Source organism: Candidatus Chromulinivorax destructor, from assembly GCF_003366055.1.
GTDB lineage: Bacteria > Babelota > Babeliae > Babelales > Chromulinivoraceae > Chromulinivorax > Chromulinivorax destructor.
Window position 1 is genome coordinate 807402 of the sequence record NZ_CP025544.1, and the last position, 57671, is coordinate 865072.

Sequence of the window (57671 nt, forward strand, 5' to 3'; positions counted from 1 at the left end):
CATTAACTGAAAATGAAAAAAATGAACTATTAAGCTCAGATCAAGAATATGCCGAAGAAAAATTTATTCGTAAAAAATTACAAGAAATAGATCCAACGTATGATGTTGTTTTTATACCCACTTCATTATATGAGATGTTTGTTGTGTCAAAATACTATGATGATATGACTCATGTTGTACAAAAAATGTATGGAAATTTAACTTCTGGTGATTTTTTTAATCAATATTATAGAGTGCTTGATGATAATAATACTCTCGATCAAAATCATCAAGAATCTAATCATAATAATACCATGGATCAAAATCATCAAGAATGTAATGATAATTTTCTTTGTCAAGGTTATATGTTATACGATGAAGACAGTTTTTTAGTTCAAGATTATATAAAAAATTATGCAAATCAAGATCATACAGAATATAGTGATTGCTACATTTTTTTTAGAGACGTCTATGATTGTTTTGGTCTAATATATAATGCATGCATAAAATATATAGCATGTTCGATCACTTTTAATCAGCATAATATATATTTAGATAAAATAATAAATGATCGTGATCTGACGTACCATGAAAAGTATGAAAAAATACATTCATTATTTAAAAAAATTAATAATAAATATTACCCTGAGACGTTTTTGTATTTTAACAATAGAGTAACTCAACTATTATTTCAGAAATATCCTAATTTATCTTTATCTGCTAATGGAGATGAAATATCTAAAAAAATTGAACTGAATTTAGATCAAATTACAATGCTTTTTTCAGATAACAGACTATTAGATATGGGCATTGATTTTCATTTGATTTCTCAAGTTATGTTACTTGAATATGAAGCAAGAAAATTAAATAAAGCATTATTATTTCGTGGAACATCAAAAAAAATTCAATGTATAGAAGGTGAAAATATTACATTGATTGATTCGACCATGATTGGTTCGACTATCTATGATTACTCATTGTATACGTGTATTGAAGAAATAAATCAAGAACTATGTAGCCGTAAAGATTCTATTGAGCCTTATTCAATTTCATTTGGAAATTCATTGTTTGCAGGCTTGCTTCATGATCCATATGCATGTGCATGTAAATTTTTGAAGAATTCCGGGCAGGGTTATAGTTTATTTATTAATAAAAAAGATTATATGGAGCATCAATGTTCTGATTTATTTTATATAGCGCCGCTTAATACGATTGCCGGGTTGTTTGGTTGGGGTGAGTGGTTTCATTCTCGTTCAAAAGCTGCAATAGTAGATGGCGATCAATCAAAATATATTCATGTTCATGGTATTCTTTCAAATGGTCTTATGGATACAGCAAACATAATTTTAGTTACAAGAGATCCGTTTGAGCATGCAGAACTTTTTTCACAGTACCTCGCTGATAATATGCGTTATATAGAGCGATTTGCTGATGACTGTCGTTCTCAAGAAATGATTAATTATGCAGCAAATCAAAAAACAGCTGCACAATATTATTTTATACTCAAGACTTTGCATGAATTAGGATTTTAGTTTATGCATGCTATTGCGTATTAAATTGTTGTTTGTTTGCTTGGTTATTTATTATAATTATTTATATGAGAAATTTTTTAATCTTCAAATGAAAAAATTATTATGAAAAAGCAAACAATACTATCAGTAGTATTTTTAATTACTGGTATATTTAAAAATACGCAGGCTTCAGAATTTAAAAATATCGTCAAATCTCAAAGTCCTGTAATTGCAAATGATCATCATCAATCTTACCAATATGCAGATGGATCTGGTGTTATAAAATTAAGCAATCATAATTCTGTACGAAAAATTGATACTATAGGAAATACTTTAGATATCAAACCTGCGCACCAAGGATGGAAAGAGCTTAAGGTTGTCAATAAAGAGAATGAACTTCTAGGCCGATATGATATTAATCCTCAAGGTGAGATTTGTTATAAACAGAATGGAGTTCCTGTAGAAGATAAAGTGTTACTATTTTTCCTAACTGAGCTTGTCAGCAAGTTAGATGCAATACCTGTACCAGAAAATTTATAAAATGTATTATGATATTTTAATAGTTAAAGTTATTGTTTTTTTAACTATTAACTTGTATGACAATTCTAAGTAAAAATAAATTTAATTAATTTTTCAATAAAAAAGGATGAATTATGAAAAGTAAAAAATTAACAATGATAGCATTTTTAATGTTCTTGGCTGTTGGGTCACAAAAATTGCAAGCTTCTTCAGAATTTACATTTGATAAGCATGGAGTGGGAATTGATAGAGTTGGAAATAGATATCATAGTAATGCAGATGGTTCAGATGTGATAAAAATGGTAACAGGTATTTTACGTAAAGCTAATACTTCTGGACATGCTTTAGATTATAATGATGTTGATGCGGGCTGGAAGATGTTAAAAGTTGCTGATAAAAACGGGAATGCTTTAGGTCGATTTGAAGTTGATCCTCAAGGAGTTGTAGGTTATCCTAGACTGTTTTCTACTGATCCAGTAAAACCAATAGAAGATCCAGTTAAACAGATTTTATTGAATGAACTTGCAGCAAAATTAGATGCAATTGAGGTCCCGGCTCATTTATAAAAATATTGTTATTAAATAAAAATAAAAACCCGACATAATACGTCGGGTTTTTTGATATAAATTTACAAAATGAGTTCGTATTACTTTTTTATTCGTTACCTTGTTCACCCATATCATTTTGAAGCTGTAATGTTTTTTCAATCAAACTTGCAGATTTGCCTTTTAAGGTTTCTTTCGATTCAAAGTAAACTTTTAAAAGTGTTTGTAAGTCCATTTCTGTTGATAAAAAGTTACGATGCGTTCGTACCGGCATATCTCGAATAGGAACAATTGCAACAAGGTGCATACAGTGGCTACATGCCATTTGAATTTTTTTTACATCAACAAGATCGTGAGCACTTTTAGGAAGCTTATACGTAATTTTCACGATGGTATCTTTTAGGTGCCGTTTTTTTATTTCAGCTAATATTTGTAAGGTCTGATCTTCAGTTTCGTTTAAAATCACATCAATTTGAATGAATGGACGTGTGTTGAGTTGAATAAATTCAAATGATGTTTGTTTGTCGTCTGAAATTGAAACGACACAAAAGCCTTTTTCTTCTTTTCTTTCTCCAAAGTCGATGCGATCAATAGAACCTGAATAAACGATAGGAATTCCTCCTTCGTTAAGGTTTTGAAATCTGTGCAGATGCCCAAGCGCTACATAATCAAACGGTGCAATTGCAAGTTGCGATGGCATAAGAATTGGATCTTGGCCATAAATAGCTTTACGTTCTGAGCCAGAAAAAAGTCCGTTACTGACCGTCAGGTGACCAGCAAGAATTGCAGGCATGGTCTGATCAAGCTTTGCAGCAAGCGAGCTAATAATTGAAGCTAATGCTTCTGAGATTTGTTCGGTAATATCACACGCGTTGCGAGCAAAATAATCATCTTTTAATGCGATGTTGTGTCGATTGGGCCATGGAATTCCAACAATTTGAATCGGTCCAGATTTTGTTTGTAGGACTAACGCATCAGGTTTTGCAAATACATGCATCCCATCGATAGGCAGACTTGCAAAAATATCAAGTGAATTAGCTTTCCCAAAACTTAATGGGTTATCATGGTTACCAACGACGATAACTATAGGAATGTGTGCTTGATATAGACGTAAAAAACAGCGCATGAGTAATTTTTGTTGTGTTGGGCTTGGTGTTGCTGTTTTATAGGCATCGCCCGAAAACATAAAGAAATCGACATCATGTTCGATTGCGTAATCAATGCAGGTATTAAGAGATTTTTCAAAATCTAAAAGACGAGAATGTATACCAGTTTTCTGGTCAATTTTGCCATAATTTTCCATACCAAAATGGATATCTGCTGTATGAACGAATCGAATCATAATAGGTAAAGCCTTGAGTTATATGCAAAGTATCTTACGTAGTATGAAGTCTATCACAGAAAGAAAGAGGCACCAAGTAGATTGTACAACAGGGGCCTCTTTCTTTATTAAAAAATAATAACTAATTATTTATAAGCTATGTGAATTCTCAACTTTACCTTCATCTTTTATTGCGCCAGTAAAAAAATGAGGTGATTTTTGAGCTGGTTTTTTAATGGCATCAATCAAATGTTGATTTTTTACTTGCGTAAATGAGTTGACGACAACATGTTGACCGATGGTAGATTTAATAATAACGGTATGCGATTTAATTTTTGCATCTTCTTCAATAACGCTATGTTTAATGTAGCTGAATGCCCCAATAGTAGCATTTTTTTTAATGATTGATTTGCCTAAAATATGAGCTCCAGATTCAACAAAAACTCCTGGTTGAAATACAACATCAAAATCAATAATGACGTTGATTGTACTTGAAAATCGCACCCCATTATTCATCCAGTAGCTAATAATTTGAGAGCGTTTAATATGTTCAACAGCCCATAGTTCAGCGAGCGTGTTAACACCACGAGCTAAATCAAATGAAACAGGCGCTGTTACTATTTTGCAACCTTTGCTACTTGCAATTTGAATTAATTCAGGCAAATAGTACTCATGAGTAAATGAACTTTTTGTTAATTTGTCGATATGAGACTCTAAAAAACTTCGTTTCATAATATAAATACCAACGCTAATACAGCATTGAGAATCCATATCCATTTTTTCATCGCGTCGTTCTATAACATTTATTTTATTGTCATGAATAACCATACGGCAGTAACTATCATTTGTTTCTTCAACTGAATGAGATGTAACAAAGCTAATATCAGCATCATTTTTTATATGTTTATTGTACAACTTTTGAATCACATCAGCAGTCATTAAAGGAATATCTCCATTGATGATTAAGATATGATTTTTGTTCCAAGATTCTTTCGTTATAGCAACTGCATGACCTGTCCCAAGTTGTTCATCTTGGTGAATTGTTGCAATGTTTTTTATGGCATGACGAGACATTATGTCTAAAATTTTATCACTTTCAAATCCAGTAACCATAGTTACGGGAATGTTCATTCGTTGTAAGAGGTGAATTGGATATACAATCATCTCTTTACCACAGATTTTTTCGGTTAATTTACTTTTTCCGGTATTGAAGCGGGTTGATTTTCCACCTGCAAGCAAGATGGCTTGAAGATTTTCAGGCATGGGAACTCCTTTTTGTGAGTTAGTGTAAATTTCACACAAATTTAACGAAAGATTCTAAAAAGTATAGTGTTATTATTTCTTATAAAGCAACTCTTTTTATTGAAAAGTTAAAATAGTTTTTACGTTTCATCTTTTAATTTTTCAAATGCATAAAAATAGTTTAAAATAAAGACACCTTTTATAGATTATAATTTTTTTTAAAGCTATTGATATTTTTCAAGAGTAGGGGAATTTGATTGTGAAATTATTCCAACGTTATTATATACTATTTTTAGTACTGATTTGTGTTCCAACGTCGATCTATTCTATGGTCACAGATAATCGTTATTTTCCATGGTTTAATCATCCTTACAATGGAACAGATCATCAACATGGATGCTTAAAAGTTGATCCTTTTTTTATCACAGGTACATCTTCATGGAAAATTAAACCTGGCGTTCGTCAAATTGATCAAGAAACAGGCTTTCCTGATCTGCAAGGTGAACTTGACTATTATCAACTAGGAATTGCACTAGAAATGGATGGTAAAGAAAATCCTATTCCATCTGATTGGCGAAACGTTAACGACTTTCCTATGTTGATGCCAGGATCATTTCAAGGTCAGGGGATATCATTTGCTGGGTATGTTCCTTTAACCAAACACTTTGGAATTGGAGGAACTTTTTTGTTTTTGCGTCTGATGTCTCAGGCAAATATTCTTCCTGCTCCAACTACAATAAAACAACTTAATTTAGCAGCACCGGGAAACCAAGCTCGTCTAACACAATTAACACAAGATTTTGAAGCTATTGTGGGCACTCAAAATGGATATATTATTGAAACAGGCGTAGGCGACGTTGATTTATTTATTCGTTTTTTTGATGTGCGAGAATATATTTTTTACTGCCGAAAAATGGATACAAGCGTTGCGGTTGGTTTATTAATACCAACTGGTGTACAAGAATCATTGTATTCTATTGCATCAGTACCGTTTGGTGGAAATGGTTTTTGGGGTTGGTATATAGCGCCAGATCTTGAATTTGAATTAAAAGAAGATTGGAAACTTGGTATTGTCGCTCGAGTTCAAAAAAGATTTGCAAGAACTGTTCTCAGTAGAATTCCTATTGCAGATGAAAGCGCTCTCTTTGCTCCGGTTATAGGAAATCTGAATGTTAATCCAGGTACAACTTTTATGTTTGCGCCATATTTTGCATTAGAAGACATTCGTGAAGGTCTTGGAGCAATGGTTCAGTATACGGTTGTTGCTCATTTAGCAGATAGTTTTACTGACGAAAGAGAAGTTAAAACTCCAGCAGCAAATTTTACCAACATGCTTGCAAATAGTTCTTGGGTCTCAGAATATGTTACCGTAGAAGGTTTGTACGATTTAAGTTTTGGACAACCATGGTCGTATAAACCATTGGTTACCTTAAGTTTAGATTTACCATTGAGCCTTTTAGGTGCTCGAGGTTCAGCAAAGACCGCGAGAATTACGCTTGGATTGACAGTTGATTTTTAATATTCTTACTACGTAAAAGATAATCGATTATGAATAAAACAATGTTTTCAAGGTTTTTACCTGCAAAAAAAATATTTAGTTTTTTTTCTAATGATATTGCCATAGATTTGGGAACGGCAAATACTTTGGTGTATGTTAGAAACAAAGGCATTGTGCTTAATGAACCATCAGTAGTTGCAGTTAAAGCTAAAACAGGAAAAGTTTTAGCTGCGGGAAGAGCTGCAAAAGAGATGCTTGGAAAAACTCCAGAATCTATAACAGCTTGCCGTCCATTACGAGATGGAGTTATTGCTGATTTTGAATTAACAGAAGCAATGCTTCGTTATTTTATTCGCAAAGTGCATGATAATAGAAGAACATTGATTGCTCCTCGTATGATTATTGCAGTTCCATCAGGAATTACACAGGTTGAACGTCGTGCAGTTATTGACTCTGCAAAACAAGCAGGTGCTCGTGACAAGCCAATGACTATTATTGAGCCGATGGCAGCAGCTATTGGAGCAGGCTTACAAGTTCATGAACCATTTTGTAGCATGGTTATTGATATTGGTGGTGGAACAACTGAAGTTGCAATTATTACCTTAAGTGGAGCTGTTTTTTGCAGATCTATTCGTGTTGGTGGTGATGAGATGGATCGTTCTATCGTTCAATACGTTAAACGTAAATACAATTTATTGATTGGCGAAAGTACTGCTGAAAAAATTAAAATGACTATTGGTACGGTGATGCTTGATGGCAATCATACAGCAATGGACGTTAAAGGCAGAGATTTAATTACGGGTGTTCCTAAAACAATCTCGTTATCAAGTGCAGAAGTTAATGAAGCTTTACTTGAAACTATCGCAAGCATCGTTGATGTTGTGCATGTTGCTCTTGAAAACACACCACCAGAACTAGCTTCAGATCTTGTTGATCGTGGTATTGTTATGGCTGGAGGAGGTTCGTTGCTCAATGGACTTGACAGATTACTTGCAAAACATACTGGCTTACCAGTTAAAGTAGCAGAAGACCCATTACTATGCGTTGTTAAAGGTGCTGGTAAAGTCTTAGAAAGAATTGAATTCTTTAAAGAAGCGTTAATGGATTAATGAAATATGCAGAATAAAAAACCAATGCGACAAAAACCAGAAAAACAGGGTATTTTACTCAAGAAACAGTTTGGGCAACATTTTTTACAAGATCATTTTTTTGTAGATCAAGTGGTGAACAAAATTCCATTCGTTGCAGGAACTAACGTTTTTGAAATTGGATGTGGAGAAGGTGTTTTGACAAAAGCAATTGCGCAACAACCACTGTTGAATAAATTACGTGTCTTTGAGATTGATCCTGAGTGGGCAGCTTTGGTTACCAATGATTTAGCATCTGATGCTCGAGTGCAAGTCAGTCAGATTAATATTCTAGATGTAAATCTTAATGAACTGTTTGCGGGCGAAAAATGGATATTACTTGCCAACTTACCCTATTGTATCACGTTTCCTATTTTGCATCTTTTACAAAAGTCATCGGCTGTTGTAAAAGAAGGGGTGATTATGATTCAAGAGGAAGTTGCTCAAAAAATTTTGAAAAAATCTGGACGTGGGTACGGATATCCATCACTATTTTTTCAACACTATTTTGATTGGCAATTAATGGATAAAGTTCCACCAACAGCGTTCTTTCCGCCGCCAAAAGTTGATTCTCGTTTGTTGTATTTTAAAACAAATGAAAATCCAGTAACGATTGTTGATGAAGAAGGTTTTTGGAAATTTATTAAGATGTGTTTTTTGCAACCGCGTCGGACGTTGAAAAACAACTTACAGCAATCACGCTATGGCATCCAACCATTTACACCTGAGCTCTTACAAAAACGTGCTCAAGAGTTATCAATGCAAGATTTTTTAAACATTTGGAATGTTTTGCAAACTAAATAAGTTGAAAATAGAAAAAATAAAGAAGGTAGCCTATAAACAGGCTACCTTCTTTATTTTTTGAAAACTATCAGCTTTGTGAATTATTTTTTGCATGCAGCATAATAATATTGAGCTTTATCTGGAGAAAAGATACTGTATTTTGGTCAACCGAAGTAGTTATAGTATGATCGTTTTTTAGATTCTGTCGTAGGTTGTTGATTAACCCTTTATCGATTGTAGGTATGGTTGGGTTGTTATGACAATCTTTTTTCTCAAAGCTTTCTATAATACTTACAATTTCTTCTTCGGCATGATTTCCTGCAAGATTTCCTGATTTTTGGTAGAGAGTATCTCTGTAATATTGGCATGCAAGATCATTTTTTGGAATCGTTTGGATACTAGAATCTGGAACTAAAATAAAATTTGTTTTTTTTGTAGGGTTTAACGAAGCAACTAAAACAAATAATTGTAGAAAATTCATAAAAACCTTTATCGTAAATGTAATCTATTTTTATAAAAATATAATTTTACAATAGAATACCAGAAGATGTTTTTTATGAATATGAAATTTTTACACCGTATCGTCATCAAAAGATTCATGATGATGACAATTCATTTCTTTAAATTTATTTTCAATGTTATAAAGAAACGTAGTTAAGTTCTCTTGTTCATCGACTGCATCTTGATTGAGCATGCTATCTTTTTTTATAAAAATACATTTTTCAATAGCTTGACACGAATCAAGGTTTGCGCATTGTTTATGCATCATTACGGGGAATGAATAGAAATAAAGCATGGCAAAAATTATAGGATAGATGTTCATGAGTTTATTTCGCTTTTTTTATTCTAATTTGTGGTACGCCTGCAGCTTTGCGACCTTCACTTAACGCAATAGCAATAGCTTGTTTTGGATTAGTTACAAGAGGACCTGTTTTTGATCGTGAGTGTAAAGAATGTTCTTTAAATTCTTTCATGACGACTGCAACTTTTGCCTGCATAGTTTTTTCTTGTCCGCATGTCATACATGTATTGAGTTTGCTTGCTGTTAAACTACAAGATTCACATTTTTTTATTCGTTTTTTCACCATAATCATATTCTCCTACGATAGCTTGATTACTATTGATTTATTTTATTATAATAAAGTTTCATATAGAAAAGTAAGAGATTGTAAGAATTTTATTCTTAATAAATGGGATTCGATTATACTTTTATGAGTAGATGCATATTTCAATAAAGTTCTTCATAGGTGCAGGATTGTTCATGGAATCTCGACATAGCATTATTAATTTAGATGCTCTTGCATCAAATTTTTTAGCAATTCAAGATGCAGTTGGGTCTGCACGTGTCATGGCAATTGTCAAAGCAAATGCATACGGGCATGGACTTGTTGCATGTTCACGATTTTTGCAGCATCAAGGTGTAACTTACTTTGGAGTTGCATTTATTCAAGAGGCTATTGAGCTGCGTTTAGCAGGAATTACTGTTCCAATTTTAGTTCTTGGCGGGGTGATGCAAGAACAGATCCCGCTGTTTTTAGAATATGATATCGAAATTATGGCTTCATCGATTGATAAACTTATAGCAATTGATGCGTGCGCAACTAAGTATGGCAAAAAGGCTTGTGTTCATCTTAAAATTGATACCGGCCTTGGGCGAATTGGCGTTCGTTATACCAATGCAGAGCAATTTTTTCTTACTGCAATTTCTTTACCATGGATTGAAATTGTTGGTGTAGCATCACATTTTGCAACTGCTGATAGCTGCGCACCGCAAGATGTTGCTTACATGCGTGAACAATGCAGTAGATTTAAACAAGCAACAGAATTTTTTACTCGTCATGGGTTGCCAATGCCCTTACGGCATATTGCAAATTCAGGTGCAATTATGCAGTTACCAGAATCATATTTTGATATAGTGCGTCCAGGCATTATGTTGTATGGAGTCTATCCAAGTTCTTGGATGAGTAAATATATGCCATTACAACCAGTATTGTCATTATATGCTCGGATTGTTTTTTTTAAGGTTTTGCTCAAAGATCAAGCATTAAGCTACGGCTTGACGTGGAGAACAGATAAAGATACTCGGGTGGTCACATTGCCAGTTGGTTACGGTGATGGGTATCCGCGATCGCTTTCAAATAAAGGACATGTTCTTATGCAAGGTATAAAACATCCAATTATTGGTAATATTTGTATGGATCAGATGATGATCAATATTGGAAATCATCAAGCCTATTGCGGTGATGAAGTTGTATTAATTGGTACATCTGGGGATCAAGAAATTACAATTAATAGTCTTGTTGATTTATATGGTGGTAGTCCATATGAATTTTTAGTATTACTCAATTCACGCATTAGCAAACAGTATATAGAATCTACTGATCATGCATTGCAGTTTATATATCGTAAAGAAAAAACTTATGAGCATACAAGTTTATAAAGATATTAATCTTCAATAATTTCTGGATGGCGCTCTAAGTCATGTAATGCATAATTTTCACCAAAGCTACCCGGTAAATATTCCGCAACGGTGACAAATTTTCTTTCTAAAAAACTTCCACGTTCTTCAATTTTTTCTGCTTGCCGTTTGGTAATAGCTGCCATTGAGATAGCATGAGCTTGTGCAATACATTTTACCACTTCTAAAATATCAGCAAGTTCACTGGTCAGATCATCGATGTTTTCAGCTGTAGATACTTCGTTTGCCTCCTCGATGAGCTTGAGACCAAGTTGATGTTTATACTCGTTGTCATCAAGAATTTTAAGATGAATGATAGCTCCTTGAGCTTGCATGTTTGCAGGGGCTTTATCTCGCCATAATTTGTTAAGAGAAAATTTTCGTCGCTTCATCCTGATTCCTTGTAACGATTGACATCGTTTTGTATTTTTTGAAAACAAGAATAATTAAATTGCCTGTGTAATACAAGATTATAGATAGAAAAAGGCCTTGATGTTACACCAAGGCCTTTGAGTCAATTTATATTGAACACTCTTCATCATCAGAGCAACATGCATCTTCTGTTGTTAATGTTTGATTTTCATCTTCAAAAAGTTCAGGATATTTTTCTGATTTTTCTAAGCATTCTAAAGCTTCTTTGCTTCCATCTGGATACTCAACGTATTCAACAAGATTACGGTTTGTGTAGCTACCAAATTCGAGCAACTTTTTTTCTTTAAGCGCTGCAATTTCATCATGAGAAATGTTGTGTAAGGCTAAAAGACAGTCAATAGCTTCAAGAATATCAACGATTTCTTCTTTCATAACATCCATAGATTCAGCTTCGTATACTTCGTCAGCTTCTTCAATTAATTTAAGAGCTAATTCATCGCCGTATTCAGCATCTGTTAATGGAATTAAGTGAACAATTGCACCGTCTTGTTCGCGTTGATCAGCAAGTTTGCTTCTCCATAACTTGTTTTGGTAAAATTTACGCATAACCATAGGTATTCCTTTTTTATTTAAAATATTTTTCTTGTATATCTAAGCCTACTAAAAACTCTGGATAATAAAAATTTTTTCTTATTTTTAGTTTTATTATAAAAATTTGGTTGAGACTACTTAGGTTGAGTGAACCAAATTTTTACTATAGAGTTTTGCCCTGCGTTTTCTATGAAAACTTCGGGGGTCGGTGGGCCTGATGCACTCTTTTTTCAACTAAGAAAGCGTATAGTGGCCGCCGCTACCCATGTTTCCGGAAATGAGCGCAGCGATATTGGAGGATGGTATAATTATTTTGAATTTGGTTCACACAGCCTAGGCTTAAAAATAAAAGAGTCTTGGCAAAAAACCAAGACTCTTTTATTGACTAAATTATAAAAAATTCAAAATTGATTAACAGCATGCATCTGATTCTGTATCACATTCATCACCATCTTCAAAATCTTCTTCAAATAATTCTGGGTAGCGTTCAGGATTTGCTAAACAATCCTGAGCTTCTTTACTTTCAGCAGGGTACTCTACATAATCAACTAATTTATGATCTGTGTAAGAACCATACTGGAGCAATTTAGCTTCTTTATGTTTTAAAACTTCTTCTTTTGTGATGCCATGAATATCAAGAATACATTCGATAGCTTCGTAAATATCAGCGATTTCATCAACCATTTCAGCATGAGTTGTCGCTTCGTATACTTCATTAGCTTCTTCAACTAATTTTAAATTAATCTCTTCTTTGTATTCAGCATGAGCAAGTGGCACAACGTGCACAATTGCGCCTGCTTTTTCTCTGAGTTCAATAAGCTTGCTTCTCCAAAGCTTGTTTTGATAGAATTTGCGCATTGCCATAACTATTCCTTTTTTTTAAAAAAATTCACTGTGAAATGATTGTACTAAAATTTGGTAATCAAAATCAATGCATTCCAATTGTTTTTTTATTTAAACTTTAACAATTTTTCCTCTATGTTACATTTGTTATATAAATATTAAATATTTCATCTGCGGAGTTATCGTATGGAACATGGTCGAATAAGAGTTGGAATGGTCATTGTTATGCAGCATGATTTAAAAAGTGCTGTAGATTTTTATAAAGACATTCTTAAACTTCCATTAGTTTTTCATCTTGAAAATAAATGGGCAGAATTTGATTTAGGTTGCGTAAAATTTGGATTATGTCCTATTTCTGAAGTTCAGGATAATATTAGAACTGGAATTGTTCTTGAAGTGCAAGAAGATTTATTAGAGCTGTACGCTTCTTTAAAAGATAGCGTAACTTTTTTAAATGAGCCTGTTGTAGCACCTCATGGAATCATGGTTGGTTTTAAAGACAATGGCGGTAATATTTTAGATTTATATCAAGCAACGCCAGAAAAATTAAAAGATCTTGTGAAAGAAACAGTAAAAACGGAGTAAGTATGATGAATGATAGAAATATGAAAACTGAAGATGCACGTTGTAATGAAAATGCATGTGATGCGCCTGTAGCATGTAATTGCCAAGGTCTTTGTATTTGTGATGATTTTATGAATGATGCTGAAGTTTTTGCATGCCAAGATTGTTGTTGTGAGGAAGATAATTAAGAGTTTTGGCAACGATCATTTTTTGTTGTAACAGAAAGCTTTTTTTATTTCTTCTCAATATAAAAATCTGAGTCAGCTTCTGTCAAATATTTGAGTTTTTACTAAGGTAAGATATACTATTTTTAATAGGTGTCTTACCTATTTTTACATCTATGTCGATCATTTTTATATATAATTTACCACATTTTTTATTTTTATGAGGAGATCATATGTTTCAAAAATTGCGTCCACTAGGCAATCACGTCTGGGTTGAGCTTATTGAAAAAAATGAGAGAACTCAAGGCGGTATATTTATTCCAGATTCAGCAAAAGAAAAAACACAAACAGCGACAGTTCTTGCCGTTGGACCAGGCAAATTATCTGCAAACAGTATCTTAATTCCTATGCAAGTGCAGGTTGGCGACGTTGTATTCTTTGGAAAATTTTCAGGAGTACCAGCTGGCGATAAATTTATGATTTTAAAAGAAGAAGATATTTTAGGGATTGTTGAAAGATAAGGGATCAGTACATGGCAGCTAAAAAAATTCTATTCGGGCAAGAAGCTCGTACAAAAATATTACGTGGCGTTGACATTTTAGCAAATACTGTAAAAGTAACGCTTGGGCCAAAAGGTCGTAACGTTGCATTTGAACGTTCATTTGGAGCACCTTTAATTACTAAAGATGGTGTTACGGTTGCAAAAGAAATCGAATTGCAAGATAACTTAGAAAACATGGGCGCACAAATGGTTCGTGAAGTTGCTTCAAAGACTGCAGAAGTTGCAGGTGATGGAACAACAACAGCAACAGTTCTTGCGCAATCTATTTTTAACGAAGGTAACAAATACGTTACTGCTGGCGCTAATCCAATGGAATTAAAGCGTGGCATCGATAAAGCAGTGGCAAAAATTGTTGAAGCATTACAAGCAGTTGCAAAACAAGTTACCAGCAAAAAAGAAATCGAACAGATTGCAACAATTTCAGCAAACTCTGATGCACAAATTGGACAACAAATTGCAGACGCAATGGAACAAGTTGGCCAAGATGGCGTGATTACGGTTGAAGAAGCTAAAGGTATGGAAAGCGAATTGATTGTTGTAAAAGGTATGCAATTTGATCGTGGGTACCTTTCTCCATACTTTGTGACAGATTCAGAAAAAATGGAAGTTGTCTTACATGATCCAATGATTTTGTTATATGACAAAAAAATTGCAAACATGAAGTCGATTGTTGCAACACTTGAGTCAGCAGCTAAGTCTGGTAGAAGTCTTTTGATTATTGCAGAAGATATCGAAGGCGAAGCGTTAGCAACATTAGTCGTGAACAAAATTCGTGGGACGTTAAAAGTTGCAGCAGTTAAATCTCCTGGATTTGGCGACCGTCGCAAAGCAATGCTTGAAGATATCGCAGCGGTAACAGGCGCAACGGTTATATCTGAAGATGCTGGCATGGCGCTTGATACGATTATGGACCAAGATCTTGGACATGCAAAAAAAGTAATTATCACCAAAGAAGATACCATTATTGTGCAAGGTTCTGGCGATGCAGCAGTTGTTGCAGGTCGCGTGATGCAAATTCGTGCTCAACTTGAAAATACAAGCTCTGACTATGATCAAGAAAAACTGGTAGAACGCTTGGCTAAATTAGCTGGCGGCGTTGCGGTCATTAAAGTTGGTGCAGCAACAGAAACTGAAATGAAAGAGATTAAAGATCGTATTGAAGATGCTTTAAGTGCGACACGTGCAGCAGTTGAAGAAGGCATTGTTGCTGGTGGTGGCTGTGCATTGTTACATGCTCAAGCATCATTAAACTACTTACAACTTGTAGGCGATGAAAAACTTGGTATGCAAATTGTTCGTCGTGCGATTGAAGAGCCGTTACGTACAATCGCTGCAAATGCTGGTTTTGAGCCATCAATTATTGTAGAACGTATTCGCCAAGAAGGATCAGGGTCATTTGGCTTTGATGCAAAATTAGGTGTGTATTGCAACTTAGTTGAAGCAGGGATTATTGATCCAGTCAAAGTAACTCGTTGTGCGTTGCAAAATGCTGCATCAATTGCAGGGTTATTGTTAACAACAGAAGCGGTGATTGCTGATATTCCATCAGATACGAAAAAAGAATTATCAATGCCGCCAATGGGTGGTGGTATGGGTGGTATGCCTGGAATGATGTAATCTGTATAAGATTAAAAAATAAAAAGAGCGACTTGAAATAACTTCAAGTCGCTTTTTTAGTGCTCTTGATAATGATACAAGCAAGGCTTATAGTTGCTAGCAGGATCTTTTTTTTGTATAGTTTTATCCAAAATTGGTACTATATTCAAACGCAAGGGTCTCATATGAAAAAAATATGCATTATGTTATTAAGTGGATTATTTTTTATTGGTAGCCTTTCATCTATGGATGATTCGCAAGAATATCTCAGTATTCAAAAGCGCATAGAAGAGTTACATCAAGAGCTTAATGAACTGAATGAATTTGATATAGGTAATCAAGAAAGAGATGAACATGAAACTGCAATTATGGATGAAATACATACATTACATGAACAGATGCATGCATACCAACAAGCAAAAAAACAACTTAAAAAATAATTGAGCAGCTACACAGATTAAATTATTATCGGGGATAAGAAAGTGCGATAGGCAGTTTTTCATCCCCGATTCTTTTATGCAAATAGATTTGTTTTAGATGTTGTCTGCTGATTATCTTGAGTTAAAGATGAGCTTTCATTAATTTTTTTGTTATTTTTAACAAATGTACCATTTTGATTATATATTGATCAATCTAAACTTATAGTATTTGTACTTGTAGTCATTCCATTTTTGCCAAGAACTTCTTCTATGGCTACATTTTGTGACGGTTTATAAGATATTAGACTTATTGCTTTTTGCTTATTCATGTCATATTTTGTTGTGAACGCAGCTTTTCCATTGCTATCATACGTTGTTATAAGTCTTGTGCCATCACTTAAATCAGTTATTATTTGGTTGCTATTTTTGAAATCACCTCTTTCAGGTTTTGACTGATCTATTACTATACTACCCGGTTTTTTAAAAGTATTTATGATATTATCATTTGCATCTAATATTCCTTTGTCTTTAGCAGCTGATCTACTAATTGATAAACTTTGCTCTTCACTGTCAGTTAAAAATTTTTGTTTAAATTTTTGTTTAAATTGTTCTGCATCTTTAAAGATTTTATTTGATCCATCTTTAGACTTTACAGTTATTGTACCATCTGAATTATATTGTATATCGCTATTTGCTCTTGGATTTGCAGGATTAGTTATATTTGTTGATATAGGTTTATTATTTTTGTCGAAATATATTCTAACTTCTGAACCATCTTTTAATACTGATTTTGTCATGATTGGACCATCAGACTTATATTTTTTTATATTAGAAGGGTCATAATTGTTAGCTTCTATTTCACCATTTAATGAATCTTTAGGGATATTTAACATATCTAAAGTCTGACCAACAAAATTATCTATTGGATTTGAATCTGGCGCTGTAGTAGAATCTTGTTGATTAGATACAGTTGTTGAATCAGCATCTTTACCTTTTATTGCTCCTGTTGTTTCTGATGATGGAAATAAATTAGATGTTGTTTTCGTTGCTTCTGATGCGGATATACTTGTTGCTTGAGAAGAAGTATTATCTGCTTCTGGTTTTGCAAATGAAAATGCATTGCTTACGGTAGATACTGCATTAGAAGCAGTTTTTGAAACAGCTTGCATTCCTTCTTTGCCTCTTTTGTATACATAATTCATTTTGCCTGCTAGGCCTGTTTTTTTTGTAGCTGTTGTATCAATTGGAGAAGAAGCCTGACTATCTTGTCCTAAATTTATACCGCTTTGTGCTGGATTAGCTTCTTGAGTTTGCGTCTTTTTTATACCATTTTTTGAACTGTTATCTTTATTTTTTAAACTATCTTGGTTTATTAAATTTTTTTCCTCTGCCGATGGCTCTTGTTGTTTGGATCCAGGTTTATTTACTTCTTTTACTCCCACTTCTTTTGATTTTACATCAACGTCAGGTAGTGAATTAATCTGTTGATGCAAGCCTAACGTAAGTGCAATACATACTGCTATTTTAAAATTTTTCATTTTTAATTTTTTCATGTAAATAATAAAATTTATATTATATTTTAGATTAACTATAAAAAATACATCCATGGTAAGTAAATAGTTTTTACGCTTTTGCTGTAATTAAAAGTTATTTGTAGCGTGTTTTTAAATTGCAAAAAGAGAATGAAATGTCTGGTTTTAGAAGTAATGGTGTCAGGCTGTGAGAGCAAATTTAAAAATTAAAGTACAAGCCTTTTATATCGCTTTGCCCATTTCCTGAATTATTGGTGACGAAGGCCACATTACGTTTTTTTAATGAAAAACTACGTCAATCTATGCAAAAAACGAAGCAAACTTTGAGAAATTAAACCTGGCTAAGATTTAAAAAGAGTGCATCAGGCCCACCTGCCTCCCGACCCCCGAAGTTTTCATAGAAAACGCAGGGCAAAACTCTATAGTAAAAATTTGGTTCACTCAATCTAGTTTCTTTATAGAAAAAGACTATGTTTGCTATAAAAGAGATATTGGGTGCAAAGATCAAAAAAATATAGTATAGAAATCGTAATATTTAAAAAAATAAAAGAGCGACTTGAAGTTATTTCAAGTCGCTCTTTTTATAAGACTTTATCATTATCTAAATAAAGCTCGCATCTCTTCTGTTTCAGCTAATTCAAGTGGAGTTAATTGATCAGTTACATCAACAATTGTTTTATCAGCTCCTGCATCTAATAATAATTTTACAATTTCTTTATAATTTTTTTTTACAGCAGTATGTAATGCTGTTCCGTAATCATCGATACCACAAATATTAAGATCAGTAGTTTTGTTTTGTATTAAAATTTTTATCGTAGCAAGACTTCCAAAATTTACAGCTTCATTTAAAGGTGTTATATGAGCATTATTTGTAAGGTTTGGATTTGCATGATACTTTAATAAAAGATCTGTTGAATATGGTAAATTCCTTAGAGCTGCAAGAAATAATGGAGTTTCATTTTCATCATCTATTTGTGTATTAGGCTTAGCTCCTGCTTGTAATAATTTTTCTAAGATAAATTCTCCACTGCTTTGAGCGACATATTCTAGGCTAGCTTCAAAATCAATACGCTTAAGTGTGGTGTATAATAAATTATAATCCGTTGTATTTCCTAAATTTGGATCTGCACCAGATGATAATAATAGATTAACTATATTGAGATTTAAATCTTTAACAGCTTGCCATAATGGAGTAAATCCTTGTTCATTATCATTATCCATTATTGGATCGACATGGGCATTTTTATTGAGTAAAGATTCAACAATTACTGATGATTTACTATGCTTGACTGCTGAGTGTAAAGGAGTAATTTTTTTGTTATTCGCGATATTTACATCGGCGCCTTTTTCAAGCAAGAGTGCAATAACAGATTTATTGTTATTTATTACAGCGCGGTGAACTGGAGTATTTCCTCGTTTATCTTGTATATTGATATCAGCTTGTAGGTCTAACAAAAATTGTATCATTTCAATATTATTGCAGCTTATCGCTTGATGCAGTATGGGTTTATCATGATTTTTTTTAACATTAACCCAGAGTGGAATGATATTGCGCATGAATGTACCACGATGTTTAAGAACATACTGAAAAAATTTATTTTGTTCATCAGCAATAACAGCATGATTTCTTACAGCATATTCAAGTGCCATGCAAAATGGATCTTTCATTTTGTTTATCATAAGATCTTCTGCTGTGCCTATAGCTGTGCCAAAATCATTTCTATGTACATTAATAAAATCATGATCATCATAATTATCAAAGTATAATTTTTCTGCTAAATAATCATGAAATGTCGGTATGGATGAGCGTGAATAATACATACGTAAAAGTTTAAAGCCCTCATCTAGATGACTATATTTTTTAACAGATTGTTTAATAAATTCAGCTCGGGATAATTCAGTTATTTCTTCTTGCTCTATTTCTGCATCGAGTTTTATATGCTCATGTTTTCTTTTTTGCCCAATGGTAAGATGCATTTGGCTTGTTAAGGTTATATCTGTTGCAAGTGTCAGTATAGCTAAGCTTATGATTCGTATGTGTTGTTTGTAATGCATGGTATATATAGTTTAAAAAGTAAGTAGGTTGTAAGATTAAGATACTTTGTCGTATAGGTTTAAAGCTACATGGAGCATAGTAAAAACTTTTATTGTATTAGGATATCATGCTATTGTAATTTTATATAAAATTAATTTTTTACACAGAAAGAAATGTATATGAAGTTGAGTTCGTTTTTTGTACTCAGTATATTGTTTTTCACTGTTATATATTCAATGCAAGATAACCAAATAAATGAAGCAGATATTGATGAACAAATAATACGTTTGCAACAAAGTTTACGTAGTTTACAATTGCATGAAGGTATAAGCAATCAATTGCAAGATGCTTTGTCAGATGAACTTAAAGTTGAAATAGAATATTTTGAAAAAATTAAAAAAGAGCAAAAACAACGCGCTGATTCTCCTGATGAACAAGAAAAATCAAAAGATACAGTTGATGATGACATAGATTTTGATAATGACTTTGTTTATCATGTTAATTGAATATAAAGAAAGGATTTACTTTCTTATTAAAAAGTAAATCCTGTTTTAACCCATCCACCCCAATTAGAAAGTGCAGCATTGTTCTGACACACTTCCATAAAAAGACCAAAATTTGCAAAAAAGCTGTAATAATCAGTGTTTTTACCATAACCAATTGAACTATAGACTCTATTGATAATCGTAGCACGGCCTTCACCTGTTACAAGTGTTAAATCTCGAGCTCTAATATACACATTTCCACTCGGATTTTCTGTTGTTGCTACATCGGGTACGACATAATTTATCGTAGATTGACTTGCTGTTTGAGGTGTTTGCAGCACGCAGTCACCATCAAGGTTTGCGATTCCATATCTGTTGTCTGTCCAAAAATTATCACTATTAATCGTAATTTTTTCAGTGTCTTTTCCCCATAATTCATAACCAATTTCAGCAACCGAATCTTTAAATTTTAATCGAAAGCCAGTGATAAAGTTAATGATATTAAAAGGTTCTACTAAGCAATTTCTTGTAAAGACATTAACTCCAGGAACAAGATCGCCGGTGTATCGATCATATAATGGTAAATAGCGTGAATACGGTTTACCTTCTATTTCAACTGTTCTGTTTTGATTGTTACTGAACAAAAACTTATTTTCAAGCCCAATATACATACAAATACGGCTTATTTCATCTTGAGAGACTGACAATGGAAATTGAAAGGTGATGCCAGATCCCATAGCAATATGCCCATTGTATCCAAGCATTGGTTGAAATAAAGTTTCGTTGGTAACAGATGCTGCTCCTGGAAACATGACAAACGTAGTTGTTGCAATCTGTATGTCATCTTCACTTTGGTATTTTGTATCGAACTGAAATTTTACAACGGCAACTGACGTTTTTTGTTGAATGTTATCATCAAGTATAAGATTGCCCCACGATTCATTCATTGCTGGAGTAAATGCTTGAAAATTGCCACCTTGTAAAGCATTTAAAATTTCTTCATTACCCGAAAATACGAGTTGATTTTTTACATGTACAATAGGTAAAGAAAAGCCAAATGACAATGCTCGTAAAAATGCCATATCGCAAAATTTACTTAAATCTTGATTAAATCCAAGTGTTATGCCGTATTGAGATTGTTTTGGAGTTAATGAGTAAGAAGCAGATGTTTCTGTTGATTCAGGAATACCAAGCCAAACACCCAAAATATTGCGGGTAAAAGATTCTTCGTTAAAAGGAGCTCCTACACCACTTTGCACAACAAGTAAGGGTAGACCATCGAATAAAAAATATTCTGAACCGTTCGTTGGGTTTGCAAGCGATGTTTGTGCATAGGGATAGGCTTGTAATGCAAATCCATAACTTTTTTTATTATAGACAATGTTATGCCAGGATGCTTGATCCATTCCAAAGCTTCCATAGATTTCTTTTGGGAACATAAATGTCTGATTGGTGTAGTTATTAATTGCATGCAGGACAGGTGCAAAAAACAAGGTTATAAAAAATAGAATTTTTTTCATTCATGAATCCTTTGTGGATGCGTATCATTATTTTTATTGCTATGGATACAATCTCGATAACCAGTCTATATCAATTTTATAAAAAATTATAAGTTTGATATCGGCTGCTTCTATTATTTTTCTTGTTTTATAAAAGTTGATTGCTTTATTCTTGGTGTGCGATGCTTGTAAAGTTGCACTCATGTAAACCATAGTAACCAAATTTTTATATAATATTTTGTTGTATGTTGTATAAATTTTTTTGAAATAGTCAGGTTACAGAAAAATATTTTGCAGATCAGCAGAGCGATATTATAGGTGTTTTATATTTTTATATAGTATAGGCCAAAGGATTCATATGCGTTTAAGATTTCATGTATTCCTATTTGTATTCTGTTTATTCCCACTACCTATGCATGCGCTCAAGATTAATTTGGGAATGATTTCAGTTGATTGGCAAGAGATACAAGATAATCCACTGACAACGTTATCAATAGTATCTGCACTTGCAGCAGCAAGCTACGTAACGCAAGAGTATTGGGTGCCTATTGTGCAAAATTATATCAAAAAAAATGAGCAGAATCCGACCATTATTTTGTATGAAAAAGACCAAAAAAAAGATGACAATAATGCTATGGCTAAATTTCAAAATTGTCGGGCTAAAATTTATTTAGCTGGGCAAGTTACGACAACGTTTAAAGATGTTGCAGGTTGCCATCATGCAAAAAAAGATTTTGAAGATATTTTAAATTTTTTAAAAAATCCCAAAGACTTTCATGAGATTGGCGCAAAAATTCCAAAAGGGGTGTTGCTTCAAGGTCCTCCAGGTACAGGAAAAACATTGTTAGCAAAAGCTTTAGCAGGCCAAGCTCAGTGCCCATTTATAAGTATTTGTGCATCAGAATTTATAGAAGCATTTGTGGGAATTGGAGCAGCTCGGGTTCGAGATCTTTTTGATAAAGCTCAACAGTTAGCACCATGCATTATTTTTATAGATGAATTTGATGCTATTGGTAAGGCTCGATCATCAAATTCACAAGGCGGAAGTGATGAATATGCTCAAACATTAACACAGTTATTAACGTTAATGGATGGCTTTGATCCGGTAAAAAATCCAATTATTGTTATTGCTGCAACCAATAGAGCAGATGTACTTGATCCAGCTATTGTGCGTCCTGGAAGATTTGATCGTAAAGTAGAAGTTGGTCTACCTTACCTGCAAGATCGTATTGATATTTTAAAAGTGCATTTGAGTCATGTAAAGTGTAGCGATACTATTGATATCTCGTTATTAGCAACAAGCACTTCAGGTTATTCTGGGGCTCAATTAGCTCAATTAGTTAATGAAGCAGCAATCATTGCCGTAAATCGTTCAAGTAAAATTGTTGAAATGGATGACATTGAAGCTGCACGTGAAAATATTACGATGGGACGAGCGACAACCGGGATGGTCTACAATGAGTTGTATGTTAAAAAGACTGCGATCCATGAAGCTGGTCATGCAATTGCAATGATTTATCAACCAGAGTTAGTTGATCCTTTGTATAAAGTTTCTATTGTTCCACGAGGAGGAGCTTTAGGAATTACCAGCCAAATGCCGCTTGGAGAATGGTATGGTTACAGCGATGAGCAATTTAAAGCACAGATTATTATGCTACTTGCAGGCGGAATTGCAGAAGAAGTATGTGGACATGGTCTATACACAGGCAAAGCCAATGATATTATGAGAGCTTATAAAATTGCTTATACCATGGTTGCTTACTATGGAATGTCAGATGAATTAGCTTATATCTCTTATGATGCTTTTGAATCTCAATTACCAGATAATGTTACAACGCATATTCATGCTCAGGCTAAAAAAATTGTTGATTCCTGTTATGTTGCATGTAAAGAATTAGTAATAGCTCATATAGAGGAAATTGAACAGCTTGCACAAGCTTTACTAGAAAAAGGAACAATTTCTGGGTACGAAGTTTATGACATGTTTAATTTACCAAGACCATCTAATACTTTGTAGAAACTTATTTACAATAAAAAAACAGAGGAGTGAGTATAATCAAATCTTAACTCCTCTGTTTTTTTACATGCTTAGTTGTATGAACTAAATTTAGATGTGCATAAAAACCTACGATATCGCTTTGCTCATCTCTAAAAGCAGGTGTCGCGGCCCTTACTTTACGCTTTTTCATCTAAAAAAAGAGTGCATTCAGGCCCACCGGCTAGCAAATTCCCGGAGTTTTTATAGAAAACGTAGAACAAAACTTTTTCGTAAAAATTTTGCTCACAAAACTTAATAATGTATAAGTAGAATTTTTATTTTTATATATTATTACATTTGTTTCCCATTGTGCGTTTGTAGGCGTTGCACTTGTCTTAAAATTTCAATCTGTTATTATTTTTCTATGGATTTTAAAAATCATAATAAAAATTAAGGTTAATTTCATGAGTGCAACAAAAAAATTAATTTCATTATTTTCCTTGATAAGTGGGCTGATTTTTTTAGTAGAGCCGCTTGATGCAAAAATGTTTGATATGTATGATCGTTCAGGAGACTTAACGACAACAGGGTTAATCATGTATAGTGCAGTGGGAGCTGCAATTGCCGCTTTATCTTATGATATATATACAACATATTACATACCAAAAAAAGATAGAGAAGCAACATTTACAGATAACTTATTACTTGTTGCTGAAGATCATCGCCAATACTTACAATCTCCTGATGCAATCGAAGATGCTTTTAATATCCTGTACAATGTTGGATACGGAGCTCTTGTAACAGGTGTTTCAGCGATGGTATGGAAAATGATTGATGAAGAAGAAGTTAAAGTCGAACTTTTTAATGCTGGAGACATAAAAACAAAATTTTCTGATGTTGCCGGTTTAGATGAAGCTAAAGAAGGCATGAAAGATATTGTCGAGTATTTAAAACATCCTGAAAAATATAAAGCTATCGGCGCGCCTGCTCCAAAAGGTGTTTTAATGTATGGTGGTCCAGGTAATGGAAAAACTTTATTAGCACGAGCTGTTGCAGGAGAAGTTAACTGTTCATTTATTAGTATGGCAGGCTCTTCATTTGTTGAAATGTATGTTGGTCTTGGTGCTCAACGTGTTCGTGATTTGTTTGCTCTTGCACGACGACAAGGGCCATGTATTATATTTATTGATGAAATCGATGCATTAATTACCAAGCGTAATAGTAGCGATACTGAGCAAAATCAGACCGTTGCAGCATTTTTAGCAGAGGTTGATGGTTTACAAGATAATAAATACCCAATTATTGTTATTGGTGCAACAAATCGTCTTGATGCAATTGATCGTCCAGCTATTCGTCCAGGACGTTTTGATCGTCATATTGAAATCACAAAACCAAAAACTGAAGATAGAGTGCAATTATTAGGTATGAATTTAGCTAAAGTAAAGCATGAAACGTCTGTTGATATTGCAAAAATAGCTGACATGACATCAGGTTTTTCTGGTGCAGAATTAACTAATTTGGTTAATCAATCAGCTTTACTTGCAGTTCAACAAGATTGTAAGGTTGTAGAAATGCATCATCTAACACAAGCTTTTGACACCATAAAAGAAAGTATGATGACAACGATTGATGCGTCATTCAATCTTGATATTGCATATCCTGGAGATATTACAACAACGTTTAAGGATATTGCAGGGCTATCTCATGCTAAATATGAAGCTCAAGCACTTATTGATTATTTAAAAAATCCTTCAAGCTATAACAATCGTGGAATTAATCCGCCAAAAGGAATATTGTTAGATGGCCCTCCAGGGAATGGAAAAACGTCATTAGCTCGTGCTATAGCAGGAGAGGCTAATTGTCCATTTATTAGTATTTCTGGCTCAGGATTTGTTGAAAAATATGTAGGAACAGGTGCAGCTCGCGTCAGAGAACTATTTGAAAAAGCTCGTAAACAAGCTCCATGTATTATATTTATTGATGAAATTGATGCGTTGTTGTCAAAGCGTTCAGATAGTGATGGTTCTGGTGGCCAAGATGAACGCAATAGTACCATTGCAGAATTTTTATCACAAGTTGATGGCTTAAAAAATAATAAAAAACCAGTCATTCTTATTGGTGCAACTAATAGACGCCAAGCTCTTGATGAAAGCGCTATTCGTCCAGGAAGATTTGATCAAAAAATTCATATTTCAAATCCATCACAGCAAGATAGGCTTGAAATGTTACAAATCAAGATGAAAGATATTAAAGTTGAATCTGACATTGATCTTCCTTTTATAGCTGAAATGACTGAGGGTTTATCAGGAGCAGATATTGCACATCTTATTAATGAAGCAAATCGTTTAGCAATGAAATATGGTGCTCAATCAATTTCAATGAATATTTTAGAGCAAGCTACAGAAAAAGTGAAAAACGGAGAAGAGTTCTTTGTTTATCAGTTAAGCAATGAAGATAAAAAAATAATTGCATACCGCAAGGCAGGAAGAGCTTTAGGCATTATTTCTGAAAATAAAGACGTCGTAAATAAAGTTTCTATTACACCTCGTAGTAATAGTTTAGGTTTAGTCAGTTCTTCTTCATTACAAGAATCTATTATGCATCAAAGTGCTAAAAAGAGAGCAGAGATTCGCATGTTATTTTGTGAGCATTTAGCAGAGCAAAAAATTTCAAAACAAGAAGACGCTGGTCAATCAAATGATCTGCAACAAGCACATGCAATGGCTCTTGATATGATTCATATGCATGGCATACCTGATAAACTTGCTCAAGTTGGCAATAAGCTGAAAAGAAAAGAAGATGTTGCGGCTGAAATTGTTGAGGAAGAGTATAAAAAAGCTCAAATTATTATTAATAATAATAAAAAAGATTTAGAAAAAATTGTGCCTGTTCTTCTTGAAAAAGAGACTCTTTCAGGCCAAGAATTATATGATTTGCTTGGCAAGAAAAAACCAGTTAAAAAAGATGATGAAGAAAATATTTTTAATAAAAAATAGAAAAAATATGCACATGAAATGTAAAAAAATAACTTTGTGGATGCTTGTATGTGGTATGATTTGTATGCCTGTACAGCAAATTGATGCTGGAATAAGTAACAATACTTTAAAAGCAATGATTGCGATGGGTGTAGGCGCGGGATCATTTTTTTCTTATATTTTATATCAAAATTATAGTGAGCTTTGTAAGGAATATTTTCGATTTCAGATAGCATCGCAAGATGTTGTACATGATGAAAATGAAGAAGAAGATACTGAATTCAGTCGTCTTATTGATGATCTTACCGTACAATTTAAAGATGAAAATCTTGCAGATGATTTTGATATTCGCATTATTGCATTGTATATCCAGATATGTCCTTTAGAAGAATGTAAAGTTTTTGTTGATGTGATAAAATATATAGCTCACACCCATGCAGAGCCTATTGCTATGAAGCATTTTACAAAAGCTGCTTTGATTTTTCAAAGTAATTTTCATGATGCAAATTTTGAATATCAAGAGCAAGCATTATTAGATAAAGCATATCACCAAGCTGCTCACGCAGTAGCTGTTATAGAATTAATGAATCAAGATATTGCATTGTATAATGTTTCTCTTTCGTTATCAGATGGAATAGACAATGGCTTTATATATGTTCCAGTCGTTGATAATATTTCACATGAACAGCATTTAAAATTTATTGAAAATTCGGTTCTGTATTATTTAGCTGGTGGCATAGGTCAGCAACTTTGTAATGTTTCTCCATCACCTCGATCAAATCGATATGGTGACATAAGTAAATATAAAGATCGTCCTGATTATCAATACATTGAAATGGTAACTCGTATGTCGGTTCAAAATGATTTTGAACTTGCTCAAGAAATGGCAACTACTTTGTTACGTATTAATTTGCTTAAGGCAGGTAAGATGGAGGATGAAAATTTAATAGTTGATTCTCAAATTTTATGGAATTATATGGTATCATCATATTTTAAAGTACATGCAGTCTTAAAAAAACGTACTGATAAAATTGAAAAAATAGCACAACTTCTCATAAAACAAGGCTGTGTATCCGCAGATGAAGCGTATGCAATTTGTGGCAAAAAACGTCCTAAATTTTATTTTGAAAAAGAATAATTGATACAATACAAAAGATTTAAAGAGGCTTCAAGCTTTAAGGCAAGAAGCCTTTTTTAGAGCAAAAAACTTATTTTTTTACGATTTGTAGATCAATGAATCACTCCTTTTCCAGGATCTTTAGCTCCTTTTACATGTATACCGTGTTGAATTTTAACATTTTGTTTGTTCATAAATTTTTGTGCAACTACGTAGACAACTCCTGCAGCAAAAACAACAAGAGCTATTGATTTGATTATTTGTTTCATTCTTAATCCTTACATGATTTGGTAGTATATTGATTTTTATACAAGTATTGAAAATTCAAGATAGCAGATACAATATTTTAGCAATAGGTAAGGTGAAATCGTCACGACTAAGCATGAATTAAGAATTAGATTTTATGTACTCATAAAATTTATAAGATGTGTTGAGTTAAAAACCAAAGTTAAATATAAGAAAAATTCTAAATAATCTCAGTAGGCTTTTGTTTAAAATTTAGATATGAAGCATGCTTATAGTAGATAAAAATATATAAAGACATTAACTCTTACATACGAGCGACTTGTAAAGAAAGATTTTTTGTATGAAAAAATTAAAAATAGTAGTGATCATCAGTAGTTTTTTATATGGATTTTATGGCTGTGCAGTTGAAAAAATCAAAAATAATAAACTTGATGGTATACAACTCATTTTGCCACAAGATAACCGTGTAAGACTTGATGATCTTATTGGTAATCATGAAATTAAACAGGCTGCTCGATCAATAATTGCTGCCTTTAAAGATCAACAATTATATGCTTCAGTAAACAAAAATTTTGCAAAAAGTTTTTTGTTACAAGGTTGTGCAGGAAATGGTAAAAAAATGTTAGCTCAAGCTTTTGCTGGAGAAACTGGTTCATCTATTTTGCAACTATCAGGCGCATCATTAATAAACATGACCCCTGAACAAGTTCATGAATTATTTACACAAGCAAAATTAATGGCCCCGTGTGTTATTGTTATTGATGATGTAGCTGATTTTATTTTAGAAACATCTGAGCAAGCTCAACAAGTAATGCGGGTGTATCTAGATGAAATGGATAGATTAGATGAAGCTCAAGTACCAATAATGATCTTTGGTACACTTATTCCTCAAGAAGATCAAAGCTATAACATAACAGGTCTTTTTGATTTTACGTTGTATCTATCTCAACCTTCATTTCAAGATAGAGTTGAGTTTTTAGATGCTCAATTAAAAGATTTTAAAAAAAATCACGATGTTGATTATAATACTGTAGCTCGATTAATGATTGGAAGATCTTATAAAGATTTCGTTTCCTTTATTGATAAAATTAAAAATTTAACGAGTAGAGCATCAACAAATTGTTTGAGTCCTGAGTTACTCGATGAAGCGATATCCTATATAAATCAAGATTCGCAAGAAGGTTTTCATATTCAAACACCTGAAGAACAATATGCATCTGCTATTCATGAGGCTGGTCATGCTATGATAGTTATGCATTATGAAAGTCAATGCAGGCTTCACAGTGTTTCTGTAAAGCAAAATTCTCGCTCCTATGGACGTATGATAGATATAGCTTTAACTGAGCCATACCTTCAAACAGAAGATGAACTATTATATGATATTACGGTTGCTTTAGGTGGTGGTGTCGCTGAGCAAATTTTTAATGTACCAGAAACAAAAAATATTACGCAAGAAAATGGGCTACAAGATTTCATAAGTCGTTCAAGTGTTGCTTCTGATTTCGAAATATTAAGTACAAAAGCTCATAAGATAGTTAAACAACGTTGTCTACATGCTGGTGGTTCGTGTGAAGCATGTTCTGCTATCGATGGTGAGAAAATGGTTGAAATTGTTCAAGCATGTTATGAAAAAGCAACTAAGATTATTGTTGAGCATAAGCAGGAAATAGAACAATTAGCTCAACTCGTTTTAGAAAAAGAAACGGTGTATGCAGATGAAGCATACGCTATTTGTGGTAAGAAAAAACCACGGTGTGATTTTGAAAAAATAAGCAAAAATTAAAATTATAAAAAAGAAAATGTATCATATGAAAAATAAAAAATTAAGTATGTTGGTGTTGTTATTTGCAATGGTATCAATGTCATTTAATCCAGTGCAAGGAGAGATGGATACAGATCCTGCTGCTATAGAATTTAAAAATAAGAGACTAAAAATATTTACAAATTTATTGCACGATAAACAAGGTTCAGATATGAATTTTGATTATGTAGCATATATTACCAAAGATATGAATTTATATACGTTTGAACTCTTTATACAAGAAGCAATTAATTGTGCAGGTAAAGATGGTTCTGGAATGGTTATGATGAAACATCTTTTTATGGCTAATCATATACTATGGCCAAATGAAAAATTAATAGATATTGAAGAAGAGAATGAAGACGACATGATGAAATATCCAGATCATATTCGTGCTCTAGCATTGCATGAAGCTGGTCATGCTATTGCAACTTTATATAGCAGTGCAGGTGATTTTTTATATATTTATAAGATACATTTGCAATCAGATAGTACAAGAAATGAGTATAAAGTTGGAGCAAATTATATAATGGATTTATTTCAAGATGAAGCTGATTTAACTGAAAGAGAATTAGAAGATTATGCTAAAGTTGATGTAGGTGGCTATGCTTCTGAAGTAGTTTTCCAGCAGTTTGCTCTGGAAAATAAGCAATTAGATGGAAATGATGCCGATTGTTTTGGAGCACATACTCATCAAATATTAAAAAAACAATCAAGTGGCATTGTAGGACTTAAGGAACAAGCAGAAGAAACAGCTCAGTTACAAATCAAAATATTTCAGGAATCTTGTCAACTAATTGCATTACATAAAGATAAAGTTGAGAAACTTGCATTAGCACTGCTTAAGAAAAAGATTGTATATGCAGATGAAATTTATGAGATATGTGGAGTTGAAAAACCAAAGTTAGAGATAAGAAAGAAGTCTGCTTAATACTATTAAGCTTCATAGTATATTTAAAAATGGACTACGGTCATTATGATCCGTAGTCCATTTTTTGTTATATTGATTTTAATCTACTAAAATGGTTAACCTGATAAAGGTTGTTTTAAATTCAAAAATCATGATAAGAAAGTAGTGATGAAAAAACTAGTATCTTTCATACTTTTATTATCGATTTCATGTGTACAAGCTTTGCCGCAAAATTTAATTCTTTTATCAGATTGCCATCAACAAGAAGGTATCGATAAAGATGATATTACCGCAACTCATCAGCTGATAACAGCTTTACAGCAAGCAACAGCTCCGATTATAGCATCAACGTCGTTATGGAAAAATATTGTTGACCGAAAACAAGCGTTTACCAAAAAGCTTCAAGACCAATATTCATTAGAGTCTGAAATATATCGATTGTATCAAGCAACAAATAAACAGCTGCAAATATTTGACTATAATCTTGACCGTATTAATAAAAAATTATCATTGTCATGGTATGCTCAGCAGTACTCAAAATTAGCATTACTACAACAAGATCAACTGAATAAGCTGAAATTTAATTTTTTATGTTACAGTTTTAATTTAGATTTTAATACATGGTCGGTGTATGATGCAAAAACTGGGATGTTTTTATTTGTTCCTCTACAGAATAACATTGTTGTCAACAAGAGGCAGCAAATAAGCCAAGAGTCTGACTTAGTGCACGATTTTTCTAAAAAAAACTCTGTAATTCAATCTTTACAGGTATATTTCTCAGGCAATGATGATGAATGGGTTATCTATGCATCTGGTCATGGCAATCTGCAAGATGACAAAGAGGAGGCAATGATTGCAGGTATGTCGATTGGTGAATTTTCTGACTTGCTATCATATTTTGATCAGGTCATGAAGATTAAATTATTTGTATATAGTTCATGTTATGCAGGTGGAGTTCATACGGTAGAGCCTTATAAAAATAAACAAGTACACTTTCCTGTTATAGTTGTTAGCTTGACTGATTGCCCAATTTACGGGTTTGGTTTTTTTGAAGGTGTTAAATTACCACCCTACACAAAAAATCTGTACCTGACACCGCAAGACATTGCACGGAAAAAAGGTTTGTTGCCATGCAAGATTCAAGATTTTCAATCTTTTTTTAGATCTGCTTGGTCTGGACAGCATGATCTCCATTTAATTGGGTTAGTTTCTCAATTTTTTTCATGTGATGATGTTATCTGTTCAGTTAAAAAAATTGAAAATATGCCGTTAGTACGAAAGGCTGGAGCTTTATATTTTAATGTTTTTGAAGATGAGGCAACTCATAATTTAATGCACAAAGCAAAAGATTTTACGACGATTTATTCTAAAAAAGCAATTTTGCTATACACCAAAAAGATAGAAAAAATAGTGTTAAAAAATACTGTTTCTATTATTTCCATGTTACCAGGCTTGCAAAATCATCAAATCAATGAGCTCATTGCTCAAAGCTTATCGTTTTCACAGATCGTCAATGAATCATTTTTATCGCTTGCTGACGCAGCAAAAAATAAAAATTATCTTATCAATCGACTTGTTTGTAAAAATGATATTATTGCTGGTGCAGCAAATCAGGAAATATCTCATTGCATGATTATACAGCAAGGGTTTATGCCAAAATTTTTACCTGACAAAATTGAAACATGTATTTCGTTTGCGGTTGGTAAAGTATGGTATCTTATTGTTTGGAAAGATCAAAAGCCAAAAAAAATTATGACATTGACCCATGAACAGATAAACATCATCACAGAGCTTGAACAATTTATGCAGCAGGGGATTGATGTGCAAAGCGATATGATACCGGATGAATTACTGACGTTTGATGCGTATGTAAAAAATAAAGTCTATCAAAACGACATTATTGAATCTTGCTTGCGCGATAAAATTTGCAGGTAATAATTAATTTTATTCAATTATTACCAGGGTAAGTGCATTGCATTTAAAAATAAGATAAAAATCTGCGGTATTGTTTTGCATTTTTTTTAAACAGTGGTGGTTGAGCTATTATCTTAATAACGATCGCATCTCTTCGGTTTCTGCTAATTCTAGTGGAGTTAATTGAGACTCTTCTTCAACAATTGTTTTATCAGCTCCTGCATCTAATAATAATTTTACAATTTCTTTATAATTTTTTTTGACAGCAGCATGTAATGCTGTTCCCCGATCTTCGGTACCACAAATATTAAGATCAGTAGTATTGTTTTCAATTAAAATTTTTATGCTAGCAAGGCTTCCAAAATCTACACCTATGTATAAAGGTGAAACAAGAGCATTGCTGGTGATATTTGGGTTAGCATTGTAGGTTAATAATATTTTTGTTGAACATGGTAAATTTTGTTGAACAGCCTCATGCAATGGGGTAATATTACCTTCATCTTCTATTTGAATATTAGGGTTAGCTCCTGCTTGTAATAATTTTTCTAAGATTATTCCTGCGCAGCCTAGAGCAATATATTCTAAGCTAGCTTCATAATCAGTACGTTGAATTGCCGTGTATAACAAATTACAGTTCGATGTACTTCCTAAATTTGGATCTGCACCATATGATAATAATAGATCGACTATCATGATGTTTGAATTTTTAACAGCTTGCCATAAGGAGGTAAAAACTTGATAATCGTCATCGATTTCTTGGTCAACAGACGCACCTTTCTTGAGTAAAGATTCAACAATTGAGTCTTCATCAAGTTTGACCGCTGAGTATAAAGGGGTAATGTTTTTATTGTTAGGTATATTTACATCGATATCTTTTTCAAGCAAGAGTTGAATAACAGGTTTGTTGTTATTTTTTATAGCCAAGTGAATTGGCGTATCTCCCTGTTCGTCTTGCATATTTAGATCAGCTTGCAGGTCTAATAAAAATTGGACCATGGTAATATTATCACAGTTGATAGCTTGATGTAGTATAGGTTTATCATACTTTTTTTTCGAGTTGATCCAATATGGAATAATATTGCGCATGAATGTATGACGATACTCAAGAGCATATTGCACGAATTTATTTTGATCTTCAATTAAAGGATCATGATTTCTTACAGTATATTCAAGTGCCATACAAAAAGGATTTTTCATTTTATCTATAATAAAATCTTCTGTTTGAGCTATAACTGAGCCAAAATTATTTCTATGAAGGTTTATTAAATCATGGTCATCATAATCATCAAAGTATAATTTTTCTTCTAAAAAATCATGAAATGTCGGTATGGATGATTCTGAATAGTACGTACGTAAAAGTTTAAATGCTTTATCGAAGTGACTGTATTCTTTAACAGACTGTTTAATAAATTCAGTTCGGGGTACTTGAGTTCTTTCTTTTGACTCTATTTTTGCATCAATTTTTATATCTTCATGCTTTCTTTTTTGCCCAATGGTAGGATGTATTTGGCTTGTTATGGTTATATCTGTTGCAAGTGTCAGTATAACGAAGCTTGCGATTCGTATGTGTTGTTTGTAATTCATGGTATAAAAGATGTTTAAAAAATAAGAAGGTTGTAAGATGCCGATACTGTAGCTATTGAAAATTTATGAGGGTGAGTGAACCATTTTTTTATGATAGATTTTTTGCACAAAAATATATATGCAATAGCTTAAGTGTAGATACTTTATAGTGTATATTAAAATTTTTATGCAGTGTAGTAAAAAATGTATGACATGAAGGTGTTATATATTTACAATTTTATTTGTTCTGCAGTTCTTACACTATGTGGTCATGTAAAACTAAAGCTTCTGCTATTTTTTTAAAGAGTGGTGCAGTGATGACCGAAGAATATTGCGCAACTTTCGATTCTTTTACGTATACAGCAATTACTTTTTATAGCATCCTTTTTCAATGTATCCAATAAACGTATTTAAATGTTTATCTTCGTTATATTTTCCATGATCAAGAATATTTGCAGTACCAGTTTTTCCCGTAACTTTGTACCCAGTAATCCGAGCGCGCTTGCCTGAAGAATGCTCGACAGCTCCAAGCAGGATTGCGTCTAAATCGCGACGTGTCTGCTCGCAAATTAACGGCTCACTTCCAACTGTTTTGCTATCAAATTGTTTGTCTATCGTCAATTTTGGCACAATTAAGTGACCTCCATTATAAATAAGACTCAGGCCTCGAGCAAGTTGCAAAAGTGTTGTTGAGATTTCATAACCAAATGAAAGCGATACAATTGAGTACGCAGACCAGTTTGCAGGCGGATTGACATATCCTTTTTGTTCGCCAGGAAAATTAAGCCCCGTCGTAGATCCAAATCCAAGCAGCTTGTAATAATCGTATAGTTTTTTATTAATTCGTTTTGCTACTTTTACGGTACCTATATTATTTGAATTTTGAATAACTTCTAAATAAGAGATATTTCCATGTGGGGCAACGGTACGAACTCGAATACCTTCGATTTTTGTTTCTTTTGTGTTTTCGCAGTTAATCATTTCATCAAGCGTAACGACATGCTCTTCAAGCGCTGCAAGAGCGCAAAATATTTTAAGAACTGATCCGCTTTCAAAAGCTTGTGATGTCGGGCGATTTTTTGTGCTTTCCATAACTAACTGTTCAGTGTTGTTTGGATCAAAGTAGGGGAACGAGGCCATAGCAGATATTTCACCTGTCACCGGATCAATAATAATTGCGGCCGCTTCTTTTGCTTGAAATTGCTCAACGGCTTGTTCAAGAATACTGGTAATTTTATATTGTAAGTCAGCATCGATGGTAAGTTGAACGGATTGACTTGCAGCGCCTTGTACTGTGAGCTCTTTTTCAAAATAGAATCGATTGCTTCGTGCATCTTTTTTTAAAATGTGAGTAGTCGCTGTCCCTTGGAGCACTTCATCATACTGTTGTTCAATGCCCATAATTCCATGGTTGTCAATATCAGTGATTCCAAGAATGGTGCTCATACATGCATACGGATAAAAGCGACTTGGTTCTTGCAAAATATGAATGTCTGAAATATTTGCTTGAGTAATAAGTGTTTCTTGCTCACTGTTTAATTTTCTGGAGATGAAAAAAAAGTTTTTATCCCATGATGTTGCGAGTCGTTGTGCAGCTGCAGGAAAGTGTTGCGTGAGAAACTTTTCAATAGGAGCACGGTCAGTGATCTGTTTGGGTAAAATAAATGCGGCAAAGCTATCTTTGTTAAGTGCAACAGGTGTGCCATTTCTATCAAAAATTAAAGCACGTTCAGGTAATGTTGTTGTGCTGATATTGTACTGTTTTTGACCAAGATTACTAAAAAATGATTGTTGTTGAACTTGAATTATATACAGGTTAGCAACAATGATGCCATACAGGCATACAAGAATTAAAAAAATAAAAAATGATCTAATATGCTCAAAACTATGTAGTTGTTTCATATGATTTTTTCACATCTTTAAGTTCAATGGATTTCATAAATAATTTTTTTTCAGCAATTGCTTGAATTTGGCGTGGCTGTTGATAGGTGTGCAGCGTATACAAAAGATGAGATTTTTGTTGTGTTAACTGTGCGTGCTGTGTCTGAAGTTTTTGAATGTCGTAAGATAATTTTAGGTAATGACTTTGTTTATGAACTTGAAAAAATATTAAAAGTGCATGAAAGCAGAAAAATAGCACAACGGCAGATATTTTTTTCATGACAGAGACTTTCATTATACCAACGGTGAAACACAGATTACTATGTTTCACCATTGATTGCTTCAATTGACTTATACTTATTAAAATTCGTGCGTCATACTTAAATGAAGTTCGGTTAATTTGTTTTTAAACACTTTTGATGGGTTTAATTTAATACCAAAATCAACTTGTAATGGAGTTGGATTAAGCATTCGAATACCCACACCAAATGAATGACGATAGAAAAATTCATCATTACTTAAATGTTCATCAAAGTAAAATTTTTGTGCATCAGCATTACCAGCATTATTCATGTTTACGGTATTAATAGCTGTTCTTAGTTCATTTTTGTATGGCATATCCCAACCAGCACCACCATCATAGAACATCACTGCTCGTGTTGTTAAGTCAGGAGTTAAAGGCACAATAAACTCAACGTTGACATAAAAAGCTTTGGTTGCACCCATAGAGTCACCTTGCCATGTTGGCCCGATTTGTCCCCATGTATAGCCACGAATCGTTCCAGGTCCACCAATGTGGAACAGAGATTTCCAAGGAGCGTTTTTATTATTCAAAGGCTGGATAAATCCAAGGTGCCCGTGTAAACATAACACTAAAGAGTTTTCACCAATAAGCGGAGTGTACCAGGTAGCATCAAGTTCTGTTTTAAAGAAGTTAAAGCCATTTGTTGTTAAAGGAAATGCAAGCTGCCCGTACCAGTTCCATTGGTAGCCGTTGGTTGCAAATACAAGACCATTTCTGAAATCTTGAGAGATACTCCAACGAGCCCAATATTGATCACCAGATTGAAATGTTTTATCTAAAATTATCTGATAAAACTGCTGTTCTTCTGCAAGAAGTCGAGGAGCTGATTGTACCTTTGGATTAAAATCAATAGTTTCAAAGCCAAGTTGGCCTTCAATAATTGATTCACCAAATAATTTTGCGATATAACCTGCACCAAAAAAACCACCAATTACATACTCTTGAGGCGGACTGAGTGTGTAACTAAGACCTTCGGTATATTCAGAGTGTCGAGCATACACGTTTAAATTACCACGGATTGGTTTATCAAATAACCATGGATCCATAATAGAAGCGGTAATTGATTGCTGGCGTTCAGCAACTTCACCAAGTAATGAGGCTGCAATGCCAGATCCCCATAAGTTTTTATCACTCATGACTGCAGAACCAACAAGTCCTTTTGTTGGAGTTGTACCACCTTTAGCAGCACCACCATAACTTATTTGAGCTTGAAATTTACCAGTTTTAATCTCTTTAAGCATCAAATCAAGATCGGCATGTGTATCGTCAATACGAGTGATTTTCCAGTTTACGCCTTCACGTTCATCAAAATAACCGGTTAATTTTACACGATCTTTAGATTGATCCATTTTTTTGTTGGTGATTAAATCGCCTTCATCAATAAGTATTTGACGACGAATAACTTTATCACGAGCTTTTTTGTTACCTTTAATCGTAAGCCTATTCAGGTATACTTTATCTTTTAAATCAAAGTTAAAGCTAACAGTTACTGTTTTGTCATCTTCATTGACATCAATTGATGGTTCGATATCAGCAAATAGGTATCCATATTCTCCCCATAGCAAGCGTAAACGTTCAATCGATGTCCGTAGCTTATCAACTGCATATCGTTGACCTGGCTGCGTAGGAATAGATGCCTTGAGTATCTCAGCGCTTAAGATATCATTGCCTTGCATGTTGACTTCTTTAATAAAGTAAACATCACCTTCATGAATGGTGTAAGTTACGTCGTAGCCATTGGTGATTGGATCAAACACAACGTCAGCATCAGTTACTTTAGCATGAACAAAACCATTACTTTTGTAACCATCTTCGATCATTGATTTATCAGCTTCGATCATATCTGCTTGATAACTTCCAGAGCTATCAATTGGGCTTAAAGGCCAGACTTCACGAGTGTAAATAATTCGTTTTAGTTTTTTACTGGTAACAGATTTATTACCTTTAAAAGCAATACGATGCACAAACGTTTTTTTGCCTTCTTGTACGTCAAAGTGAGCTATAACGTGTTGTTTATCAACAACTTCAAGACGAGTTTGAACTTGAGCAAAGTGGTAGTTTTTTTTACCATAATAGCGTTTGATTTTTGCTGCAAAATTTTTGAGTTCTTCTTCATTCATGGTCTGGATTTTATCAAGACCAGTCTCTTTTTTAATATCTTTTTCAGAAAGAGATTTTGTACCTTTGATAATGACATCGCTAACTCGTGGTTTTTCGGTTACAACGATGCAAACATCAATTTGTTCATCGTCGATCAGATCGACATACATTTGTACTTGCCGAAAATATCCAAGTGCGAATATATTTTTAATAGCAAGAGAAGATTGGTGAGGTTTAAAAAGTTTACCAGGCTTAAAAGGAAGTCGGACTATAATAGACTCTGGTGTGACTTTCTCGTTACCTTGTACTATAATATTACGAACAACTCTTTGATTTTGTTGTAATATTGATCGTGTTTGCGCATCAACCATTTGATCTGAAAGAACAACTGATTCATGCGTGTCAATATCCTGAGATGTTATATTTTGTTGTTCATCATTACTATCAATACCTTGACGATCTTCAGCTTTTAACGAGCAACAAAGAGTAAGGTATAAAAATAAGTATACAATTCTTTTTTTCGTACAAACGCTTATCATTAAATAGTCTCCTGGTACTGTTTCTTCTTGGTTTGAATAACAGGAATTTTTAAAAAATACTTTGATATGTTACTATTTTTTTTTGAAATTGGCTAAAAATAAAGCTATTTTTTTTCAAAAATCTTTATTAATTTTTACGAAAGATATATTATGCTGCGTATTACAAATAGTTTAACAGGCCAAAAAGAGCTGTTTAAGCCACTTATTGATAAAAAAGTTAATTTATATGTTTGTGGAATAACTCCTTACGATTTTTCGCATATTGGTCATGGACGCTGTTATGTGATATTTGATATGTTGTATCGATTCCTTTCATTTCTTGACTATAAAGTTACCTACTGTCGAAACTTTACCGATATTGATGATAAATTATTAAACCGTGCAGTTAAAGAGCATGGAGATGCAAGCCGTTATACAGAAATTGCAGATCGATATATTAATGCATACCACGATGATATGCAAGCTTTGAACTGTTTGTCACCAGATAAAGAACCTCGAGTTACTCAGACAATTCCTCAAATTATTACCTTTGTTCAAGGCTTGATTGATAAAAATGCTGCATACGAATTAGATGGTAGTGTGTACTTTAGAGTTCGTAATTTTAAAAATTATGGAAAACTATCAAAACAAGATATTAATGATTTGCGTGCAGGCGCTCGTATCGATATTAATGACACAAAAGAAGATAGTTTAGATTTTGCATTGTGGAAAAAAGATGATCCGGCAGTTTCATTTGAAAGCCCATGGGGTTTTGGTAGACCAGGATGGCATATTGAATGTTCTGCAATGGCACATGACTGTTTTAACGGTACTGTTGATATTCATGGCGGTGGCATGGATCTGTTGTTCCCTCATCATGAAAATGAAATTGCGCAGTACGAAAGTTTGCACCAAGCACCATTTGTAAATTACTGGATGCATAATGCATTTGTGCGAATCAATAAAGAAAAAATGTCGAAATCACTGGATAATTTTTTCACATTAAAAGACGTGATTGCAGAATTTGACCCGATGGTTCTTCGTTTTTATTTTTTAAAACATTATTATCGCGGGCCACTTGATTATTCAACACAAGATCTTATAGTTGCAGAAAAAACATACAAACGTTTAGTAACATTTTTTGCAGATGCTGATCTTGATAATATTCTTGATACAAATCTCGTGAAATTTAATCCAGTTGTTGAAAAGATGGTTGCATGCTTATCAGATGATTTTAATACTTCTGGCATGTTTGGGGTGTTGTTTGAAAATTTGAGTGAATTACAAGAAAATAGATATTCTAAAGAGCTGGTTAAATATTTTATTATCAATGTCCTTGGTTTAACGCTTAATCCAATCAAAGAAAAAGTGATTGAACGAACACCTCAAATTGAAGAACTGTTTGCATTACGTGATCAGGCGCGGGCTGATAAAAACTGGGCATTATCTGATGCATTACGCGATCAGTTAAAAGCGCTAGGTTTTGACGTGCAAGATAGAAAGTTATAAAAACATGAGGGTGCAAGTTATAAAAAGCTTGCACCCTCATTCTATAATATTGAAATGTAATATTTACAGGTTAAAACTTATTTCTTCTGGTTGAGCTAGATGAAGAAGCGTATAAATTTCATGCCCTAAAATAGTCTTTTTTTCCATTAAAAGTTCTGCAATATTTTTAATATCATTGATATGTTCTGTAATTAATTCAGTTGTTTTTTTACGACAACGTTCAATAATAGCTTGAACTTCATGATGAATTTTTGTAGAAATATCATTTGGTAACTGACCACTATATTCATTATATGACATATCGCGTAAGGTATCAGACATTCCATAGTCAACTACCATGCTATATGCAATTTGTTGAGCTCTTTGTAAATCATTGCTAGCGCCATTACTTAATTCAAACCCAAACGCTTCTTCAGCACAGCGGCCAGCAAGCAATGCAATAATTTGATTTTCCATATCGCTTTTTGTATAAGAGTATGATTCTGTAAGTGGTAGCATATGAGCTACACCTAAAGTATTACCTCGTGGTGTGATAGAAACTTTACGAACTCCCACAGTTTTGTCTTGAAACAAAAAACCAATAAGGTGGCCAGCTTCATGAACAGCTGTGGTCCATAAATTTTCTTTGCTCTGATATATCCCTTTGTTTTCGCAACCAAGCGTAATATTATCATACGCAGTTTCAATGTGTTTCATGCAAACAGTTGTTGAATTATCTTTAATAGCTACAATTATTGCTTCATTAACAAGGTTGGCAAGTTCAGCTCCAGAAAAACCTCTTGTTGCCTGTGCAAGACTTTCTATGTTAACATCTTGACCAGCGCATGTTTTTGCAAGAGCTATGCTTAGTAAATGGGCACGGTCTTTCATATACGGTTTATTAATAGTAATTATTCTATCAAATCTTCCTGGCCGAAGAATTGCAGGATCAAGCGCTTCAATTCTATTAGTTGCTCCAATAACAATAATAGGATTTTTTTCTTGATCAAAGCCATCCATTTCACTTAAAAACGTTATAACATCTCTGTTGTTTTCTTGGCTCAGACTGTCTGTATGTCCTGTTCTTTTTTGAGCAATTGCATCAATTTCATCTATAAATATAATGCACGGAGCTTGCTCACGAGCAGTTTCAAACAATTTTTTTATTTTGCGTTGAGATTCTCCTGCCCACTTAGAAGTAAAGTCTGAAGCTTTAACTGCTATAAAAGAACAGGTAACATCGCAAGAAGCATTGATTTCTCCGGCAATTGCTCGTGCAAATAATGTTTTACCATTACCAGGTTCACCAGTCATTAAAAGACCTTTTGGTATGCGTGCGCCCATATCTTTAAATTTGGTAGGATTTTTTAAATACTCAATAATATCTTGAACAGATTCTTTTGCTTCATCAAGTCCTGCAACATCTGCAAATGTTATTTTCGTATTTTCTTTTATTTCTTGGAGTTCTTTTGTTTCTTGGAGTTCTTTTGTTCCGATATTGATTAACGTTTGCAAAAGGTCCAGATATGGGGATTTCTTTATATGCTCTGTATAAAGAAAATACAAAGAATAAGCCGTTAGTAATCCGCACATAATCAAAGCTGCTTGCTTTTGATCATCGATGCTTTTAAGCTGCTTACATAGTGTTTCGTTTAATTTTTCATAAATCTTACTATTCTGCTCTATTACATTTAAAAGGTTTGCTGATACATCTGAATTTGCTTGTAATTCAAATTGTTGCATGCATAAGCTGCTTATGAGTAAACATTGTAGTGTGAATTTTTTATGTGAATTCATGGGTAAAAATCCTATTTATTATTGTATGAGATTCTTCATACTGTAATAATGCACATAGAATTTATTTTTGTAAAAAGCTTGGGGTTTTTTTAATAAAGCTCGTATTATATCTTGGGGGAAAGGTATAACACGAGCTTAAATTGTAGAGACGTATATCTCTATGAATTTACTATACTGCAAAATGTTTTCTATTTGCAATGATTTGTTATTTTTTATTTAACTTGTTTTCTTTTGTGTTGATTTGTTATGATTCAGAAGTGTGATGTGTGTACTGTTATTATAAAGATAAAAAAAGGATAAAAAATGAAAAAAATATTTTATGCAGCGATTTTTATGATGAATATATTTGGAGCTTGTAACGTTATGGCATCAAAAGATGATGCTGTGCAGGTAATAAATAGAAGTTTACATGATGTAACGTTAGAACTTTATGATGCACAAGAAAAAACTGTACGTACTGGTACTGGACCAATTTTTTTACAACCTGGTCAATCTGCTTTTATACAAAAGTCTTACACTGTTCAACGAAATGCAGCTCTTGACATAACTACAGGTGAATCACATGATGAATTTATAGCTCGCCAAGCAAAAATGCCTTTTGATACTTCTGTAGTAGCATCTATTCATTGTATATTTCAACATTCTGATTTAAATTTTACTGTTCCTATGCCAGCATCAATGCTTATAATTTTGCCTGTTGGTAAACATAAAGCGCAATAGTAAACTTCTTTAAGAATGAAAAAAGGTACTTTTAAAAGTACCTTTTTTGCTTAAATCTACGATAGCTAAAAATTCTATGCAGCTTGAATGAAATCTTCAATACGAGCTCTTAAGGCTTCTTTGCTCATATAACCAGTATCTTTAGATTGCATTTCGCCATTGCTGTAGAAAATAAAAGTTGGAACTGAAGTTACACCAAACATAATTGAAATATCACGAGCTTCATCCACGTTTAATGATGCAAATTTACAGCGACCAGCAAATTCGTTTTCAAGTTCTGCAAAAATTGGTTTCATTTGTTGGCATGGTCCACACCAAGTTGCGTAAACATCGATAACAATTGGCATATCCGATTTGCGAATATCTAATTCAAAGGTATCTTTATTGATGATAATAGGCATGATAAGCTCCTTGCATAAGATATAAATATCAATTTTAGTTTATTGTAGTTTTATTTAACCATATCTAAAATCTTTTGCAAATTCGAAGATTTATTTTTATAGCTTTTCAAGAGATTTAACCTTAGGCTGTGTGAACCAAATCTAAAAATTAAGATACAATCACTACGATATCGCTCTGCTTATCTCCGCAAGCATAGGTGACGAGGGCAAATTTATGCTTTTGCAGCTTAAAAAAAGTGCATCAGGTCAACCGGCCTGTAAATTCTCGGAGTTTTCATAGAAAACGCAGGGTAAAAATCTATAGTAAAAAATAGCTTCACAGAACCTAGTATCTTATGGAGCTTTTTACTTGGGCTTTATTTTACTATATACTTTCAATTAAGATATACGTTATTATACAAAATATGTTTATAAGCGTATAAAAATATAAAATAACAGTTATATAGTAAGAAATAAAAACGTTTGAAAATCATTGTATTCATGAAAAGAAAGGTAATATTATGAACCAATTTCATAACAATCGAACATATATTTCAATGGCAGAAGGCTTTATGAGTAAAGTATACGGTTGGATGACTGCAGGACTTTGTTTAACTGCAGCAGCAGCGTATTCTTTATCGCCGTCAGTTAACCCAGGATTATTTCAGGCAGTAGCCCCGTATTTAATGGTATTTGCTCTTATTCAATTTGGTGTAGCAATGTATTTTAGTTTTGCATGGAAAACATCAAATTTTATGACATTAGCAGGGTTATTTATTGTGTATTCATTGCTTACAGGTGTCATACTTGCACCATTAGCATATATCTATACTGGTGAATCATTATTCCAAGTATTTTTAATTGCAGCTGCTATGTTTGGAACAATGGCTGTGTATGGCAGTGTTACTAAATCTGATTTATCATCAATGGGTAATATCTTGATGATGGCTTTAATCGGTTTAGTCATTGCAAATCTAGTTAATATGTTCTTGCAAAGTGCTCAATTTGATATTTTGATCGCATGTGTTGGGGTAGGTGCATTTGCAATGCTTACTGCATACGATGTACAAATGCTCAGAAAACTTGGTTATCAAGCTGTTGGAACGCAAGAAGAAGTAAATAAAATTGCTTTGGTAGGGGCTTTAAGCTTGTACCTTAATGTTATTAATTTATTTATCTATTTGCTTAAATTGTTTGGTAAAAAAAGAAATAATTAAGATTATAGTTTTTTGATAAGAGAAGAAGGCCTGGTTACAAAAACCAGGCCTTCTTCTGTTTAATTCACAGAATCTAGGTTATCCTAAGTAGACAACTGTTGCAGCAATAGCCATAAGTCCTGTTAATTCCATACCCATTTCAAGTATCCAATTTTTCCAACTGTGTCCACACCAAATAACTTCACCAACTGATGTTGGGATAATGAAGCCAGCCCATATAAACATAGCTGTTTGAAATGCATTCATAAAACTTTTTGAAGCATGCGCTTTGGTAATAAACATTGAAAAAAATTTAGCAATGGTTTGTTTGCCTGCAACGGTAACAGGTGCTTGGTATTTTTCAAATACACAGATAGCAATACATGTTGCCATAGATAATGCTATTGAAGCTGCAAGTTGAGCTGCCATATTAATACGCATATCATTGCTTAAATGAGCTTGCTTATCTTTATTTTTTTCTTTTTTCCAGTATTGTCCAAGAAACATATCTGAAGTAAAGACCCATCCTGTAAGAAAATGGGCAGCGCCTCCTGCTAAAACAAGAACAAGATGATTTTGTATCATACGACTTTCCTTTTTTGAAATAATACAATATATATTTTGAACACAAGTACATTGTATAGAGCATTGCTTTTTTTTGTCAATTCTCTAATATTTATAGTTTGCTCAGTATAAAAAAATATATAAAAACATTAGTAGTAAAGCGTATAGTATGCACGAAGGTTTACAAGTTTCTATTGTTTGGATTCGTAAAGATTTTAGGTTGTCAGACAACCTTGCATTACACCATGCAGCAAAAGCAGGTATTGTTTTACCAGTTTTTATTTATAATGATACAGCTTCATTAAAAATGGGCTCAGTAAGTCAATGGTGGCTTCATCATTCATTAAAGGACTTACATAGTAGTTTAGAAAATAAATTACAAGTCTATACGGGAAATCCTGAAGAAAAATTGTTTGAATTAGCTACAAAACATAATATTAAGCATGTATATTTTAATAGTTCTTATGAACCAGAGCAGCTTGCTCAAGATAAATTTATTCAAAAGTCTTTGCAGAATGCAGGGATTGTTTGTGAAATTTTTCATAGCCAGTTGTTATGGGATCCTGCAAAAATAGTAACAGGATATGGTACTCCTTATAAAGTCTACACTCCATTTTACCAAAATGGTTGTTTGCATGCAGATGCACCACGATTTCCGATTGCAAAACCAGAAAAACTTGTATGCTACAACAACACGCAAAATTCAATTTCAATTGATGCATTAGGTTTGCTAGAAAATAACACCTGGAATGAAAAATTATCTACAATATGGACTGTCGGTGAAAAAGCAGCTCAAGATCGATTAAAGAGTTTCATTGCTCATGGGCTTGAAGGCTATAAAGAAAACAGAAACATTCCATCACTAGATGGAACATCTCGCTTGTCAGCATATTTGCACTTTGGTCAAATATCAGTCAATCAAGTATGGTATGCAGTTCATAAAGCATCTGCAAAAAATATACCGGTACAAGATTCAAGTTGTTATTTAAGTGAAATTGGGTGGCGTGAATTTTGTTATAATTTATTATTTAATTTTCCAGAATTACCTCATAAAAATTTTAATGCAAAATTTGATGCATTTCCATGGGTGTATAACGAAGAATTTTTTACTGCATGGAAACAAGGAAATACAGGAATTCCAATTGTTGATGCAGGGATGAGAGAGCTTGCTCAGACTGGTTATATGCATAATCGAGTTCGTATGATTGTAGCATCTTTTTTAATCAAAAACTTAGGAATTGATTGGCGTTTGGGTAAAGATTGGTTTTGGGAATGTTTAGTTGATGCTGACCTTGCTAACAATAGTGCTAATTGGCAGTGGGTTGCAGGCTCTGGTGCAGACGCAGCACCATTTTTTAGAATATTTAATCCTGTATTGCAAGGTGAAAAATTTGATCCGCATGGATTGTATACACGTAAATATGTTCCAGAACTTGCATTAATGCCAGATAAATATTTATATAAACCTTGGATGGCTCCTGCAAATATATTAAAACAAGCATGTGTTTCGCTTGGAAAAAATTATCCTGCACCAATAGTTGAGCTTGATGTATCAAGAAACAAGGCACTTGCAGCTTATAAAAGTTTATAAAAATTGTTCATTATTATAGTAGAAAGGTGGTTGTAATATCAATATTACAGCCACCTTTCTATGGTTTATTACTATATAATTTTTTTATCATGAGTAATCAAGTATAATAAGTTACTACATAAGCTAAAAACTTGTAAAATAATACACTGCTTTTTAAAAAGCAGTTGTTTTCGTCTTTAAATTAATGAGGGTTTTTAATGTCATTTAACAATTTTATAGATATGTTCTATGTCGATATACTTTCTATCATTATGATATGTTTGGTTAGTTTTGTTGGCAGTATCGTATATTTTTTTTCAAGAAATTATATGAAGGGGGATGCTTTTTATATAAATTTTTCTTATAACATTTTTATGCTATTGTTCTCTGTGATGCTTATGACAATAACAGATAATTTAGTACTATTTTTAGTTGAATGGTCTTTTTGTAATTGGATATTAACAAGATTAATCACTCATAAATCAACATGGAAAGCTGCAAAAGCTTCTGGTCAAAAAGCATTTGAAAATTTTGCATTAGGATTAATTTTTATTTTTATAGCTTTTATTCTTTTGAATCAAGTAACAGGTAGTTATTCAATTCAGTATATTGTAAAAAATCCAACAGATTCGTGGTGTTCTTTTATTGCATTACTTATGTTGTTAATTGGTGCATCTACTCAATCTGCTTTGTGGCCTTTTCATAGATGGCTTATCAGCTCATTAAATTCTCCAACACCAGTATCAGCAATCATGCATGCAGGGATTGTTAATGCAGGAGGTTTTTTATTAGTTAGATTTGCACCGCTTTACTTTTATACCCCAAAAATATTACCAATTATTTTTAGTATTGGATTATTGAGTGCTTTGTTAGGGTCTTTATGGAAATTAATGCAGCATGACGTAAAACGCATGCTTGCTTGCTCGACAATAGCCCAGATGGGTTGTATGTTTATGCAGTTTGGGTTAGGTCTTTTTGCAGCAGGAGTAGCTCATATTTGTTGGCATGGAATGTTTAAAGCATACCAGTTTCTTGCTTGCGGCAGCGCTGCTCAACAAAAAAAAGTTGATTCAAGTTGTTCACCTCATGTCATTTCATATTATATTTCGTTTTTGTGTGGTTTTTTAGGGAGCTATATATTCTTAATTATTCATTCTCAAAACGCATTCATTTATGATTCTTCATTAATTGTTGTAGCGATTGTTTTTATTGCATGTGCTCAATTATCATTAACACTTTTAGGTAATAATCCATTGGTAAAACTACCTAAAACTATTGTTGTTACCGGAGCAGTTGCCACACTTTATGCTGCAAATATTTATTTTTTTGATCTGCTTTTAGCTCCATTAAATCTTAATCAGCCACAACCTCTTACGATACTTCACATCGTAGGCATGATAATGCTGATAGTTGGATGGTTAGTTATTGCATGTATAAAACATATTGATTATGCAACTCAATTGCCAAATTGGTTATTGCGTTTGTATGTTAAAGCGCTGAATAGTAGTCAACCATATCCTTTAACGATTACAACGTATCGAAATGGATACGATTATCTATTGCAAGATAATAGCACGAAGAACAAGAACCAATATTAAAAAAAAGTGATAATAGAGTGATGAATTTAGATACGAAGCACAACAATCAATCATGTCCTGATATTGCCATTTTTATCAAAGAAAGTTGGCAAAAAATCACACCTTTTTGGCCTTTAAAGAATCTTGTAGGGGTCAATCCGCTTCATGGTTTTCAAGATATGGACTTTGAGCAGGCAATATTGCAAGGAGCTGCTTTTTTTCAGCAAAAAGAATTTCCGCAGCCAATGGAGCAAGTTAATAGACAGACTATTAAATGGTTACAGGCTTTTTTTGATGAAGGGCAAGCTACTTTGGCAATGCCTATAAAATCACATGGTTTTTACCAAGCTTTAAAAAAACTTATGTATTTTGATGATCAGATACATAATTTTGACGCTGATAATCAGCAATGGTTATCAAATTTACCCGAAACGTCTGAAAGTGCTATAGAAGCATGTTTTGCAAGATTAAATATATCAAAAGAACATCAGCTTTTATTTATGACTTTGATGCTTACAACATTATCAGGCTGGGCATCATACGTTAAATATTATGCTGATTGGTCAGAGCAAAAAACATTAGATTCATGTGCTACCTTAAAAACAGATTATCTTGCAGTAAGAATGATTATAACAACATTATTATGGCAAGATAGCATTGAACTTATTGCATGGCACAATAGATCAAAAGAGTTTGAGCTGAAAAAAAATAGTCCTATGAAACAGTTGCAAAAAGCTGAAAAAGAGTATCTTTTGCCATTGTTACATGCTTTAAAATCAGAACCCATAGATTTGCCTGAAAACGTTGATGCGCAATTTATTTTTTGTATTGATGTGCGATCAGAGGGGTTAAGAAAAGCGTTACAGCGTTTTGGAAAGTATGAGTCATTTGGATGTGCAGGTTTTTTTGGTCTTCCAATTTTTATAAAAAACAGCACAACTGAAGAATTATATGCATCATGTCCTGTTTTGTTGCATCCAAAACACACGGTTAATCAGGTATCTTGTTCTTTGTATCATCATAAAGGGCATAAGCGATTACGTACATTACGCGCATTGTATCAATCATTAAAATATAATTTTGTAACGTCATTTGCTTTAGTTGAATTACTTGGATTTACAACAGGCTTTTGGATGGCTTTAAAAACATTTACTCCTCGTATAGCTCATACATTAAGTCGTTTTGCATATACAGTTCTACGCTCTGAGTCATCAACAAAACCTTGCTTGCAAGATATTTCGTTTCAAGATCAATGTATGTATGCAAAATCTGTTTTACAAGCAATAGGCCTTACTAAAAATTTTGCTCCAATTATTATATTTTGTGGCCATGCAAGTACAACGCAAAATAATGCGTATGCTACATTTTTAAATTGTGGTGCATGCGCAGGTCGTTATGGTGGAAGCAATGCTAAAACTATTGTTACAATATTAAATTCAAAAAAGGTGCGCAACTATCTAAGTCAGATAGGAATTGTTATTCCAAGTGGTACATGTTTTATTGCTGCTCAGCATAATACAACAACAGATCATGTTGAAATATATGAAGATGATATTTTTGATGATAGCGTCATGCAGAGAATAACTAATATAAAAAATGATCTTAAACAAGCTCAAAAAATAAATTGTCAGCAACGATGTAAAAAAATGGGAATCAATTTAGATGTTAAAGATAGTATCAAGCAGACTCAATTAATGAGCCTTGATTGGGCTCAAGTTCGACCAGAGTGGGGTTTAGCTAAAAATGCATCGTTTATAATTGCACCAAGTAAAATAACTGAAAAAATAGATTGTGATGGTCGTGCATTTCTTCATTCCTATGACTACACACAAGATTTTGATGGAGCAATATTAACGATTATTTTAACTGGTCCTATGGTTGTTGGGCAGTGGATTAATGCTCAATATTTTTTTTCTACCTTAGACAATGTAGCATATGGATCTGGAAGTAAAATTACAACAAATATTACTGGTAAAATTGGGATTATGCAGGGGAATGCAAGTGATTTGATGCATGGATTACCACTGCAATCAGTTTATGCAGCCGATAATCAACCCTATCATGAACCTTTAAGACTTATGACTATTGTGTATGCACCATGGAATTTTATAGATAAAATTATTCAAAATCAACCTGATTTACAGATACTTTTTCGTAATAGTTGGGTATTGCTTGTATCTATTGATCCTGATACAAATGATCAATATTTTTTGCATAAAGATTTAGTATGGAGAAAGGATTTTTTTTATGAATAAAAAATCACCGTATGCTCAAAGTTCTATTGTTTTAACAACTAAGCATGAAAAATCAAGAGCTATAGCACCATCTTTTTTAAATATTTTATCGGCACAAGTTGTTGAATGTTCTTTAGATACGGATCAATTAGGGACTTTCTCTGGTGAAATTGAACGAAAAGGTTCAGCTTTAGATTGTGCAAAAATCAAATGTGAATTAGGTTTAAATCTTACTGGTTCTTTGTATGGATTATCAAGTGAAGGCAGCTTTGGGCCTCATCCTTATATTCCATTTATACCTTGTAATCATGAAATTTTATATTTTATAGATCGTCAAAGAGGTTTTGATATACATCTTTCACTGATAAGTGAAAAAACAAATTATACTATGCAATCATTAGATTCAATAAAAAGTTTAGATGCATTTTGCAAAAGAGCTCTTTTTCCTTCCCATGCGTTAATCGTTAGTCCTGACATGAGTGATAACAATGATTACTTGGTTAAAGGTATTACGACAAAAGATGATTTGTATACAGCTTTTGATAATGCAATGAAACATTCTCAAAATGGAAAAGTTTTAGTTCAAACAGATATGCGTGCACATATGAATCCTTCGCGGATGATGGTTATTCAAGAACTTGCTGAGCAATTATCTCAAAGGTTATTATCTGTATGTATAAAATGCAACTGCCCAGGATGGGGTAAAGTTGATGTAGAAAGAGGGTTAGAGTGTAGCTGGTGTGGACTTGAAACAGACTTGATTAAAAGTGAAATATACGGCTGCCCACAATGTGATTATCAAGAAAAAGTTATTCCTTTTCATAAATTACGTAAAGCTGATCCTGGAAATTGTTCGTATTGTAATCCTTAATTAAAAATGAATAAAAATTAAACATGAATAAAAAAATTAAAATTTTAGATGCAGTAAAAGAAAAAGATATCCTACAAGCTGTAAAAATAATTCAAGAAGGTAACTTAGTAGCTGTTCCAACTGAAACTGTTTATGGGCTTGCAGCTGATGCAAGAAATGTTGATGCAGTTAAGAAAATTTTTACTGTTAAAAATCGCCCATCAAATCATCCATTAATTGTTCATATTAGTTCATTAGATAAATTATCACAATGGGCTACAGATATACCACCTATTGTAGAAGTTTTGGCAAAAAACTTTTGGCCAGGTCCACTGACCTTATTACTTAAAAAAAATGATAAAGTTGATGATATTATCACCGGTGGATTGTCAACGATTGCAGTCAGAATTCCAAATAATAAGCCACTTTTGCAAGTGTTGAATTTATTAGACACAGGTTTAGCAGCACCTTCTGCAAATCCTCATAAGCGAATTAGTCCAACAACACCAGAGCACGTAATAGCAGGTTTGTCAGGAAAAATAGATGCTGTTCTTGATGATGGGCCATGTAATATTGGTCTTGAGTCAACAATTTTAGATTTAACTCATCATAACATAAGAATTTTGCGACATGGGCCAATAACAAAAAAAATGATCGAAACAGTCATTGGTTTTGCAATTGAATCCCCTTTAATACATGAAGAGTCTGTATCAGGTAACATGAAAACTCATTATCAACCGTATACAAAAACATCTCTTATGAGTTTATCTGAGATAGAAACGCAAATTTCTTTACTTGGTAATGGAGAAAAAAAGATTGGGATTATTCATTATTCAGATTTGAAAATTGCCTGTGAAGATATAAAAACAATACAATTATCAAACAACAAAGAACAATACAGTAAGTTTTTATATCATGCTTTACATGAACTTGATAAAATTAATGCAAGCCAAATCTTAGTTGAAACACCTCCGCATAATGATTCTTGGAGCGATGTTTTTGATAGGTTGTTAAAAGCTTGTGCTGTTGATGATAGCAGTAGTCGTTAATGTATAAAATGTACGATTGCTTGATTTTTCCTTGTCATGATAGCTAGCTAGGCGAGCAGTTAGATGAAAAAATTTGAGCTATTATTTTTCTCTAAGTTCAAAAATATTTCTTTAAGGTCAAGGCCAGCAGTGTAGCCACCAAGCTTGCCATTTGAATTGATAATTCTATGGCATGGAATTATGATGAGAATAGGATTTTTGCCATTTGCGTTTGCAACTGCACGGTGTCCTTGTGGGGATCCAACAATAGCAGCTTGCTTGGCGTAGCTTGTTGTTTTTCCGTAAGGAATTGTTTGCAAAGCTTTCCAGCTTTTTTGTTGAAAATTTGTACCTGCAGGGTTAACAGGAATAGTAAATTCTTTACGTGATCCTGCAAGGTATGCCGTTATTTCCTGTTCAACTTTTTCTAAAAGAGCATTTGTTCCAATTATAATTGACTTGCGAGTTGTATTTTCTAATCGATCGACTTCTCGATCAAGGTGTTTATCGTTACTAAATTTTAAAATATATAAAAAATTTTCATCGCCAATTGCAATAAGCTTACCATGCTCTGTTATAATGTTTTTTTGGATCATGATTAATTTTTTTTCGTGATATACATCTTTGTAGTAAGTTGATTGATTTTTTAAAGATATGATGTTTTGAATAAAATGCAATAACTTTTCAGATAAAACTATTTACTGTTTTATTGATTTCATATTGAAATATATCTTATGATTGAACTGTAATTAAAATGTTTATATTTGTATTCTATTGTTTTTATTATTGGAATCACTATGAAATCTTTAACGGTACTTATGTCTGTATGTTTAATTGTTGTATGTAATATTATTCCAGTGGTAATGACCCAATCGAGTGATAATAATTTTGCCGTACAAGATGTTTCGCGCGATCTTCAAGAAAGTCAGCAAAAATTTGCAAAAGATGTTGTATCCCTTTTAAGCTATATGCTTGAAAAAAAATATAATTTTACTTTTGGTGAAACAATGCGTACCAAAGAACAAGCAGAATTGTATGCTCAGCAAGGCAAGGGTATTAAAAATAGTTTGCATTGTAAGCGACTTGCAATTGATATAAATTTATTTAATCCGCAGGGTGAGTTTCTTTCAAAATCAGAAGATCATACATTGTTTGGAGAGTATTGGGAATCTTTATCGCCTTTTAATCGATGGGGCGGTAGATTTATTAGAGTTGATGGAAATCATTATGAGCGCAATGAAACATTTGAAAATATAAAAAATTAAACATTAATTTTTTTCACTGATCATTAATTGTGCACGGTGCTGTTGATGCAAATTTTTCATGATGTAGTACAGTCTGCATGATCGACAATCACCGTCAATATTTTTTTGGTCATGATGAATCTGAGCTTGGACAACAGCTTGATGTGTAGCACTATCTTCCTCATTGTTTACTGGTACGCTATATCCCCATGATGCAAGTTCTTGTTGTAATTCAAGAGTTGTTATTGAACACGGTTGTAATAGTTCATCTTCAGAAAGTTTATGAAATAGTCCAACTCCAAGGAAAGCTATATTTTTCCAAGGAAATAATGGCCCGGGGCCAACTTTTCTGCCAAGTGATTTTGTCATAGGGTCAATTGCACATTCGCCATGTCCAATAATATCTTTATCTGCAATTGAGTAGAGTGTCTTTAGTTTATTGCATAATGCGGCACATGCTAATTCTTGTTCATGACTAAATTCATACCATTGTGTAGGGTTTGAATCTTGATTGGTGTAAACATTTGGATTATCGAGTGGAGTTGCTGCTTGGTTTACAAACATTATTCCAATTGAGTGAGAATTCATGTCGTTGATAATTTCATTACGGGCATTTTTAAAATATCCATGACCTGCGTGAAATGCTCGTTTTTTTAAATATTTGATTGCAATTTCATCTGAAAAGTTAACAAGATCGATGAGATTTTTATTGCCATCAATCGTTTCGTAGACTGATCCATCGATATCGATCATATAATGAGTTGAGACATTCATTCGCTTGAGTGCAAACACACAAGTATCAAGATCTTTATAGCAGCTGTAATTGATAACAATAATTGAAGGTTCAACAATTTGTTGTGTTGTTTTATCAAGGCGTTCAGGATTAAATGGTAATGTAGTATCAAGGCTAGCTTGAATACTTGATGCGATATTTATGAGTAAAAAAAGAAGATGTTTTTTCATAGAGATTACTTTCATGCATAATGAAAAGTGTAATAAATTACCCAATTGAATGTATGGTATTTTACATGAAAAGCAGAAAATATTTGAGATTTTTTTGTGATGAAGTCTTTTAAGAAAAAAGAACCATAGAATTAAAATGGAGGAGAGAGTGGGATTCGAACCCACGATCCCGTTTTAGCGAGATAACGGTTTTCAAGACCGTCGCATTCGACCGCTCTGCCATCTCTCCACGCATATTTCAATAGCGAACTATTTAAATCAATTTTACTTGAAAAAAAATTAAAATCAACACTATTTTAAAAATTATTTTTGTAGCACACGAAAAATAATATAATCTATAATCTGTTCTGCAATAAATTGACCAACTGCAAGCTCAAGTCCTCTAAATCCAGGAGATGAATTTGCTTCACAAACTTTAAAGCCATCTTCGTCAAAAAGTAAGTCGATGCCAGCGATATCAAGACCAGTTATTTTTGCTGTTTCAATTGCCAGCCATTCAATTTCAGGTGTTACAATAAAGCACTCTGTTGAGCCACCGCGTGAAAAGTTTGCTTTAAAATCACCATCGCCAGATGAACGCTGCATGCATGCAACAATACGACCACCAACAACAAAGACACGAAGATCACGACCATGACTGTTTCTAATATATTTTTGTATGATAATGTTTGCATGTGGATTGTTTGCGTAAATCAGTTCCATTAAATCTTTAAATTTAGAAGCAGATTCAGTTAAATACACTCCAGATCCTTTTGAGCCTGTAATGTTTTTTACAATAGCAGGAAATCCAATTTCTCGAGCTACGATGGTTGTATCAACTGACTTCGTATCTTTTAAAAATTTAACCAACATTGTTTTTGGAATTGGCAAGTTGTTAAACGCCATAACTTGATGACATTGTAGTTTGTCTTTTACCAGTTCTATTGATCGAGCTGTATTACAAACATATACACCAAGGTGTTCTAGTTGGCGTAATACTGCAAGTGTAAAATATTTTGAACTTGAACCAGTGCGAGGTAAAATAAAATCTGGTAACTGGTGAACGGCATCATTGATTACAATTGATTTATTATCATGACGGTCAATAATGAGTTCAAATTTATCAGGGCTAATTATTTGAATATCAATGCCTTTGCTTCGTGCAACTTGTAGCAGACGTATAATCTCATAATTTTTTTCAGTAAGATCTTTTTCTTCCCGTTTGTAGATGATCCAACCGGTGATTGGTGTAACCCGTTTTTCTGGCATATAAAAATTCTAACGTTAAAGTTATTGGTTGATATTCAATTCGAAATAAAGTGATTAATATAAAATATAATCCTTTTTAATGAAAAGACAAATGTAGATTCTTTTTGATCGAATTTATAGAGAATAAATCATGGTGTCATAATTTATATTCATGTCAGACATGGTAGTATATTGTAATTTTAAGAAATAATATTGAGTGAAAAGTGGTGTGCCCAAGAGGAGTCGAACCTCTAACCGTCAGATTCGTAGTCTGATACTCTATCCAATTGAGCTATGGGCACATGATTTTTTTTAAGATAATAAGTTCGATTGAACTCATTAATTAGTATACATAATGATTTATAAGAAATCAATGAATCTATTCATAAAGATTTTAGAAGAAACATTGGTGGAGAGGAAGGGATTCGAACCCTTGCGTCCTATTTCTAGAACTCTCACTTAGCAGGCGAGCACTTTTAACCACTCAGTCACCTCTCCATACTTGATACTCTTCACGAATGAAGATACTTAATATGATAATCTATTTGATATTTTTTACAAGTTTTTCTTATGTATTTTTTATAGAAAATAGTGCAGACTGCTTAGGTATGTTTGTATAAAGAGGTAAAGTAAAAAAAATGGCATTAAGATTAGAGATTAAAGTGGTTCCTTGCTCAGGAAAATTACATTTTGCACTTGATAAACAGCAGCGATTAAAATGTTATCTAAAAGCTGCTCCGCAAGATGGGCAAGCTAATTATGAGTTAATTAAGTTTATTGCAAAGTCGTGTGGCGTCACTCAAGCAGATGTTGATATTGTTGCAGGTCTTATCAGTAGAAATAAAGTTTTACTTATTACAACGTGCTTAAGTTATGAGCAATTTTTACATAAAGTAGGTCTTGAAAAACAAGTTGAGATTTTTTAGTTTGTTTGTTGACGAAAGCACCTATTTTAAGTACTATTTATAATAGATTGAAATACATACGCCGAGGTGGCGAAACTGGTAGACGCACGGGACTCAAAATCCCGCGATAGCAATATCATGTCGGTTCGAGTCCGACCCTCGGCACCATTAATTTTTCTGAAAAGTAATAATTCATGCATGATCAAAATTGTATTTTTTGTAAAATCATCGCAGGCCAAATTCCTGGTAAAATTATGTACCAAACAGAATTATCAATCGTTCTTCAAGACATTGCTCCTCAAGCACCAATTCATTATCTTATAATTCCAAAAAAACATGTGCAAGATTTAGTTTCTTGTACTGACAAAGACATACTTATAGATCTTATGTCGATTCCTTCTTATTTATTGACTATGCTCTCTGAAAAAAATGGAACAGCTGATTCTTTAGCCTTTAAATTAATAACAAGTAATGGCTATGCAGCAGGTCAACGAGTATTCCATCTTCATTTTCATTTTTTATCAGGTAAAACTTTTTTAGAATAATTTTTCTTAATTTTTTAATTTTTTTCATAACTCAATTGCTTTCATACTAAATATGATTTAGTATGTCGTAGCTTCTCCACAATCTTTTATTATTTTATTCCAATAAGATTATATTTTCCTTGTAGGTAAGGCTTTTTTAGTATAGCATTTATTATAATGTTGCTATTTGTGTTTATCTGCTGATAGTTTTTAATGTGTTGTAATTGTACGCATTATCTATTCAGGTATAAGGGAAAAAATGAAATTTAAAGTATGGATACAGTTTTTTAGTATAATGACTGTTATGTCGTTTTCATTGAGTGCAAGTTTTGATGAAAATAGAGAGAATTCATCGCCAAGATCTTTTATTAGATATCTCTCTTTTAGTGGATTATCCCCTAAAAGTAATTCTAAAAAAAGTATACCTGCTTGCAGTGAAAAAGAAGCTTATG

53 protein-coding genes and 4 tRNA genes (2 of these 57 cut by a window edge) are annotated in these 57671 nt (G+C 33.1%); 32 read left to right on the top strand and 25 right to left on the bottom strand.

The genetic code is table 11. The annotated features are described in order from the left end of the window. The 3 genes from C0J27_RS03975 to C0J27_RS03985 all read left to right on the top strand — a co-directional run. A protein-coding gene (locus C0J27_RS03975) for a hypothetical protein (protein WP_115585891.1) crosses the window boundary here: on the top strand, nucleotides 1–1511 show its 3' portion. 184 nt of this gene lie to the left of the window's left edge; the window shows 1511 of its 1695 coding nt (coding positions 185–1695); its start codon lies off the left edge, out of view; its stop codon occupies nucleotides 1509–1511. A 102-nt stretch (nucleotides 1512–1613) separates the two neighbouring features. After that, nucleotides 1614–2030 carry a hypothetical protein gene (locus C0J27_RS03980; RefSeq protein ID WP_115585892.1) on the top strand — a complete coding sequence of 139 codons (417 nt, stop codon included), beginning with the start codon at nucleotides 1614–1616 and terminating at the stop codon, nucleotides 2028–2030. Between the two features lie 113 nt (nucleotides 2031–2143). After that, complete coding sequence (locus tag C0J27_RS03985; RefSeq protein ID WP_115585893.1) at nucleotides 2144–2575, top strand: hypothetical protein; 432 nt, start codon at nucleotides 2144–2146, stop codon at nucleotides 2573–2575. An 88-nt stretch (nucleotides 2576–2663) separates the two neighbouring features. On the opposite strand, the gene C0J27_RS03990 is transcribed toward C0J27_RS03985, so the two are convergent. Continuing rightward, a complete protein-coding gene (locus tag C0J27_RS03990; RefSeq protein ID WP_115585894.1) occupies nucleotides 2664–3896 on the bottom strand; it encodes a metallophosphoesterase family protein in 1233 nt (410 codons plus the stop codon). A 129-nt stretch (nucleotides 3897–4025) separates the two neighbouring features. Further along, a complete protein-coding gene (locus C0J27_RS03995; protein WP_115585895.1) occupies nucleotides 4026–5138 on the bottom strand; it encodes an NTP transferase domain-containing protein in 1113 nt (370 codons plus the stop codon). A 238-nt stretch (nucleotides 5139–5376) separates the two neighbouring features. Between C0J27_RS03995 and C0J27_RS04000 the strand changes: the two genes are divergently transcribed. Genes C0J27_RS04000 through rsmA form a run of 3 tightly spaced genes read left to right on the top strand, consistent with a single transcriptional unit; the run spans nucleotide 5377 to nucleotide 8546 of the window. Continuing rightward, on the top strand, nucleotides 5377–6636 hold the full coding sequence (locus C0J27_RS04000) for a hypothetical protein (protein ID WP_162801787.1): 1260 nt from the start codon (nucleotides 5377–5379) through the stop codon (nucleotides 6634–6636). Between the two features lie 29 nt (nucleotides 6637–6665). Then, nucleotides 6666–7724, top strand: a complete 1059-nt coding sequence (locus C0J27_RS04005; protein WP_286206270.1) for a rod shape-determining protein — start codon at nucleotides 6666–6668, stop codon at nucleotides 7722–7724. A gap of 6 nt (nucleotides 7725–7730) precedes the next feature. Beyond that, nucleotides 7731–8546 (top strand): 16S rRNA (adenine(1518)-N(6)/adenine(1519)-N(6))-dimethyltransferase RsmA, encoded by an 816-nt coding sequence (gene rsmA / locus C0J27_RS04010; protein ID WP_115585897.1) that lies wholly within the window; start codon nucleotides 7731–7733, stop codon nucleotides 8544–8546. Nucleotides 8547–8613: 67 nt separating this feature from the next. Here the strand turns inward: rsmA and C0J27_RS04015 are convergent, their stop codons facing one another. From C0J27_RS04015 to C0J27_RS04025, 3 genes are all read right to left on the bottom strand, one after another. Next, nucleotides 8614–9006 (bottom strand): hypothetical protein, encoded by a 393-nt coding sequence (locus tag C0J27_RS04015; RefSeq protein ID WP_115585898.1) that lies wholly within the window; start codon nucleotides 9004–9006, stop codon nucleotides 8614–8616. A 90-nt stretch (nucleotides 9007–9096) separates the two neighbouring features. Next, a complete protein-coding gene (locus C0J27_RS04020) occupies nucleotides 9097–9348 on the bottom strand; it encodes a hypothetical protein (protein ID WP_115585899.1) in 252 nt (83 codons plus the stop codon). 4 nt (nucleotides 9349–9352) lie between these two features. Next, complete coding sequence (locus C0J27_RS04025) at nucleotides 9353–9613, bottom strand: DUF6496 domain-containing protein (RefSeq protein WP_162801675.1); 261 nt, start codon at nucleotides 9611–9613, stop codon at nucleotides 9353–9355. A gap of 173 nt (nucleotides 9614–9786) precedes the next feature. Between C0J27_RS04025 and alr the strand changes: the two genes are divergently transcribed. Further along, a complete protein-coding gene (gene alr / locus C0J27_RS04030) occupies nucleotides 9787–10965 on the top strand; it encodes an alanine racemase (protein WP_162801788.1) in 1179 nt (392 codons plus the stop codon). Nucleotides 10966–10970: 5 nt separating this feature from the next. Here alr and C0J27_RS04035 read toward each other — a convergent pair whose 3' ends face one another. The 3 genes from C0J27_RS04035 to C0J27_RS04050 all read right to left on the bottom strand — a co-directional run bounded on the left by C0J27_RS04035 (nucleotide 10971) and on the right by C0J27_RS04050 (nucleotide 12810). After that, on the bottom strand, nucleotides 10971–11375 hold the full coding sequence (locus C0J27_RS04035; protein ID WP_115585902.1) for a nucleoside triphosphate pyrophosphohydrolase: 405 nt from the start codon (nucleotides 11373–11375) through the stop codon (nucleotides 10971–10973). A gap of 127 nt (nucleotides 11376–11502) precedes the next feature. Continuing rightward, the gene (locus C0J27_RS04040) at nucleotides 11503–11967 is read right to left on the bottom strand and encodes a nucleoside triphosphate pyrophosphohydrolase (protein WP_115585903.1); all 465 of its coding nucleotides are present in this window, start codon (nucleotides 11965–11967) and stop codon (nucleotides 11503–11505) included. A gap of 390 nt (nucleotides 11968–12357) precedes the next feature. Further along, a complete protein-coding gene (locus C0J27_RS04050) occupies nucleotides 12358–12810 on the bottom strand; it encodes a nucleoside triphosphate pyrophosphohydrolase (RefSeq protein WP_115585905.1) in 453 nt (150 codons plus the stop codon). A 165-nt stretch (nucleotides 12811–12975) separates the two neighbouring features. On the opposite strand from C0J27_RS04050, the gene C0J27_RS04055 reads away from it, so the two are divergent. From C0J27_RS04055 to C0J27_RS04070, 5 genes are all read left to right on the top strand, one after another. Next, nucleotides 12976–13374, top strand: coding sequence for a VOC family protein (locus tag C0J27_RS04055; RefSeq protein WP_162801789.1), 399 nt, complete (start codon nucleotides 12976–12978; stop codon nucleotides 13372–13374). A gap of 2 nt (nucleotides 13375–13376) precedes the next feature. Then, a complete protein-coding gene (locus tag C0J27_RS05705) occupies nucleotides 13377–13541 on the top strand; it encodes a hypothetical protein (protein WP_162801790.1) in 165 nt (54 codons plus the stop codon). A gap of 209 nt (nucleotides 13542–13750) precedes the next feature. Then, nucleotides 13751–14038: a co-chaperone GroES gene (locus tag C0J27_RS04060; protein WP_115585907.1), complete on the top strand. Its 288-nt coding sequence runs from the start codon at nucleotides 13751–13753 to the stop codon at nucleotides 14036–14038. A gap of 11 nt (nucleotides 14039–14049) precedes the next feature. After that, the gene (gene groL, locus C0J27_RS04065; RefSeq protein WP_115585908.1) at nucleotides 14050–15696 is read left to right on the top strand and encodes a chaperonin GroEL; all 1647 of its coding nucleotides are present in this window, start codon (nucleotides 14050–14052) and stop codon (nucleotides 15694–15696) included. Nucleotides 15697–15860: 164 nt separating this feature from the next. Then, the gene (locus C0J27_RS04070) at nucleotides 15861–16115 is read left to right on the top strand and encodes a hypothetical protein (RefSeq protein WP_115585909.1); all 255 of its coding nucleotides are present in this window, start codon (nucleotides 15861–15863) and stop codon (nucleotides 16113–16115) included. A 188-nt stretch (nucleotides 16116–16303) separates the two neighbouring features. On the opposite strand, the gene C0J27_RS04075 is transcribed toward C0J27_RS04070, so the two are convergent. Both C0J27_RS04075 and C0J27_RS04080 read right to left on the bottom strand, forming a co-directional pair. After that, complete coding sequence (locus tag C0J27_RS04075) at nucleotides 16304–17632, bottom strand: hypothetical protein (protein ID WP_115585910.1); 1329 nt, start codon at nucleotides 17630–17632, stop codon at nucleotides 16304–16306. Between the two features lie 591 nt (nucleotides 17633–18223). Continuing rightward, complete coding sequence (locus C0J27_RS04080) at nucleotides 18224–19681, bottom strand: ankyrin repeat domain-containing protein (protein ID WP_115585911.1); 1458 nt, start codon at nucleotides 19679–19681, stop codon at nucleotides 18224–18226. A 159-nt stretch (nucleotides 19682–19840) separates the two neighbouring features. On the opposite strand from C0J27_RS04080, the gene C0J27_RS04085 reads away from it, so the two are divergent. Then, a complete protein-coding gene (locus tag C0J27_RS04085) occupies nucleotides 19841–20167 on the top strand; it encodes a hypothetical protein (protein ID WP_115585912.1) in 327 nt (108 codons plus the stop codon). A 26-nt stretch (nucleotides 20168–20193) separates the two neighbouring features. Here C0J27_RS04085 and C0J27_RS04090 read toward each other — a convergent pair whose 3' ends face one another. After that, entirely contained in the window at nucleotides 20194–21666 is a 1473-nt protein-coding gene (locus tag C0J27_RS04090) for a hypothetical protein (RefSeq protein ID WP_115585913.1), read from the bottom strand. A 337-nt stretch (nucleotides 21667–22003) separates the two neighbouring features. On the opposite strand from C0J27_RS04090, the gene C0J27_RS04095 reads away from it, so the two are divergent. The 3 genes from C0J27_RS04095 to C0J27_RS04105 all read left to right on the top strand — a co-directional run bounded on the left by C0J27_RS04095 (nucleotide 22004) and on the right by C0J27_RS04105 (nucleotide 27736). After that, nucleotides 22004–23662, top strand: coding sequence for an ATP-dependent metallopeptidase FtsH/Yme1/Tma family protein (locus tag C0J27_RS04095; RefSeq protein WP_115585914.1), 1659 nt, complete (start codon nucleotides 22004–22006; stop codon nucleotides 23660–23662). A 425-nt stretch (nucleotides 23663–24087) separates the two neighbouring features. Further along, nucleotides 24088–26619, top strand: coding sequence for an AAA family ATPase (locus C0J27_RS04100; protein ID WP_115585915.1), 2532 nt, complete (start codon nucleotides 24088–24090; stop codon nucleotides 26617–26619). A 13-nt stretch (nucleotides 26620–26632) separates the two neighbouring features. Next, on the top strand, nucleotides 26633–27736 hold the full coding sequence (locus C0J27_RS04105) for a hypothetical protein (RefSeq protein WP_162801791.1): 1104 nt from the start codon (nucleotides 26633–26635) through the stop codon (nucleotides 27734–27736). A gap of 92 nt (nucleotides 27737–27828) precedes the next feature. Here C0J27_RS04105 and C0J27_RS05710 read toward each other — a convergent pair whose 3' ends face one another. Further along, the gene (locus tag C0J27_RS05710; protein WP_162801792.1) at nucleotides 27829–27984 is read right to left on the bottom strand and encodes a hypothetical protein; all 156 of its coding nucleotides are present in this window, start codon (nucleotides 27982–27984) and stop codon (nucleotides 27829–27831) included. Between the two features lie 317 nt (nucleotides 27985–28301). Between C0J27_RS05710 and C0J27_RS04110 the strand changes: the two genes are divergently transcribed. The 3 genes from C0J27_RS04110 (at nucleotide 28302) to C0J27_RS04120 (ending at nucleotide 32607) form a co-directional block, all read left to right on the top strand. Continuing rightward, nucleotides 28302–29744, top strand: coding sequence for an AAA family ATPase (locus C0J27_RS04110; protein WP_115585917.1), 1443 nt, complete (start codon nucleotides 28302–28304; stop codon nucleotides 29742–29744). Between the two features lie 25 nt (nucleotides 29745–29769). Next, nucleotides 29770–30693, top strand: coding sequence for a hypothetical protein (locus C0J27_RS04115; RefSeq protein WP_115585918.1), 924 nt, complete (start codon nucleotides 29770–29772; stop codon nucleotides 30691–30693). 147 nt (nucleotides 30694–30840) lie between these two features. Beyond that, on the top strand, nucleotides 30841–32607 hold the full coding sequence (locus tag C0J27_RS04120) for a hypothetical protein (protein ID WP_115585919.1): 1767 nt from the start codon (nucleotides 30841–30843) through the stop codon (nucleotides 32605–32607). Nucleotides 32608–32715: 108 nt separating this feature from the next. Here the strand turns inward: C0J27_RS04120 and C0J27_RS04125 are convergent, their stop codons facing one another. The 4 genes from C0J27_RS04125 to bamA form a co-directional block, all read right to left on the bottom strand. Further along, nucleotides 32716–34170 carry an ankyrin repeat domain-containing protein gene (locus C0J27_RS04125; RefSeq protein ID WP_115585920.1) on the bottom strand — a complete coding sequence of 485 codons (1455 nt, stop codon included), beginning with the start codon at nucleotides 34168–34170 and terminating at the stop codon, nucleotides 32716–32718. A gap of 345 nt (nucleotides 34171–34515) precedes the next feature. Further along, a complete protein-coding gene (locus C0J27_RS04130) occupies nucleotides 34516–36051 on the bottom strand; it encodes a peptidoglycan D,D-transpeptidase FtsI family protein (RefSeq protein ID WP_115585921.1) in 1536 nt (511 codons plus the stop codon). Further along, nucleotides 36035–36310, bottom strand: coding sequence for a cell division protein FtsL (locus tag C0J27_RS04135; RefSeq protein ID WP_162801793.1), 276 nt, complete (start codon nucleotides 36308–36310; stop codon nucleotides 36035–36037). Before C0J27_RS04135 ends, C0J27_RS04130 begins: the two co-directional genes overlap by 17 nt. Before the next feature lie 80 nt (nucleotides 36311–36390). Further along, nucleotides 36391–38973 carry an outer membrane protein assembly factor BamA gene (bamA, locus tag C0J27_RS04140; protein WP_115585923.1) on the bottom strand — a complete coding sequence of 861 codons (2583 nt, stop codon included), beginning with the start codon at nucleotides 38971–38973 and terminating at the stop codon, nucleotides 36391–36393. 150 nt (nucleotides 38974–39123) lie between these two features. On the opposite strand from bamA, the gene cysS reads away from it, so the two are divergent. After that, nucleotides 39124–40461: a cysteine--tRNA ligase gene (gene cysS, locus C0J27_RS04145; protein ID WP_115585924.1), complete on the top strand. Its 1338-nt coding sequence runs from the start codon at nucleotides 39124–39126 to the stop codon at nucleotides 40459–40461. A gap of 63 nt (nucleotides 40462–40524) precedes the next feature. On the opposite strand, the gene C0J27_RS04150 is transcribed toward cysS, so the two are convergent. Beyond that, nucleotides 40525–42237 carry an AAA family ATPase gene (locus C0J27_RS04150; protein WP_115585925.1) on the bottom strand — a complete coding sequence of 571 codons (1713 nt, stop codon included), beginning with the start codon at nucleotides 42235–42237 and terminating at the stop codon, nucleotides 40525–40527. A gap of 303 nt (nucleotides 42238–42540) precedes the next feature. Here C0J27_RS04150 and C0J27_RS04155 point away from each other — a divergent pair, with 303 nt between their 5' ends. Beyond that, entirely contained in the window at nucleotides 42541–42957 is a 417-nt protein-coding gene (locus tag C0J27_RS04155; RefSeq protein ID WP_115585926.1) for a hypothetical protein, read from the top strand. A 74-nt stretch (nucleotides 42958–43031) separates the two neighbouring features. On the opposite strand, the gene C0J27_RS04160 is transcribed toward C0J27_RS04155, so the two are convergent. After that, nucleotides 43032–43358: a thioredoxin family protein gene (locus C0J27_RS04160; protein WP_115585927.1), complete on the bottom strand. Its 327-nt coding sequence runs from the start codon at nucleotides 43356–43358 to the stop codon at nucleotides 43032–43034. Nucleotides 43359–43858: 500 nt separating this feature from the next. On the opposite strand from C0J27_RS04160, the gene C0J27_RS04165 reads away from it, so the two are divergent. After that, nucleotides 43859–44554 (top strand): Bax inhibitor-1/YccA family protein, encoded by a 696-nt coding sequence (locus C0J27_RS04165; protein ID WP_115585928.1) that lies wholly within the window; start codon nucleotides 43859–43861, stop codon nucleotides 44552–44554. Nucleotides 44555–44632: 78 nt separating this feature from the next. On the opposite strand, the gene C0J27_RS04170 is transcribed toward C0J27_RS04165, so the two are convergent. Beyond that, nucleotides 44633–45118, bottom strand: coding sequence for a DUF1761 domain-containing protein (locus C0J27_RS04170; RefSeq protein WP_115585929.1), 486 nt, complete (start codon nucleotides 45116–45118; stop codon nucleotides 44633–44635). Nucleotides 45119–45266: 148 nt separating this feature from the next. On the opposite strand from C0J27_RS04170, the gene C0J27_RS04175 reads away from it, so the two are divergent. The 5 genes from C0J27_RS04175 (at nucleotide 45267) to C0J27_RS04195 (ending at nucleotide 52377) form a co-directional block, all read left to right on the top strand. Continuing rightward, a complete protein-coding gene (locus C0J27_RS04175; RefSeq protein WP_115585930.1) occupies nucleotides 45267–46688 on the top strand; it encodes a cryptochrome/photolyase family protein in 1422 nt (473 codons plus the stop codon). Between the two features lie 221 nt (nucleotides 46689–46909). After that, nucleotides 46910–48265, top strand: a complete 1356-nt coding sequence (locus C0J27_RS04180; RefSeq protein WP_502305792.1) for a proton-conducting transporter transmembrane domain-containing protein — start codon at nucleotides 46910–46912, stop codon at nucleotides 48263–48265. Nucleotides 48266–48285: 20 nt separating this feature from the next. Beyond that, the gene (locus C0J27_RS04185) at nucleotides 48286–50499 is read left to right on the top strand and encodes a putative inorganic carbon transporter subunit DabA (protein ID WP_115585932.1); all 2214 of its coding nucleotides are present in this window, start codon (nucleotides 48286–48288) and stop codon (nucleotides 50497–50499) included. Beyond that, nucleotides 50492–51349 (top strand): DUF6671 family protein, encoded by an 858-nt coding sequence (locus tag C0J27_RS04190; protein ID WP_115585933.1) that lies wholly within the window; start codon nucleotides 50492–50494, stop codon nucleotides 51347–51349. The genes C0J27_RS04185 and C0J27_RS04190 overlap by 8 nt, the downstream gene beginning before the upstream one ends. 23 nt (nucleotides 51350–51372) lie before the next feature. After that, nucleotides 51373–52377 (top strand): L-threonylcarbamoyladenylate synthase, encoded by a 1005-nt coding sequence (locus C0J27_RS04195; RefSeq protein WP_115585934.1) that lies wholly within the window; start codon nucleotides 51373–51375, stop codon nucleotides 52375–52377. Nucleotides 52378–52436: 59 nt separating this feature from the next. On the opposite strand, the gene C0J27_RS04200 is transcribed toward C0J27_RS04195, so the two are convergent. Continuing rightward, nucleotides 52437–52952: a methylated-DNA--[protein]-cysteine S-methyltransferase gene (locus C0J27_RS04200; protein WP_162801794.1), complete on the bottom strand. Its 516-nt coding sequence runs from the start codon at nucleotides 52950–52952 to the stop codon at nucleotides 52437–52439. Nucleotides 52953–53219: 267 nt separating this feature from the next. Here C0J27_RS04200 and C0J27_RS05800 point away from each other — a divergent pair, with 267 nt between their 5' ends. Next, nucleotides 53220–53621 (top strand): M15 family metallopeptidase, encoded by a 402-nt coding sequence (locus C0J27_RS05800; RefSeq protein ID WP_115586218.1) that lies wholly within the window; start codon nucleotides 53220–53222, stop codon nucleotides 53619–53621. A 3-nt stretch (nucleotides 53622–53624) separates the two neighbouring features. Here C0J27_RS05800 and C0J27_RS04210 read toward each other — a convergent pair whose 3' ends face one another. From C0J27_RS04210 to C0J27_RS04230, 5 genes are all read right to left on the bottom strand, one after another. Then, a complete protein-coding gene (locus C0J27_RS04210; protein WP_162801795.1) occupies nucleotides 53625–54563 on the bottom strand; it encodes an N-acetylmuramoyl-L-alanine amidase in 939 nt (312 codons plus the stop codon). A gap of 137 nt (nucleotides 54564–54700) precedes the next feature. Then, nucleotides 54701–54792 (bottom strand) — tRNA-Ser (locus C0J27_RS04215). Nucleotides 54793–54866: 74 nt separating this feature from the next. Then, nucleotides 54867–55811, bottom strand: a complete 945-nt coding sequence (locus tag C0J27_RS04220; protein ID WP_252120568.1) for an ATP-grasp domain-containing protein — start codon at nucleotides 55809–55811, stop codon at nucleotides 54867–54869. Nucleotides 55812–56015: 204 nt separating this feature from the next. Beyond that, nucleotides 56016–56092, bottom strand: a tRNA-Arg gene (locus tag C0J27_RS04225). A 105-nt stretch (nucleotides 56093–56197) separates the two neighbouring features. After that, nucleotides 56198–56288, bottom strand: a tRNA-Ser gene (locus C0J27_RS04230). A 140-nt stretch (nucleotides 56289–56428) separates the two neighbouring features. Between C0J27_RS04230 and C0J27_RS04235 the strand changes: the two genes are divergently transcribed. The 4 genes from C0J27_RS04235 to C0J27_RS04250 all read left to right on the top strand — a co-directional run. Then, nucleotides 56429–56716, top strand: a complete 288-nt coding sequence (locus tag C0J27_RS04235) for a DUF167 domain-containing protein (protein ID WP_115585937.1) — start codon at nucleotides 56429–56431, stop codon at nucleotides 56714–56716. 60 nt (nucleotides 56717–56776) lie between these two features. Beyond that, a tRNA-Leu gene (locus C0J27_RS04240) sits at nucleotides 56777–56863 on the top strand. 26 nt (nucleotides 56864–56889) lie between these two features. After that, nucleotides 56890–57240: an HIT domain-containing protein gene (locus C0J27_RS04245; RefSeq protein ID WP_115585938.1), complete on the top strand. Its 351-nt coding sequence runs from the start codon at nucleotides 56890–56892 to the stop codon at nucleotides 57238–57240. 238 nt (nucleotides 57241–57478) lie between these two features. Beyond that, on the top strand, nucleotides 57479–57671 hold the 5' portion of the coding sequence (locus C0J27_RS04250; protein WP_115585939.1) for a hypothetical protein. 107 nt of this gene lie beyond the right edge of the window; only the first 193 of its 300 coding nucleotides appear in the window; the start codon lies at nucleotides 57479–57481; its stop codon lies beyond the right edge, outside the window.

Bases quoted from the DNA above. Each gene is read 5' to 3' on its own strand.
- C0J27_RS04095 (WP_115585914.1), top strand. From the start codon at position 22,004: ATGCGTTTAAGATTTCATGTATTCCTATTTGTATTCTGTTTATTCCCA.
- C0J27_RS04015 (WP_115585898.1), bottom strand. From the start codon at position 9,006: ATGAATTTTCTACAATTATTTGTTTTAGTTGCTTCGTTAAACCCTACA.
- C0J27_RS04195 (WP_115585934.1), top strand. From the start codon at position 51,373: ATGAATAAAAAAATTAAAATTTTAGATGCAGTAAAAGAAAAAGATATC.
- C0J27_RS04050 (WP_115585905.1), bottom strand. From the start codon at position 12,810: ATGGCAATGCGCAAATTCTATCAAAACAAGCTTTGGAGAAGCAAGCTT.
- C0J27_RS04115 (WP_115585918.1), top strand. From the start codon at position 29,770: ATGAAAAATAAAAAATTAAGTATGTTGGTGTTGTTATTTGCAATGGTA.
- C0J27_RS04150 (WP_115585925.1), bottom strand. From the start codon at position 42,237: ATGAATTCACATAAAAAATTCACACTACAATGTTTACTCATAAGCAGC.
- C0J27_RS04105 (WP_162801791.1), top strand. From the start codon at position 26,633: ATGAAATGTAAAAAAATAACTTTGTGGATGCTTGTATGTGGTATGATT.
- C0J27_RS04175 (WP_115585930.1), top strand. From the start codon at position 45,267: ATGCACGAAGGTTTACAAGTTTCTATTGTTTGGATTCGTAAAGATTTT.
- C0J27_RS04135 (WP_162801793.1), bottom strand. From the start codon at position 36,310: ATGAAAAAAATATCTGCCGTTGTGCTATTTTTCTGCTTTCATGCACTT.
- C0J27_RS04165 (WP_115585928.1), top strand. From the start codon at position 43,859: ATGAACCAATTTCATAACAATCGAACATATATTTCAATGGCAGAAGGC.
- C0J27_RS04160 (WP_115585927.1), bottom strand. From the start codon at position 43,358: ATGCCTATTATCATCAATAAAGATACCTTTGAATTAGATATTCGCAAA.
- C0J27_RS04130 (WP_115585921.1), bottom strand. From the start codon at position 36,051: ATGAAACAACTACATAGTTTTGAGCATATTAGATCATTTTTTATTTTT.
- C0J27_RS04120 (WP_115585919.1), top strand. From the start codon at position 30,841: ATGAAAAAACTAGTATCTTTCATACTTTTATTATCGATTTCATGTGTA.
- C0J27_RS04060 (WP_115585907.1), top strand. From the start codon at position 13,751: ATGTTTCAAAAATTGCGTCCACTAGGCAATCACGTCTGGGTTGAGCTT.
- C0J27_RS04180 (WP_502305792.1), top strand. From the start codon at position 46,910: ATGTTCTATGTCGATATACTTTCTATCATTATGATATGTTTGGTTAGT.
- C0J27_RS04235 (WP_115585937.1), top strand. From the start codon at position 56,429: ATGGCATTAAGATTAGAGATTAAAGTGGTTCCTTGCTCAGGAAAATTA.
- C0J27_RS04040 (WP_115585903.1), bottom strand. From the start codon at position 11,967: ATGGTTATGCGTAAATTTTACCAAAACAAGTTATGGAGAAGCAAACTT.
- C0J27_RS04245 (WP_115585938.1), top strand. From the start codon at position 56,890: ATGCATGATCAAAATTGTATTTTTTGTAAAATCATCGCAGGCCAAATT.
- C0J27_RS05705 (WP_162801790.1), top strand. From the start codon at position 13,377: ATGATGAATGATAGAAATATGAAAACTGAAGATGCACGTTGTAATGAA.
- C0J27_RS03985 (WP_115585893.1), top strand. From the start codon at position 2,144: ATGAAAAGTAAAAAATTAACAATGATAGCATTTTTAATGTTCTTGGCT.
- C0J27_RS04025 (WP_162801675.1), bottom strand. From the start codon at position 9,613: ATGGTGAAAAAACGAATAAAAAAATGTGAATCTTGTAGTTTAACAGCA.
- alr (WP_162801788.1), top strand. From the start codon at position 9,787: ATGGAATCTCGACATAGCATTATTAATTTAGATGCTCTTGCATCAAAT.
- C0J27_RS04155 (WP_115585926.1), top strand. From the start codon at position 42,541: ATGAAAAAAATATTTTATGCAGCGATTTTTATGATGAATATATTTGGA.
- C0J27_RS05710 (WP_162801792.1), bottom strand. From the start codon at position 27,984: ATGAAACAAATAATCAAATCAATAGCTCTTGTTGTTTTTGCTGCAGGA.
- cysS (WP_115585924.1), top strand. From the start codon at position 39,124: ATGCTGCGTATTACAAATAGTTTAACAGGCCAAAAAGAGCTGTTTAAG.
- C0J27_RS04090 (WP_115585913.1), bottom strand. From the start codon at position 21,666: ATGAAAAAAATTCTATTTTTTATAACCTTGTTTTTTGCACCTGTCCTG.
- C0J27_RS04210 (WP_162801795.1), bottom strand. From the start codon at position 54,563: ATGAAAAAACATCTTCTTTTTTTACTCATAAATATCGCATCAAGTATT.
- groL (WP_115585908.1), top strand. From the start codon at position 14,050: ATGGCAGCTAAAAAAATTCTATTCGGGCAAGAAGCTCGTACAAAAATA.
- C0J27_RS04200 (WP_162801794.1), bottom strand. From the start codon at position 52,952: ATGATCCAAAAAAACATTATAACAGAGCATGGTAAGCTTATTGCAATT.
- C0J27_RS04005 (WP_286206270.1), top strand. From the start codon at position 6,666: ATGAATAAAACAATGTTTTCAAGGTTTTTACCTGCAAAAAAAATATTT.
- C0J27_RS04075 (WP_115585910.1), bottom strand. From the start codon at position 17,632: ATGAAAAATTTTAAAATAGCAGTATGTATTGCACTTACGTTAGGCTTG.
- C0J27_RS04185 (WP_115585932.1), top strand. From the start codon at position 48,286: ATGAATTTAGATACGAAGCACAACAATCAATCATGTCCTGATATTGCC.
- rsmA (WP_115585897.1), top strand. From the start codon at position 7,731: ATGCAGAATAAAAAACCAATGCGACAAAAACCAGAAAAACAGGGTATT.
- C0J27_RS04020 (WP_115585899.1), bottom strand. From the start codon at position 9,348: ATGAACATCTATCCTATAATTTTTGCCATGCTTTATTTCTATTCATTC.
- C0J27_RS04035 (WP_115585902.1), bottom strand. From the start codon at position 11,375: ATGAAGCGACGAAAATTTTCTCTTAACAAATTATGGCGAGATAAAGCC.
- C0J27_RS04190 (WP_115585933.1), top strand. From the start codon at position 50,492: ATGAATAAAAAATCACCGTATGCTCAAAGTTCTATTGTTTTAACAACT.
- C0J27_RS04220 (WP_252120568.1), bottom strand. From the start codon at position 55,811: ATGCCAGAAAAACGGGTTACACCAATCACCGGTTGGATCATCTACAAA.
- C0J27_RS05800 (WP_115586218.1), top strand. From the start codon at position 53,220: ATGACCCAATCGAGTGATAATAATTTTGCCGTACAAGATGTTTCGCGC.
- C0J27_RS03990 (WP_115585894.1), bottom strand. From the start codon at position 3,896: ATGATTCGATTCGTTCATACAGCAGATATCCATTTTGGTATGGAAAAT.
- C0J27_RS03980 (WP_115585892.1), top strand. From the start codon at position 1,614: ATGAAAAAGCAAACAATACTATCAGTAGTATTTTTAATTACTGGTATA.
- C0J27_RS03995 (WP_115585895.1), bottom strand. From the start codon at position 5,138: ATGCCTGAAAATCTTCAAGCCATCTTGCTTGCAGGTGGAAAATCAACC.
- C0J27_RS04110 (WP_115585917.1), top strand. From the start codon at position 28,302: ATGAAAAAATTAAAAATAGTAGTGATCATCAGTAGTTTTTTATATGGA.
- C0J27_RS04080 (WP_115585911.1), bottom strand. From the start codon at position 19,681: ATGCATTACAAACAACACATACGAATCATAAGCTTAGCTATACTGACA.
- C0J27_RS04100 (WP_115585915.1), top strand. From the start codon at position 24,088: ATGAGTGCAACAAAAAAATTAATTTCATTATTTTCCTTGATAAGTGGG.
- C0J27_RS04070 (WP_115585909.1), top strand. From the start codon at position 15,861: ATGAAAAAAATATGCATTATGTTATTAAGTGGATTATTTTTTATTGGT.
- C0J27_RS04125 (WP_115585920.1), bottom strand. From the start codon at position 34,170: ATGAATTACAAACAACACATACGAATCGCAAGCTTCGTTATACTGACA.
- C0J27_RS04170 (WP_115585929.1), bottom strand. From the start codon at position 45,118: ATGATACAAAATCATCTTGTTCTTGTTTTAGCAGGAGGCGCTGCCCAT.
- C0J27_RS04055 (WP_162801789.1), top strand. From the start codon at position 12,976: ATGGAACATGGTCGAATAAGAGTTGGAATGGTCATTGTTATGCAGCAT.
- C0J27_RS04085 (WP_115585912.1), top strand. From the start codon at position 19,841: ATGAAGTTGAGTTCGTTTTTTGTACTCAGTATATTGTTTTTCACTGTT.
- bamA (WP_115585923.1), bottom strand. From the start codon at position 38,973: ATGATAAGCGTTTGTACGAAAAAAAGAATTGTATACTTATTTTTATAC.